This is a genomic window from Acinetobacter sp. YH12249 (assembly GCF_013417475.1).
GTDB lineage: Bacteria > Pseudomonadota > Gammaproteobacteria > Pseudomonadales > Moraxellaceae > Acinetobacter.
Genome location: NZ_VPDX01000020.1, coordinates 1 through 57,671, shown reverse-complemented (window position 1 = coordinate 57,671; position 57,671 = coordinate 1). Strand labels below are relative to the sequence as shown.

General features: G+C 41.9%; 61 protein-coding genes (1 of these 61 running past the window's edge). 36 read left to right on the top strand and 25 right to left on the bottom strand.

Translation table 11 applies throughout. From position 1 onward, the window contains the following. Window positions 1-1,738, top strand: partial view of a translocation/assembly module TamB domain-containing protein gene (locus FTV25_RS11500; protein WP_180003703.1) — the end only. The gene continues 2,786 nt to the left of window position 1, outside the view; only the last 1,738 of its 4,524 coding nucleotides appear in the window; its start codon lies beyond the left edge, outside the window; its stop codon occupies window positions 1,736-1,738. Between the two features lie 107 nt (window positions 1,739-1,845). Here FTV25_RS11500 and xseB read toward each other — a convergent pair whose 3' ends face one another. Further along, window positions 1,846-2,040 (bottom strand): exodeoxyribonuclease VII small subunit, encoded by a 195-nt coding sequence (gene xseB / locus FTV25_RS11495; RefSeq protein WP_005235956.1) that lies wholly within the window; start codon window positions 2,038-2,040, stop codon window positions 1,846-1,848. After that, window positions 2,030-3,301: an exodeoxyribonuclease VII large subunit gene (gene xseA, locus FTV25_RS11490; RefSeq protein WP_180003705.1), complete on the bottom strand. Its 1,272-nt coding sequence runs from the start codon at window positions 3,299-3,301 to the stop codon at window positions 2,030-2,032. Before xseA ends, xseB begins: the two co-directional genes overlap by 11 nt. 453 nt (window positions 3,302-3,754) lie before the next feature. On the opposite strand from xseA, the gene FTV25_RS11485 reads away from it, so the two are divergent. The 8 genes from FTV25_RS11485 to FTV25_RS11450 all read left to right on the top strand — a co-directional run bounded on the left by FTV25_RS11485 (window position 3,755) and on the right by FTV25_RS11450 (window position 12,433). Further along, the gene (locus tag FTV25_RS11485; protein WP_004783808.1) at window positions 3,755-4,201 is read left to right on the top strand and encodes an I78 family peptidase inhibitor; all 447 of its coding nucleotides are present in this window, start codon (window positions 3,755-3,757) and stop codon (window positions 4,199-4,201) included. 112 nt (window positions 4,202-4,313) lie between these two features. Further along, complete coding sequence (locus FTV25_RS11480) at window positions 4,314-4,673, top strand: hypothetical protein (protein WP_004783806.1); 360 nt, start codon at window positions 4,314-4,316, stop codon at window positions 4,671-4,673. 214 nt (window positions 4,674-4,887) lie between these two features. Further along, window positions 4,888-5,157 (top strand): hypothetical protein, encoded by a 270-nt coding sequence (locus FTV25_RS11475; RefSeq protein ID WP_004783805.1) that lies wholly within the window; start codon window positions 4,888-4,890, stop codon window positions 5,155-5,157. 297 nt (window positions 5,158-5,454) lie between these two features. Next, window positions 5,455-8,094, top strand: a complete 2,640-nt coding sequence (locus FTV25_RS11470) for a bifunctional aconitate hydratase 2/2-methylisocitrate dehydratase (protein ID WP_180003707.1) — start codon at window positions 5,455-5,457, stop codon at window positions 8,092-8,094. Between the two features lie 64 nt (window positions 8,095-8,158). After that, window positions 8,159-9,166: a DUF4365 domain-containing protein gene (locus FTV25_RS11465; protein ID WP_180003709.1), complete on the top strand. Its 1,008-nt coding sequence runs from the start codon at window positions 8,159-8,161 to the stop codon at window positions 9,164-9,166. A gap of 229 nt (window positions 9,167-9,395) precedes the next feature. Beyond that, the gene (locus FTV25_RS11460) at window positions 9,396-9,617 is read left to right on the top strand and encodes a hypothetical protein (RefSeq protein ID WP_180003711.1); all 222 of its coding nucleotides are present in this window, start codon (window positions 9,396-9,398) and stop codon (window positions 9,615-9,617) included. A 124-nt stretch (window positions 9,618-9,741) separates the two neighbouring features. Continuing rightward, entirely contained in the window at window positions 9,742-10,965 is a 1,224-nt protein-coding gene (gene gltS / locus FTV25_RS11455; RefSeq protein WP_180003713.1) for a sodium/glutamate symporter, read from the top strand. A gap of 373 nt (window positions 10,966-11,338) precedes the next feature. Continuing rightward, a complete protein-coding gene (locus FTV25_RS11450; RefSeq protein WP_180003715.1) occupies window positions 11,339-12,433 on the top strand; it encodes a hypothetical protein in 1,095 nt (364 codons plus the stop codon). Window positions 12,434-12,603: 170 nt separating this feature from the next. Here FTV25_RS11450 and FTV25_RS11445 read toward each other — a convergent pair whose 3' ends face one another. Then, window positions 12,604-13,473 carry an alpha/beta fold hydrolase gene (locus tag FTV25_RS11445; protein WP_180003717.1) on the bottom strand — a complete coding sequence of 290 codons (870 nt, stop codon included), beginning with the start codon at window positions 13,471-13,473 and terminating at the stop codon, window positions 12,604-12,606. 116 nt (window positions 13,474-13,589) lie between these two features. On the opposite strand from FTV25_RS11445, the gene FTV25_RS11440 reads away from it, so the two are divergent. Beyond that, window positions 13,590-14,048, top strand: a complete 459-nt coding sequence (locus FTV25_RS11440; RefSeq protein WP_180003719.1) for a hypothetical protein — start codon at window positions 13,590-13,592, stop codon at window positions 14,046-14,048. Window positions 14,049-14,158: 110 nt separating this feature from the next. On the opposite strand, the gene FTV25_RS11435 is transcribed toward FTV25_RS11440, so the two are convergent. Together FTV25_RS11435 and brnQ are read right to left on the bottom strand one after the other, a co-directional pair. Further along, window positions 14,159-14,374, bottom strand: coding sequence for a hypothetical protein (locus tag FTV25_RS11435; protein ID WP_099338976.1), 216 nt, complete (start codon window positions 14,372-14,374; stop codon window positions 14,159-14,161). Window positions 14,375-14,960: 586 nt separating this feature from the next. Next, window positions 14,961-16,247, bottom strand: a complete 1,287-nt coding sequence (brnQ, locus tag FTV25_RS11430; protein WP_180003721.1) for a branched-chain amino acid transport system II carrier protein — start codon at window positions 16,245-16,247, stop codon at window positions 14,961-14,963. Between the two features lie 352 nt (window positions 16,248-16,599). On the opposite strand from brnQ, the gene map reads away from it, so the two are divergent. Further along, on the top strand, window positions 16,600-17,394 hold the full coding sequence (map, locus tag FTV25_RS11425; protein ID WP_180003723.1) for a type I methionyl aminopeptidase: 795 nt from the start codon (window positions 16,600-16,602) through the stop codon (window positions 17,392-17,394). Window positions 17,395-17,688: 294 nt separating this feature from the next. Here the strand turns inward: map and FTV25_RS11420 are convergent, their stop codons facing one another. From FTV25_RS11420 to FTV25_RS11405, 4 genes are all read right to left on the bottom strand, one after another. Then, window positions 17,689-18,588, bottom strand: coding sequence for a LysR substrate-binding domain-containing protein (locus FTV25_RS11420; protein ID WP_166134896.1), 900 nt, complete (start codon window positions 18,586-18,588; stop codon window positions 17,689-17,691). 87 nt (window positions 18,589-18,675) lie between these two features. Continuing rightward, complete coding sequence (locus FTV25_RS11415; RefSeq protein WP_180003726.1) at window positions 18,676-19,380, bottom strand: NAD-dependent deacylase; 705 nt, start codon at window positions 19,378-19,380, stop codon at window positions 18,676-18,678. 19 nt (window positions 19,381-19,399) lie between these two features. Beyond that, window positions 19,400-20,332, bottom strand: coding sequence for an alpha/beta fold hydrolase (locus FTV25_RS11410; protein WP_180003728.1), 933 nt, complete (start codon window positions 20,330-20,332; stop codon window positions 19,400-19,402). A gap of 14 nt (window positions 20,333-20,346) precedes the next feature. Beyond that, window positions 20,347-20,895: a PadR family transcriptional regulator gene (locus FTV25_RS11405; RefSeq protein ID WP_125279125.1), complete on the bottom strand. Its 549-nt coding sequence runs from the start codon at window positions 20,893-20,895 to the stop codon at window positions 20,347-20,349. 166 nt (window positions 20,896-21,061) lie between these two features. Between FTV25_RS11405 and FTV25_RS11400 the strand changes: the two genes are divergently transcribed. The 3 genes from FTV25_RS11400 (at window position 21,062) to FTV25_RS11390 (ending at window position 24,855) form a co-directional block, all read left to right on the top strand. Beyond that, window positions 21,062-23,086 (top strand): NADPH-dependent 2,4-dienoyl-CoA reductase, encoded by a 2,025-nt coding sequence (locus FTV25_RS11400; RefSeq protein WP_180003730.1) that lies wholly within the window; start codon window positions 21,062-21,064, stop codon window positions 23,084-23,086. 182 nt (window positions 23,087-23,268) lie between these two features. Beyond that, a complete protein-coding gene (locus FTV25_RS11395; protein ID WP_180003732.1) occupies window positions 23,269-23,679 on the top strand; it encodes a nuclear transport factor 2 family protein in 411 nt (136 codons plus the stop codon). A gap of 69 nt (window positions 23,680-23,748) precedes the next feature. Then, on the top strand, window positions 23,749-24,855 hold the full coding sequence (locus FTV25_RS11390; RefSeq protein WP_125279128.1) for a YheT family hydrolase: 1,107 nt from the start codon (window positions 23,749-23,751) through the stop codon (window positions 24,853-24,855). Between the two features lie 61 nt (window positions 24,856-24,916). Here FTV25_RS11390 and FTV25_RS11385 read toward each other — a convergent pair whose 3' ends face one another. Next, window positions 24,917-25,372: a hypothetical protein gene (locus FTV25_RS11385; RefSeq protein WP_373683629.1), complete on the bottom strand. Its 456-nt coding sequence runs from the start codon at window positions 25,370-25,372 to the stop codon at window positions 24,917-24,919. Between the two features lie 228 nt (window positions 25,373-25,600). On the opposite strand from FTV25_RS11385, the gene FTV25_RS11380 reads away from it, so the two are divergent. From FTV25_RS11380 to FTV25_RS16110, 7 genes are all read left to right on the top strand, one after another. Further along, the gene (locus FTV25_RS11380) at window positions 25,601-27,241 is read left to right on the top strand and encodes a CTP synthase (protein ID WP_104426986.1); all 1,641 of its coding nucleotides are present in this window, start codon (window positions 25,601-25,603) and stop codon (window positions 27,239-27,241) included. Between the two features lie 31 nt (window positions 27,242-27,272). Next, window positions 27,273-28,130 carry a 3-deoxy-8-phosphooctulonate synthase gene (gene kdsA, locus FTV25_RS11375; protein ID WP_004783756.1) on the top strand — a complete coding sequence of 286 codons (858 nt, stop codon included), beginning with the start codon at window positions 27,273-27,275 and terminating at the stop codon, window positions 28,128-28,130. 44 nt (window positions 28,131-28,174) lie between these two features. Continuing rightward, window positions 28,175-29,464: a phosphopyruvate hydratase gene (eno, locus tag FTV25_RS11370; protein ID WP_034171067.1), complete on the top strand. Its 1,290-nt coding sequence runs from the start codon at window positions 28,175-28,177 to the stop codon at window positions 29,462-29,464. A gap of 7 nt (window positions 29,465-29,471) precedes the next feature. After that, window positions 29,472-29,861: a septum formation initiator family protein gene (locus FTV25_RS11365; RefSeq protein WP_004783752.1), complete on the top strand. Its 390-nt coding sequence runs from the start codon at window positions 29,472-29,474 to the stop codon at window positions 29,859-29,861. Continuing rightward, the gene (gene ispD, locus FTV25_RS11360) at window positions 29,830-30,543 is read left to right on the top strand and encodes a 2-C-methyl-D-erythritol 4-phosphate cytidylyltransferase (protein WP_159123155.1); all 714 of its coding nucleotides are present in this window, start codon (window positions 29,830-29,832) and stop codon (window positions 30,541-30,543) included. The genes FTV25_RS11365 and ispD overlap by 32 nt, the downstream gene beginning before the upstream one ends. A 100-nt stretch (window positions 30,544-30,643) precedes the next feature. After that, a complete protein-coding gene (gene rodA, locus FTV25_RS11355) occupies window positions 30,644-31,783 on the top strand; it encodes a rod shape-determining protein RodA (RefSeq protein ID WP_180003734.1) in 1,140 nt (379 codons plus the stop codon). A gap of 137 nt (window positions 31,784-31,920) precedes the next feature. Beyond that, entirely contained in the window at window positions 31,921-32,280 is a 360-nt protein-coding gene (locus tag FTV25_RS16110; protein WP_227607366.1) for a hypothetical protein, read from the top strand. Window positions 32,281-32,328: 48 nt separating this feature from the next. On the opposite strand, the gene FTV25_RS11345 is transcribed toward FTV25_RS16110, so the two are convergent. From FTV25_RS11345 to FTV25_RS11300, 10 genes are all read right to left on the bottom strand, one after another. Further along, the gene (locus tag FTV25_RS11345; RefSeq protein ID WP_159123153.1) at window positions 32,329-32,631 is read right to left on the bottom strand and encodes a cyd operon YbgE family protein; all 303 of its coding nucleotides are present in this window, start codon (window positions 32,629-32,631) and stop codon (window positions 32,329-32,331) included. A gap of 3 nt (window positions 32,632-32,634) precedes the next feature. Continuing rightward, window positions 32,635-32,736 carry a cytochrome bd-I oxidase subunit CydX gene (gene cydX, locus FTV25_RS11340; RefSeq protein ID WP_004783742.1) on the bottom strand — a complete coding sequence of 34 codons (102 nt, stop codon included), beginning with the start codon at window positions 32,734-32,736 and terminating at the stop codon, window positions 32,635-32,637. Between the two features lie 24 nt (window positions 32,737-32,760). Further along, entirely contained in the window at window positions 32,761-33,906 is a 1,146-nt protein-coding gene (gene cydB / locus FTV25_RS11335; RefSeq protein WP_180003736.1) for a cytochrome d ubiquinol oxidase subunit II, read from the bottom strand. Continuing rightward, window positions 33,903-35,489, bottom strand: a complete 1,587-nt coding sequence (locus FTV25_RS11330; protein WP_125279135.1) for a cytochrome ubiquinol oxidase subunit I — start codon at window positions 35,487-35,489, stop codon at window positions 33,903-33,905. The genes cydB and FTV25_RS11330 overlap by 4 nt, the downstream gene beginning before the upstream one ends. Continuing rightward, window positions 35,489-35,680 carry a cytochrome oxidase putative small subunit CydP gene (gene cydP / locus FTV25_RS11325; RefSeq protein WP_004783737.1) on the bottom strand — a complete coding sequence of 64 codons (192 nt, stop codon included), beginning with the start codon at window positions 35,678-35,680 and terminating at the stop codon, window positions 35,489-35,491. Before cydP ends, FTV25_RS11330 begins: the two co-directional genes overlap by 1 nt. A gap of 349 nt (window positions 35,681-36,029) precedes the next feature. Further along, entirely contained in the window at window positions 36,030-37,082 is a 1,053-nt protein-coding gene (locus FTV25_RS11320; protein WP_180003738.1) for a porin, read from the bottom strand. Window positions 37,083-37,420: 338 nt separating this feature from the next. Further along, complete coding sequence (locus FTV25_RS11315; RefSeq protein WP_159124443.1) at window positions 37,421-37,834, bottom strand: HIT family protein; 414 nt, start codon at window positions 37,832-37,834, stop codon at window positions 37,421-37,423. 31 nt (window positions 37,835-37,865) lie between these two features. Beyond that, window positions 37,866-38,132 carry a YARHG domain-containing protein gene (locus FTV25_RS11310; protein WP_159124442.1) on the bottom strand — a complete coding sequence of 89 codons (267 nt, stop codon included), beginning with the start codon at window positions 38,130-38,132 and terminating at the stop codon, window positions 37,866-37,868. Window positions 38,133-38,214: 82 nt separating this feature from the next. Continuing rightward, complete coding sequence (locus tag FTV25_RS11305) at window positions 38,215-39,087, bottom strand: NAD(P)-dependent oxidoreductase (protein WP_180003740.1); 873 nt, start codon at window positions 39,085-39,087, stop codon at window positions 38,215-38,217. A gap of 55 nt (window positions 39,088-39,142) precedes the next feature. Beyond that, on the bottom strand, window positions 39,143-40,240 hold the full coding sequence (locus tag FTV25_RS11300; protein WP_180003742.1) for an alpha/beta fold hydrolase: 1,098 nt from the start codon (window positions 40,238-40,240) through the stop codon (window positions 39,143-39,145). 142 nt (window positions 40,241-40,382) lie between these two features. Here FTV25_RS11300 and FTV25_RS11295 point away from each other — a divergent pair, with 142 nt between their 5' ends. The 9 genes from FTV25_RS11295 (at window position 40,383) to trpB (ending at window position 48,098) form a co-directional block, all read left to right on the top strand. Then, entirely contained in the window at window positions 40,383-41,570 is a 1,188-nt protein-coding gene (locus FTV25_RS11295; protein WP_180003744.1) for an O-succinylhomoserine sulfhydrylase, read from the top strand. A gap of 28 nt (window positions 41,571-41,598) precedes the next feature. Further along, window positions 41,599-41,928 carry a YbaB/EbfC family nucleoid-associated protein gene (locus tag FTV25_RS11290; RefSeq protein WP_125279140.1) on the top strand — a complete coding sequence of 110 codons (330 nt, stop codon included), beginning with the start codon at window positions 41,599-41,601 and terminating at the stop codon, window positions 41,926-41,928. Window positions 41,929-41,941: 13 nt separating this feature from the next. Then, the gene (gene recR, locus FTV25_RS11285; RefSeq protein ID WP_125279141.1) at window positions 41,942-42,538 is read left to right on the top strand and encodes a recombination mediator RecR; all 597 of its coding nucleotides are present in this window, start codon (window positions 41,942-41,944) and stop codon (window positions 42,536-42,538) included. 190 nt (window positions 42,539-42,728) lie between these two features. After that, window positions 42,729-43,871: an HRDC domain-containing protein gene (locus FTV25_RS11280; RefSeq protein ID WP_180003753.1), complete on the top strand. Its 1,143-nt coding sequence runs from the start codon at window positions 42,729-42,731 to the stop codon at window positions 43,869-43,871. 129 nt (window positions 43,872-44,000) lie between these two features. After that, window positions 44,001-44,306, top strand: a complete 306-nt coding sequence (locus tag FTV25_RS11275) for a YcgL domain-containing protein (protein WP_004783715.1) — start codon at window positions 44,001-44,003, stop codon at window positions 44,304-44,306. Window positions 44,307-44,327: 21 nt separating this feature from the next. Continuing rightward, window positions 44,328-44,711 (top strand): hypothetical protein, encoded by a 384-nt coding sequence (locus FTV25_RS11270; protein WP_180003755.1) that lies wholly within the window; start codon window positions 44,328-44,330, stop codon window positions 44,709-44,711. 21 nt (window positions 44,712-44,732) lie between these two features. Continuing rightward, window positions 44,733-45,584: a MoxR family ATPase gene (locus FTV25_RS11265; protein ID WP_104426039.1), complete on the top strand. Its 852-nt coding sequence runs from the start codon at window positions 44,733-44,735 to the stop codon at window positions 45,582-45,584. A gap of 13 nt (window positions 45,585-45,597) precedes the next feature. Next, window positions 45,598-46,785, top strand: a complete 1,188-nt coding sequence (locus FTV25_RS11260) for a VWA domain-containing protein (RefSeq protein ID WP_180003757.1) — start codon at window positions 45,598-45,600, stop codon at window positions 46,783-46,785. A 107-nt stretch (window positions 46,786-46,892) separates the two neighbouring features. Next, window positions 46,893-48,098 carry a tryptophan synthase subunit beta gene (gene trpB, locus FTV25_RS11255; protein WP_125279145.1) on the top strand — a complete coding sequence of 402 codons (1,206 nt, stop codon included), beginning with the start codon at window positions 46,893-46,895 and terminating at the stop codon, window positions 48,096-48,098. Window positions 48,099-48,238: 140 nt separating this feature from the next. On the opposite strand, the gene FTV25_RS11250 is transcribed toward trpB, so the two are convergent. The 3 genes from FTV25_RS11250 to FTV25_RS11240 form a co-directional block, all read right to left on the bottom strand. Next, window positions 48,239-48,670 (bottom strand): CBS domain-containing protein, encoded by a 432-nt coding sequence (locus tag FTV25_RS11250; protein WP_180003759.1) that lies wholly within the window; start codon window positions 48,668-48,670, stop codon window positions 48,239-48,241. Between the two features lie 100 nt (window positions 48,671-48,770). Beyond that, window positions 48,771-49,145, bottom strand: coding sequence for a DUF2750 domain-containing protein (locus tag FTV25_RS11245; protein WP_034171083.1), 375 nt, complete (start codon window positions 49,143-49,145; stop codon window positions 48,771-48,773). A gap of 156 nt (window positions 49,146-49,301) precedes the next feature. After that, window positions 49,302-49,535, bottom strand: coding sequence for a hypothetical protein (locus tag FTV25_RS11240; RefSeq protein WP_034171084.1), 234 nt, complete (start codon window positions 49,533-49,535; stop codon window positions 49,302-49,304). A 220-nt stretch (window positions 49,536-49,755) separates the two neighbouring features. Between FTV25_RS11240 and FTV25_RS11235 the strand changes: the two genes are divergently transcribed. Together FTV25_RS11235 and FTV25_RS11230 are read left to right on the top strand one after the other, a co-directional pair. Then, on the top strand, window positions 49,756-50,118 hold the full coding sequence (locus FTV25_RS11235) for a hypothetical protein (protein ID WP_180003761.1): 363 nt from the start codon (window positions 49,756-49,758) through the stop codon (window positions 50,116-50,118). Between the two features lie 104 nt (window positions 50,119-50,222). Then, complete coding sequence (locus FTV25_RS11230; protein ID WP_180003763.1) at window positions 50,223-50,546, top strand: hypothetical protein; 324 nt, start codon at window positions 50,223-50,225, stop codon at window positions 50,544-50,546. Here FTV25_RS11230 and FTV25_RS11225 read toward each other — a convergent pair. Together FTV25_RS11225 and FTV25_RS11220 are read right to left on the bottom strand one after the other, a co-directional pair. After that, window positions 50,470-52,047, bottom strand: a complete 1,578-nt coding sequence (locus FTV25_RS11225; RefSeq protein WP_180003765.1) for a pitrilysin family protein — start codon at window positions 52,045-52,047, stop codon at window positions 50,470-50,472. The two genes, FTV25_RS11230 and FTV25_RS11225, sit on opposite strands and share 77 nt — an antisense overlap. Window positions 52,048-52,058: 11 nt before the next feature. Then, window positions 52,059-53,399 carry a M16 family metallopeptidase gene (locus FTV25_RS11220; RefSeq protein WP_373683628.1) on the bottom strand — a complete coding sequence of 447 codons (1,341 nt, stop codon included), beginning with the start codon at window positions 53,397-53,399 and terminating at the stop codon, window positions 52,059-52,061. Window positions 53,400-53,631: 232 nt separating this feature from the next. Between FTV25_RS11220 and ftsY the strand changes: the two genes are divergently transcribed. The 4 genes from ftsY (at window position 53,632) to FTV25_RS11200 (ending at window position 57,242) form a co-directional block, all read left to right on the top strand. After that, entirely contained in the window at window positions 53,632-54,735 is a 1,104-nt protein-coding gene (ftsY, locus tag FTV25_RS11215; RefSeq protein ID WP_034171087.1) for a signal recognition particle-docking protein FtsY, read from the top strand. 180 nt (window positions 54,736-54,915) lie between these two features. Beyond that, entirely contained in the window at window positions 54,916-55,605 is a 690-nt protein-coding gene (locus tag FTV25_RS11210; RefSeq protein WP_180003769.1) for a nitroreductase family protein, read from the top strand. Window positions 55,606-55,787: 182 nt separating this feature from the next. Next, entirely contained in the window at window positions 55,788-56,381 is a 594-nt protein-coding gene (locus tag FTV25_RS11205) for a nitroreductase family protein (RefSeq protein WP_166134838.1), read from the top strand. A gap of 195 nt (window positions 56,382-56,576) precedes the next feature. After that, the gene (locus tag FTV25_RS11200; protein ID WP_166134835.1) at window positions 56,577-57,242 is read left to right on the top strand and encodes a DUF2057 domain-containing protein; all 666 of its coding nucleotides are present in this window, start codon (window positions 56,577-56,579) and stop codon (window positions 57,240-57,242) included. The last annotated feature ends 429 nt before the right edge of the window (window positions 57,243-57,671 follow it).

The following is a 57,671-nucleotide window of genomic DNA, read 5'->3' as shown; positions in this document are numbered from 1 at the left end:
TGCACAGTCGGATCTGTTTGTTGGCGCTCATTGTTGGATGAGTCAGCAAAGTCAACTTTGCTTTGACCAGCCAATTCGAGTCAATAAAACTCGAGGTAGTGCTTCATTTATTACCCGTAACCTAGATCTGGCTGACTTTAGTGCCTTCCTGCCAGAAGGCATAGCATTAACCGGTAAAGTGAATGGTTATGCCAAGGCAGCTTGGGCACAAGGTGCTAAACCGAAAATTGATGCTCGTCTGGTAACCCGCAATGGGGTGATCGGCTTATCTTCTGATGATCCGGAATATTTAGGCTCGACTTTAAAATATGATGAAGTGGGGCTGGTCGCAAAAAGCGTGGCCGCTGGATTACAGATTCGTCTGGATGTGAAAACGCCGGATATTGGTACAGGCTATGCCAATGTAATTATTGATCCATATCGTGACAATAAACCAATGCGTGGCGAGATTGCCTTTAACCAGGTTCAGCTGAAGGTCTTTAAGCCATTCATTCAGGATGTGCGTAATCTGGATGGTACCCTGTCGTATGCAGGTAAAATTAGCGGAACGTTAACCGATCCATTACTTGAGGGTGAAATTCGGGTTAAGGACGGGGCGATCAGCATGATTTCATTACCAGTCAATCTAACCAATGTGCAGCTCTATTCATCAGTCCGTCAAAATACCGCGACTATTAATGGTGCATTTAATAGTGGTCGTGGTGCTGGTAAATTAACTGGTTCTGTAGACTGGAAAGGTGATCCTCGCGTACAGCTCAAACTTCAGGGTGAAAATCTGCTGATTCGCCAGGCACCGCTGATTACTGCGGTGGTTACGCCTGATCTGACCCTGGATATGTATCCGTTCAATAAAAAATTGAGCTTGAGTGGTAAGGTCGATGTTCCTCGTGCATTGATTTCTATGCCTGAAGCGTCTGAACCTGTTGTGGGCTTGTCTTCTGACGTACGCGTAGTACGTGAGGGAGATGACCAGCTCGCCATTCTGAAAGCGGCACGTCCATGGGATATTCGCGCAGATGTTGCAGTGTCGTTAGGAAATCAGGTGATCTTCCAGGGCTTTGACAGCCGTATTCCACTCTTAGGTCGTGTCAATCTGACACAACGTGGTCTGGAATCTGCGATGCGTGCCAATGGTGCGATCGGGGTATCACAACGGGTGAAAATTGAAGCTTATGGACAAAGTCTGGATCTGAACCGTGCAATTGCACGTTTCAATGGCCCGTTGTCGAATCCAACCCTGGATATTGATGCCAATAAATCCATTCAAGGTAGCACGGTGGGTGTACGTGTCACTGGTACAGCCTCAAGTCCTGCCATTCAAATTTATAATGATGCTGGCCTGTCTGAACAGGAAGCGTTGAATGCCCTGATTACTGGTCGTATTAATGAAGGGGCTTCAGGCTTGAGTCAGGCAGAAGGTTTCAGATCTGATGTAAATAACACCATTGCAGCCGCAGGGATCAGTCTGGGCTTAGGCGGTACGCGTGCCTTGACCAACCAGATTGGCCGTAGCTTTGGCTTGAGCGGTCTGGCACTGGATGCACAGGGAACCGGGGATGATACTCAGGTGTCTGTAACCGGTTATATTACGCCAGACTTATATATCCGTTATGGGGTTGGCGTATTTACCCCAGTAAACAAGTTGACTTTACGTTATCAAATGAATCAGCGTTTATATCTGGAAGCCAGTCAATCTTTAGAGCGTGCAATTGACTTATTCTATAACTGGCGGTTCTAAGCTAATAAAAAGCCCTCTAAATGAGGGCTTTTTTATAGGCAAGAGATTTTAAAATAGCCTAAGCATTTAAATCATCAAGCTATACTGATTTAAGGTATTCAATAAAATTAATCCTTAAAGGTCTCGTTCAGTGCATTCTGAACGGCTTCCACTCGGGATTTACAGGCTTTATACGCCTGCATAGACTCTTCAACGATTTTCATCAAATTATCAATATCTGGTTCTTGCTGAGATTCAAGTAATTCAGCATTCTTTTTCAAGATGTCATAGCCTTCCTGAAAGCTCAAAGTATCATGACTCATGGGGAGTTACCTGCGTAAGTTGTGCTGAAAATAGGCCATCGTGTAATTCAACCTGAACGGGTTGTTGCACATCAATTTGATGAATTGAACGAACCACGTATTTTTGCTGGCGCACAATGGCATAGCCTTTGGACAAAACATGTTTGGGATTTTGCAGTAGTGTTGCCCGCATCAGGGCATCTAGCTGCTGATTAATTAGTTGGGTCTGTTGCTGGGCAAGGTTAGAAGTATTGGACTTGAGCTGCTCTAAACGTTGCAAGGCATTCACAATCTGGTGATTGGCCAGATTTTGGATTAGTTTTAAATATTGCTCATTCTGGTTTTGATAAGCCTGAATTTGCTGTTGAGAAAGTCGCTGGATGCTTTGCAGGTTATTTATAACTTCTTGCGTCAGCTCGACGACATGATTGCGAATTCCAGCAATCACCTTGCTCGGTGTGTCGAAAGAACGATGAGCGATTTCATCCAGAATCGTCCGATCTTTTTCATGACCAATACCAACCCAGACGGGAACTGAACGTTTGCAGAGCAGGGCAGCCAGCGCATAGTCATTCAAATAAGCCAGATCATTGACTGCGCCACCGCCACGAATGATCACGATCAGATCAGGCGCGTGATGATACGTTTGTGCCCACTGCTTTAAAGCTTGTGCCAAGCTTTGCATGATGCTTTGCGGTGCCGTATTTCCCTGAAAGGTCGCACTGTGATAGATAAATTCGCATACCTGAGCTTTTTGTAAAGCATCAGCATCTTTCTTGAAATCGCCCAGACCGGCAGCCTTTTCTGGAGCAATCACCAGAATCCGGTTTAGGTCAAAAGGTGTAGGGAGATTTTTATTGCGATTAATCAGACCTTCGGTTGTCAGTCTTTCTACAATCTGCTGATAACGTCGGGCTATATCTCCCAAGGTATATCCAGAATCAATTTCTGTAATATTTAGGGAAAACCCATATTGCGGATCAAAGCTGGCTTTGACTTTGATTAAAACCTTAAGGTCCCGGCTTAGCTCAATACCACTTTCACGTTCAAATTGCGTCACAATTTTCTGCGCAGCAAATTTCCAGATGGTGGCCCGGCAACTGGCAATGACCTGATCATTGTCAGGATCTTTCTCTGCCAGTTCCAGATAGTAATGGCCAGCTTTGATATTTAAATTTCGAATCTCAGCTTTGACCCACACCGGTGTATCGAAAGTGATTTTAACCACTTCCTGAACCGTAGAAAGGTATTCTTTTAAAGAAAGCTGGAGATCGTCTTGCATGCCGAGATAAAGTTTAAAATTCAATCAAATATTAAATCAATATGGCCGCTAGTACAAACATCAAGCTTCGTGCATAAAAAGGCTAGGACAAAGAAACTGGGAAATAATTAATTTAATGATCTAAAAACAAAATATTAGAGTAATGCTTGGTTGATGAAGGGTGATAAACACTTTGTATAATAATGTAATGACATTGTCATCTTAAAGCCATTCCAATATTTAACTAAATCTAAATTTTAGTTAGTTTAAGAAAGAGATTACTTTTAAAAGCTAATTATTGATTGATATAAATCATAGGAAATAGTGAGAACTTAAATGGGGTTAAACCTAATGATATTAAAAAATGATCCTGCCGCTTTTTACAGAATTACAAACACTCAAGCCTTTTCAGATCTGACGCTATAAATGGAATATGCTACATTAAAGGCGAATTCCTTTAGAAGAATACCGCTCATGAAAAAAATAATTTTATCTGGTTTGTCCGGATTATTTGCATCCATCCTCCTTGCTGGTTGTAGTACAACCCAGTCGCCTGATTCAAACTCTGCGTCATTAGGAACAGCCAATCCAGCGAGTGCCTATTGTATCAATCAGGGTGGAAAGCTGGAAATCCGTAATGAAACTAATGGGCAAGTGGGCTATTGTCATATAAAAAATGGGCAAGTGGTCGAAGAATGGGAATATTTCCGAGCAAACCAGCCTAAATGTATCGCTGATCAGGCAGCTGCGCTGGTTGGCCAATCCAATTTAACTGAAGCGCAAATCAAAGAGAAAACCAAAGCTCAAATGGTACGCATGGTTGCACCTGGCCAGCCTGTCACTATGGATTATCGTGAAGAGCGCGTGACGGTCACTGTAGATCCAGCCACTAAGAAAGTAGTTCAGGCCAGCTGTGGTTAAGATATGAAATGCTACTTTCGAGCAGGCAGTATCAATAAGAATAGGTAGAAATTTCATTTTAAATGACAAATCTGCGCTGATCTCTTATAGTGCCTCTCGGAAGGAGAAATTCATGAAAAAGTTATTTGCTTTATCGCTGATGGTTGCTCTGGTCGGCTGTGCAGAGAAAAAACCTTTAACCCCTGAAGAGCAGTGGCATGGCTATTGTCGTAGTGTGGGGAATGCTGCACGAACCATTATGCTGGATCGTCAGAATGCGATCGAGAAAGAAAAGGCTGTTGAGCATGCCAACAAGATCGATGATGACATCACTCGCGGTTTTATCCTGAATATTATCGATGAAGTCTATGCACTTCCGGAACAGGAAATTAAGACCGATGTAGATGCAGCCCGTGAGAAAGTCCGCGCTGAATTTACTGAAAAATGTATCGCCACACCACATGATAAAATGCCAGATTACAAACCGTTCTAAGGAACGGTTTTTTTATATCTAAATAAAGCAAACTAGGGAATCTTTATTAAAAATAAATGGCGTTTTATAGATATAAGAATATTCTTCTAATAATAAAAATAGCCTAAGCAATATCAAATATAATTTGTGACAATTGCTAAATCTAAAATATAGAAATGCTTATCTTTATATTGAATAATGAATTTAACTCCAAAGCCTTGAGGAGAACAATAATATGGACGTCGTGAAGTATTTATATCACTCAGATCTGCTGTTAGAAGATGAAAAAGGATTGGCGATTATCGGTGGCGGACGCTATGTCCTGAGTGTAGGAGACAAGGTCGTAATTAAGCAGATCTTGGAGCAAGACAAAAAACGCTGTCTGGTCGAGATTTCCTTTGCCAGCAACAACCATAGTCAGACTTATGAAGATCAATGCGAATTAAAATTTGAGGGTTGTCGGGACGCTTTTCAGCAATATTTGAACTCAACGACAGTCCACTAAGGTGTAGTATCTTTTTCTAAGTAAATCAGGCAACATCGATGTTGCCTTTTTTATGCGTCAAATTTGGTTAAAAGTTGCCATATCTGTACTTAAATTATGCAAGGCGATGATGATTTGATTATTGAATGATCTTTATAAGCATCATTTAGTTATAAAATAATGAGCATCACAAAGAAACACTGTACTTGCATTAACTTTTAACTGGAATTTTAGTAAAATTTTAGAGTCCATATTATTTGTGAAGCTTTTATAAAGCAGGAATTCACAGGTAATTTTTTAAAAAAGAGGAATAACACCGTGCTAGAAGCTTACCGCCAACACGTTGAAGAACGTGCCGCACTCGGAGTCCCACCGAAGCCACTTGATGATGCTCAAACTGCTGCATTAGTTGAATTATTAAAAAATCCCCCAGCTGGTGAAGAAGCATACTTAGTTGACTTGCTTGAAAACCGTGTTCCAGCGGGTGTTGACCAAGCTGCATACGTAAAAGCTGCGTTCTTAGCTGCATTGGCAAAAGGCGAAGCGACTTCTCCACTAGTTTCTAAAGAACGTGCGGTTTACTTACTGGGCACTATGCTTGGTGGTTATAACGTTGCTCCTTTAGTTGAACTTCTAGAAGACGCAGAGCTTGGTGGTCTTGCTGCTGAAGCTTTGAAAAAAACGCTTCTTGTATTTGATGCGTTCCATGACGTAGCTGATAAAGCACGTGCAGGTAATGCAAATGCAAAAGCTGTTCTTCAATCATGGGCTGACGCTGAATGGTTCACAAGCCGTGCAGACGTTCCAGAAGAAATCAAACTGACAGTTTTCAAAGTAACTGGCGAAACTAACACTGATGACTTGTCTCCAGCACAAGACGCTTGGAGCCGTCCAGATATTCCATTGCATGCAAATGCAATGCTGAAAAACGAACGTGATGGCATCAACCCAGAAGTTCCTGGTGAAGTTGGTCCATTAAACCAAATTAAAGACCTCATCGCGAAAGGCAACAAAGTTGCTTACGTAGGTGACGTTGTTGGTACAGGTTCTTCTCGTAAATCTGCAACTAACTCTGTACTTTGGTTCTTCGGTGACGAAATCGCTCACATTCCTAACAAGAAAGAAGGCGGTTACTGCTTAGGTTCTAAAATTGCTCCGATTTTCTTCAACACTATGGAAGACGCTGGTGCGTTACCAGTTGAAATCGACGTAGCAAACATGAACATGGGTGATGAAATCACTCTTAAAATCGACAAGGCTGCTGCTAAAGTAACTGCGTTCAAAGACGGCGCTCAAATCGCTGAAGCTGACCTTAAAACTCCAGTACTTTTAGACGAAGTTCGTGCGGGTGGTCGTATTAACCTGATCATTGGTCGTGGTTTGACAACTAAAGCACGTGAAGAGCTTGGTCTTGAGCCTTCGACTCTGTTCCGTACTCCAGTACAACCTGCTGACACTGGCAAAGGCTTCACCCTTGCTCAGAAGATGGTTGGTCGCGCTTGTGGTCTTCCTGAAGGTCAAGGTATCCGTCCAGGTACTTACTGTGAACCACGCATGACTACAGTTGGTTCTCAAGATACAACTGGTCCTATGACTCGTGACGAACTGAAAGACTTGGCTTGCCTAGGCTTCTCTGCTGACCTGGTAATGCAATCTTTCTGTCACACAGCTGCGTATCCAAAACCAGTTGACGTTCAAATGCAACACACGCTTCCTGATTTCATCATGAACCGTGGTGGTGTTTCTCTACGTCCAGGTGACGGTATTATCCACTCTTGGTTAAACCGTATGCTTCTTCCAGATACTGTTGGTACTGGTGGTGACTCACATACTCGTTTCCCAATCGGTATTTCATTCCCAGCGGGTTCTGGTCTTGTAGCATTCGCTGCAGCAACTGGTGTTATGCCACTTGATATGCCAGAGTCTGTTCTTGTGAAGTTCAAAGGTAAAATGCAGCCTGGTATCACTCTACGTGACCTAGTACATGCAATTCCTTATGTAGCGATCCAAGAAGGTGACCTGACTGTAGAGAAGAAAGGTAAGAAAAACATCTTCTCTGGCCGTATCCTTGAGATTGACCTGACAGAAATGGAAACTGACCTGACTGTTGAGCAAGCATTCGAACTTTCTGATGCTTCTGCTGAACGTTCTGCTGCTGGTTGTGCGATCACTCTTTCTGAAGAGAAAGTTGCTGAATACCTACGTTCTAACATCACTATGCTGAAGTGGATGATTTCACAAGGCTATGGCGATGCTCGTACTATGGCGCGCCGTGTTGAGAACATGGAAAAATGGTTGGCTAACCCATCACTTCTTAAAGCTGATGCTGACGCTGAATACACTAAAGTGTATGAAATCGACCTTTCTACAATCACAGAACCAGTTCTTTGCTGCCCGAACGACCCAGATGATGCAAAACTTCTTTCTGACGTTCAAGGCGTAAAAATTGATGAAGTATTCATCGGTTCTTGTATGACTAACATCGGTCACTTCCGTGCAGCTGGTAAACTTCTAGACAAAGTACCTGGTGGTTCTTTATCTACTCGTCTATGGTTGGCTCCTCCAACTCGTATGGACGAACACCAATTGATGGAAGAAGGTTTCTACAATACTTATGGTAAAGCTGGCGCTCGTACAGAAATGCCAGGCTGTTCACTGTGTATGGGTAACCAAGCACGTGTAGCTCCAAACACTACTTGTGTGTCTACATCTACTCGTAACTTCCCGAACCGTCTAGGTCAAGGTGCTAACGTTTACCTAGCATCTGCTGAGCTTGCTTCTGTTGCTGCTGTATTGGGTAAATTACCTTCTCCAGAAGAATACCAACAGTACGCTGCTCAAATCGACAGTATGTCTGCTGACATCTACCAATACTTGAACTTCGACAAGATGAGCGAGTATACAGATGCTGCTAAAGACATCGATACCAAAAAAATTGCTGCTGCTCAATTAGCTTAATCTTAATTGATTGATAGTTAAGTTAAAGTAGTTTATAAAAGCTCCACTTAGGTGGGGCTTTTTTATGTCTATTGATAAAAGAATTTTAGATAACTTAGGTGTAACTACAGTTACTTCATTAGTCGAAACACAATTTATGTGTGGATGGCAAGGTTATGATGCTAAAAATGACAATGCATTTGATGGCATGATTATCATGAGGAAAGGGAGTGGTTCTGCAAAAGAGACAGGTGGAATTATTTTTGTACAAATAAAATGTGGAACAACTGGTGGTTATAAAGTAGTTAGACGAAAAGACCCTGAGCATATAGGGATACAAGTTGGCGAGGAGTATATCCAAAATCATAGGGAACGTTGGAATATAGTGCCAAGCCCATCCATCCTTATTTTTGTAGATGCTGATAATTATGATGTTCGTCAACCACATAGATATGAACCAATTATGTATTGGGTAGACTTAAAAAAGGAGGAGAGTTATTGCACAACTAATAAACAACTCATTTTAGTACCTAAAAAGAATAAGATTAGTTTAAAGACTAAAGGTGATTTTCATGTGCTATGTAGGGGGTATCTAGGAGATGTTACATTAGAAGATATTTTTATTAATAGTAGTGAAGGGTTGCCTATACACTTAGGTTCAAAAATTAGTTTAAAGTCATCTGCATGGGATTATTATAAAAAATGGAGAAATCAAGGTGTTTATAATCATAAAAAACTAGGGAAAATCTACATTAATGGTATGGGATGGAAGCATATTACAAGAGCAGGCAGAGGTAATCAGAGGATTATAGCTTCTTGGTTATTATTACCTGTTGCGAAAAAAATTATAGAAAATACTCATAGCTTTAAAGTTTTGGATAGAATTGATATAAAACAAAAAAGCGATTTAAATAAAGTACTTGTAAGAGATTATATAGCACTTCGAGCTAATGTTAGCTTTAATTATAGAGATTCAAGTGTTGTACAAGTTATTTTAAAAAGAGAAAGGCTTTATGATGTAAATAATGGATTACTAAATCAAAACTTGTGGTTCTATTCTGTATTTGAATTAAGAAGAGGAAGAGTGCAGTAAATTTCAAACGGAAACACTAAAGCGAACATAGTTTTTGAAAAGACTATACGCAATTATCGTCTTTATTCGATAAATTCTTTCTAATATTGAAATAAACTGCAGTAAGATATTACTATTAGAGGTATTTATAATCAATACTATAAGTATTAAATGATAAAAAATAATTTTTTATTAAATTTCATGAAATAATTAACTTTAACTACTTAAGTCTAGATTTTAAATATTTAATATGCCCAAACAATCCCGATTCCTTTGTATTGGCGGTTTCTTAAACGGAACTCAAGTTAAAGACCAAGGCGACAGCTTTGTCTGCGTCGAAAATGGTAAACAGGTGACTTACCATAAAAAGGAAATCTTTCATGAAGATGCTTGGGATCATGATTATTATGTTTGTGAAACTACGACTGACCAGCAAGCACGCAACTGGGTTTATGATATTCCACCACATTAATTGTCTCTATTCAGGCTGTAAATTAAACAATTACTAGAAACAATAACTTGCATAACATTTCTAAAATTGATTTTTCATACTTTTTTCCTAAAACTGTATGAAAATAAAGCCAATAGGGAATGTTATGAATTATGAAATCGATGCCTTTGGCACCTTGGTGATTGCAGTATTTTTTCTTTTTATTGGGCGGTATCTTGTTAGTAAAATTGGCTTCTTTAGAAACTATAACTTACCTGAACCTGTAATCGGCGGTCTAATCGCAGCGATTACAGCTTTTATTCTCTATAAATTCTTTAATATCAGTGCCACATTTGACTCAGAAATCCAAACTATTTTGATGCTGATGTTCTTTACCTCTGTTGGTTTAAGTGCAGACTTTACCAAGCTCAAAGAAGGCGGGAAATCACTGCTGATCTTTCTGGTCTGCGTCATTCTATTTGTAGTTGTACAAAATGCGGTAGGTATGAGCTTAGCTACAGCACTTGGACTTGATCCATTGATTGGCTTGATTGTTGGTTCTGTTACCTTAACAGGTGGACATGGTACTGCCGGTGCTTGGGGTGAGGTGCTTGAAACTCAATATGGAATACAGGGGGCAATTGTCCTCGGAATGGCAAGTGCTACTTTTGGTTTGATTATTGGTGGACTGGTAGGTGGTCCGGTTGCCAAATTCTTGATTAAACGCAATCAATTGGCGGAGACAGTGGCACAAGAAACCAATGAACAACAACTCGATTCTAGCATAAACACCGCACCCTTCGAATATCCAAAAAAAACCCGACTAATTACGGCTAGTAATGCGGTGTCAACTTTAGGGATGTTTGCACTATGTATTTTTGTCGCTAACCAGATGACAGAGATCAGTCAGGGACGATGGTTTGAACTGCCGACCTTTGTCTGGGCTTTAGGTACAGGAGTGATTGTACGTAACATCTTGGAGCATATACTGAAAGTCGATATTTTCGACCGTGCCATTGATGTATTTGGTAATGCGTCATTGTCTCTGTATTTATCTATGGCTTTATTGTCATTGCAACTCTGGTTGCTGGCCGATTTGGCAGGCCCGCTCATTACCATTTTGTTTGCGCAGACAGCGGTACTGATTTTATTTACTGCAATTGTGACCTTTAGAATTATGGGAAAAAATTACGATGCAGCGGTATTAGTCGCAGGACATTGTGGTTTTGGTATGGGAGCAACTCCAACTGCAATTGCTAATATTCAAGCGGTCACCAATAGTTATGGTCCATCGCATAAAGCCTTTTTGATCGTACCGCTGTGTGGTGCATTTTTTATTGATATTGTGAATGCTGTGGTCATTCAGAGTATCATTGCATTTTTCGGTTAAATGTTAATACGACTTTAAAATCATATAGACATGAAAAAGCCCCATGGTTAGGGGCTAGTCGTATGCACATCTAAGGCACATACTGTAAGAGGCTCATCTCATACTAAGTGTATTAGAACACAGAACTGCATGGACGGATATAAATATCGTATTTTCCTCACCAGATTTTTAACAGCTGATTTATTTATATTCGGTTTGATCTTTATTTTAAAATCAGTTTAGTAGGGGAGTTACCAAACCAAAAGATTGTCTTAATTTAAGACGAATGGTATTTCTATTAATTTAATGACGCTTATCAATGTGATAGAGTTGGCAAGTTTTTTCTAAAACAACTTAAAAATTATAAAATTAAATAAAAATTAGGTTAGTTATAATGTTCATAAAACAAAAACATCCAATATTATTGGGAGTAGCACTCTCATGTTTATTATCCGCATGTGGTGGCAGTGGAAGTTCTGATAGTTCTAATTCTTCAACCAATGAATCCAATAATAATCTCACCCAAACAACTTATGCAGAAATTTCAGGTGTTGCATTCGCTAATAAAGCGTTGGCTTCAGCAGAAGTAAATGCAATCTGCAAAGATGGCAGTGGATTTAAATCTAAGGTAAGTACAAATCAAGATGGAGCGTGGTCTGGTGAGGTCAACGCATCACAGTTTCCATGTCGTATCGAGGTGCAAGCTGACCGAAAATATTATGGCTATGCGCAAAAAGCCGGGAATGTGAATGTAAACCCATTAACAGATTTATCTATAGCTTATGGGAGCTCACAACTACCTGAAATATGGTACAAATCAGGGGTGATATCTACCGATAAATTAAATTCAGGTCAATTTGAATTATTAACTGAATTAATTAAAAAAGGTTATGGTATTGAAAACAATGTCGATATTTTTAATGGTAAGGTTGAAATAGCTGATCCAATTCATCAAGTTATACAAAATTTATTGGAAGCAATTCGAACTGGAAATACAATTAAAGATTATGATGCTTTATTGATATTGGTTAAGGATGGGAATTTATCTTTTATACCAGATAAACCTAATAGTGCTTTAGTTGATCCATTGAATATACAAGTAAATACAGGCGCTTGTGTTCCTTATGATCCAAAGGAATTCGGTCGATATGAATATTGTAATTCTAGCGTACTTCCAGATTTCGAAGAAGATCAATTGATTTCGGTATTTGGTCAAAAATGTGTATTAACGAAAGTCGGTGAAATATTAAGTATTACTGACGGTAAATTGACAATTTCCGCTCGTATTAATCAAGACAAAGATGACGCAATTTTGGTGCAATATAGTGAGGGTGCTTTATTTGCTGCAGTGAATCCAAATCCTCTAGATGCAGATGATGTGACGCATAACGTCGCCATTTCATTGCTTCCATCAGGTCAAATAAATGGTGTAACTGCAGGTAATGATCAAGGGGATGCTTTATACTGCGCATCAACACGCCCACATTAATAAATTGATTTTATAAATGTTCAGACATTAAAAAGCCTATGGTTAGCGACTAGTCATCTTGTGTATTAGAGCGCATATATGATGGAATTTATAAAGAATCTTATTAACTCAAAAAACCATCAGGTCGGGTTACAGGCCTGATGGTATCAAAATACAAAAATGAAAAAGAGTTAAATCGCTGTGATTTCCTGTTCAATCACCGGCCATAAATTCTGGTGGCTACGTTTAAACATTAGCATATGTCCAATGGCTTTATGTCCAAAAGCGGAGGGCTTGAGTTCTTTATGACTGGCATTTGCATTTGGATATAAACGGATCAAATCTTTGACATTGGCTTCAGTGGCAATTTCATCATCCGTACTCCATAGCACTGTAATCGGGCAGGTGATTTGCTCATGATGATCTTCGGTTTTTGGCACAGTCTTACCAATGGCATTAATGACATAACCCGGCTTACTACAGAACTGTGCCCATTGTTTTGCCACATCTTTCGGCAGATTTTCACCCATACCAATTTTGCTGGTTGGGCCATAACCCAGAGTAAAGCGTGATAGAGGAAAGATCACATCAAACATGACAGGAGCGAGTAGTTTGGTTCGACCTTTTAAGCCTTTGACATGACCAGTTGAACCAGAAACAGCGACGACTTTCGCTACTTTGTCATAGTTTGGCACGATACCGAGTAACTGACCGCCAGCACTATGGCCGACCAGAATCACTTTTTCTGCTTTGGTTTTATCCAGTAAAGCATCAATCGCTGCTGGAATATCTAACTGACCCCATTGCACGATGCTGGCTTTGGATTTTTTTAAAGATCCATTCAATGATTGTCCAATACCACGGAAGTCGAAACATAAGACATCATAGCCTTGCGCTTGCAGCCAGACATTAAAGCTGTGATAGAACTGAGCGGTGATTCCGGTCGCTGGACAGATCAATACCGGTAAAGATTTTCGGGCTGCTTCATTCGCTGTATAAAAACGTGCTGTCAATGGATAGCCATCCTTGCACCTAATGGTCAATGTTTCGAATTCGGACATGCGTTACACTATATTTTTGGAATCATTATCAAGAATTAATCTACACCAGTTCCGAATAGGAACGGCTTTAAAATATGACTAAAAAGTCAAAATAATGAATGTAATGGAATTTATTTATGCAGCCAATGGAACTAAGTCTGGCAGTTAAGCTGGCAATATTATTTAGTGGAATTTTCTTGTGGGTGGGGATGCTGACTGGGGTATGGAAGTATTTACAGATTCGCAGTTCAGCACAGTCACGGGCACATTATTATGTCGATATCGCACATCGTAGTAGCTTGCTGTATGCACCGGCAGCGCTGATCCTTGCAGTGCTGGCTTATTATTCTCAATTTTCAGAAACTATAAATCTACTCTGTGTGGTACTGAATCTGGCTTTTTTCAGCTTTTCTATTGGCGCTTATATCCTGCATGGTATGCTGAAAGATACCACCAACCAATTTAGAAAACCGCATCAATTAGGTAAGTTTCAATTACCCGGCATATTGATGACTTTGGCGATGATCGGATTAATTTTGGCGGAGCTGGGTGGAACAGGAGTTTTGCTTTGGGGCGCAGCGCAAGGGATTTTTTAGGTTATTTTTATTCTAAGTGGGAAGAGAGAATACTTGAATTGGACTTTTCTTTTTCTTCTACCATATGGATGAGTGGCCAGGTCATCCATATGGTTCAACACCGGTGTTGATTAGCGATATTTCTGGTCAATGACCACCCACAGGTAAAATGCAGCCGAGACGATCAGCGCATACGCTAAGTACTCTGGCTTTAAATTTCCTTGAATTACGCAATGCACGATTAAAGTCAACATAAGCGCAAAGGTGGTGCTTAAGAACACCACAAGGTTTGAATTGGCTTTAAGAGCGTCAATGAAGACTTGCTTATTGAAATGTATTGATAACATCTCCATCCCTCCTATTTTTAGTGTTATTGATGTCCAAAACTGAGTGAATTAATCAGGATTGAACATACAGTTGTACTGCGAATACTAGAACTTTTCAATAGCTCCGGATGACTGTGCTGGAGAAATACAGAAACTTTAGTCGTAGAGCTAAAAATATCAAAGTACAGCAATTTATCTCGACCATTTAAGCGCTTAAATTGGGGTTTAAGAGTGGATTAGTGAATAAAACTTAAATGGTACAAGCGGAAAAATGCAAATTGTACGCCACAATCTGTGATTTACTGGGAAGAGAGTGTAAGCACGTGTATATGGAATGCGTAAGAATAATAAATAGTGTTGGAATGTTGATATAAGTCAATGAAATTGAATAATTTTGAAAATGATTGTAGTGTTTTGGTCAAATGAATATCTGGATTATTTCATAGATGGATTTTTATCCACTTTATTTAATTAAACGCTTTCGGATGAATCAATATGCAGTGAATTGAACCAATAAATGTCCGTTTGGGTAAAACCTGACAATTATTGATCATGCTTAAATCGTGTTTTGGGTAAAAAGACGATTTATTGACACTGTCCAGAAAGATTAGTTTCTGATACGGTCAATCACAGCTGAAATCACGAGAACAATTAGGGCTGGGATAAGCCATGCCATGTTTTGTTCAGAAAGCGGTAAATTCTGTAGTACTTCAGGTAAATCAAAGCCGGCAACTTTAAGGCCATCAAATACACCGAAAATAAAGGCAACCAGTGTGGTCGGTGCAACAACTTGAGCAGGTTTTCTAAAGAAATGACCGCAGAAGCTTAGCAGGATCACTGCAATCGCAGGCGGATAAATCGCGCTCAATACAGGCACAGAAACGGCAATCAGTTTGGTCAAACCAAGATTTGAAATCACTAGCGAGAAGCCGACCAGTACAAAGACAAAGGCTTTATAAGGCAGTTTGGTAATAGACGAGAAATATTCAGCACATGCGCAGGTTAAGCCAATCGCAGTCACCATGCAGGCAACAAAGATCATGGTGGCAAGGAAATAAGCACCCATATCACCAAAAGCATGTTGTACATAGGCATGCAGAATAATCGCACCATTGGCAGCATTAGGGGCAACATCGTGACTACCTAGGCCTAGTTTAAACAGGCTGAGATAAACCAGAGTTAGACCAATCCCTGAAATAATCGCTGCATTGACTGCATATTTGGTAATCAGCTTGCGATCCGTTACACCACGAGAGGTAATTGCACGCACAATCACAATACCAAAGACCAATGCGCCTAAGGTATCCATGGTCAGATAACCATTAACGATGCCTTCAGTGACCGGGCTTGTAACATAGTTACCCACTGCAGCAGGTGGTTTGCCGGCAGGAATCAATACTGCAGCACCGCCTAAAATAATCAATGCGATAATTTTTACTGGAGACAGGAAGTATCCAACCGTATCCAGAATCTTATTTGGATAAAGGGAAACCAGAGTCACTACAGCAAAATAGATTACACTATAGATCAGCAGGTTGCTAGGTGCATTGCCAAAGTATGAAGAGAAGCCGATTTCATAAGAAACGGTTGCGGTACGTGGTGTCGCGAATAAAGGCCCAACCGTCAGATAACACACGACAGTCAGTAAAAGACTGGCAGCTTTACCTAAAGGAGAACTTAAGATCTGAATTGAACCTTCAACACGTGACAATGCCACGATGGTGATGACAGGTAGGCCAACTGCCGTAATCAAGAAACCTAGGGCAGCTAACCATACATGCTCACCGGCTTGTTGAGCCACAATCGGTGGAAAGATAATGTTGCCTGCACCAATAAACAGTGCAAAGGTCATAAAACCTAAGGCCACAATATCTCTTGTACGGAGACTTGTCATAGAGGGAGAACAAATAAATAAAAGAAAGCGATTTTAGTGTATATATGATGATTTTTGGAGTTTAATTTAATGCCGAAAGCCTTGATTTTACTGATCTTGATGATCGGATAATATGAACTTTAAAAGCTTGGTAGAAATATATCTTTGATATTCAGTTGAAAAAATTATAATTTATTTTTAAATAAATAAATCATTTAGGCTCCATTTCATCATTTTAAGCTTATTGTTTGTATAAATAAGCAGCATTGAGATTCTCTAGAGCAAGTTTTAAGAATTGTCATGCAGAGCGAACAAATGCGCATCTTGGCTGAAAAAGGACTATAATTTCCCGATTCACCTTGAGGATAGATCCATGCGAGCTCCAGCGATTACTCTGAAAACCGAACAAGATATCGAAAAATTACGTATATCTGGGCGTTTGGCTGCACAGGTTTTGGAAATGATCGGGGAGCATGTCAAGCCGGGTGTCACAACTGAATATCTGGATGACATCTGTCATGATTTTATCGTCAATACACTAAAAGTGACGCCAGCTAATATTGGCTATTATGGTTATACCAAAACCACCTGTATTTCACCGAATGAAGTGGTTTGTCATGGTATTCCATCTCCGAATACGGTCTTGCAAGATGGCGATATTATTAATATTGACGTTGCGATCATTAAAGACGGTTATTTTGGCGATACCAGTCGAATGTATTATGTCGGTACACCAACTCCTGAAGCCAAACGTCTGGTCGAAACCACTTATGAAGCTATGGTTGCCGGGATTCATGCCGTTAAACCGGGCGCAACCCTAGGCGATATTGGTTATGCAATCCAGTCTGTTGCACAGCGTGAAGGCTACACCATTGTGCGTGAATATTGTGGTCATGGGATTGGTAAAATTTATCACGAACAGCCAAACATTCTGCATTACGGACAACCAGGTCAGGGCATCAAACTGGTACCCGGTATGGTCTTTACCATTGAACCTATGGTCAACATGGGTAAAGCGCGTGTTAAAGAGTTGAAGGACGGCTGGACAGTCGTGACTGCAGATAAATCCTGGTCGGCTCAATGGGAACACATGGTAGTCGTGACTGAAACAGGTTTTGAACTGTTATCGCCGTGGCCAGAAGGCACTGGCGAATATCCGGAAATTTAAATTATTTTTCATGTTATGCATTGAAATACAGTAGCTTACATAAATTACAGCATACGTGTTATTAATGACAAAAGCCTACAAAATACTACATGAAGAAGTGGTTTAACCAGCCAAATTCTCTTAATCTATTTATAGTTAGTTGATATTTGCTTTGTTAGATGTCTGATTGCTGTGTATTAGATTTGGCTTGGCGGTAGTAGTTTCCTTTCGTTCACTTCATGCTGTAGTGAATCGTTTTTATTAGCTCATTTTTCCCCAAGAATGAGCTATTTTTTTTGCCGGAAATATGTCTATTTATACAAGATGCAGATGCTCAACCAGATAATCAATAAATACTCTTACAGCTGGTAACAGACCACGACGGGAAGGATAAACCAGATGGAAAATTCCATGTGCCGTTTTCCAGTCTGAAAGTACCCGAACCAGTTCGCCCCGTTCTATATATTGCTGCACGACATTATCGGGCAATAAGGTAATACCACAGCCTGAAGCTGCCAGTTGTGCCAGCATATTCAGGTCTGATCCCATTACGGTCGGGTTGATCCGGATTTTCTTCTGTTGCTGCTGCTCATTCTGCAATATCAGGAACTGTTCAGTATGTTCCTCAGCCATGCTTAAAATTTTATGTTCAGAGAGCTGTTCAGGTGTTTTAAGATCGCCAAATTCATTTAAATAGCCCTGACTGGCAAACAGATGCTGTTCAATTTTTTCAAACTGACGAATTACCAGATTCGGATCATCATCCAGGCTGGTCCGTACCCGTAAGGCCAGATCAAAACCTTCATTAATAATGTCCACACGTCGATTGGTGATCATCATCTGGACTTTAATTTCAGGATATTTTTTCAGGAAATCCGGCAGGATTTTTGCCATTTCATTCTGGGCAATGGAGACGGGCAGGCTGATTTTAATGGTACCACGCGGTTCAGTACTGAGATGATCCACCAGATCATGGGCGGCCTGTGCTGCACTGAGCATCACTTGTGCATGTCGATAGATATTCATGCCAATATCAGTGACTGCAAAATGGCGAGAACTACGCTGAATCAGGCGGACACCAAGGCGTTCTTCCAGATTATAAACACGGCGGCTGAGCTTGGATTTGGGAATATCGGTGGCACGTTCGGCTGCACTAAAGCCGCCATGTTCAACGACCTGTGCAAAACAGTAAAAATCATCCAGATCAGTCAGCATCGTTTAATTCCATTCCTGCAACAATAGGCTGATTAAAAAATGATTGTTGCATACTGTCAACTATAGAATACGAATTTTGAATGATGACTAGATCTCGAACTCAAGTAATTTAAGCAAGGTCTTCATGCCTTCTGTGGCCGTCTGGGAAATCTTGTGGAACTGGGCGGGTAAATGCTGTTGATCTGCTTTGGGATCAATATAATAAGCTGTGCAGTGAGCTGTAATCTCATGGATTAAGCCAGCAACAGGATATACTTGCAGACTAGTTCCAATAACCACGAAAATGTCAGCATCCTGTACACAATCTTGTGCTTCTTCATAAGCAGGTACGGCTTCGCCAAACCAGACCACATGTGGACGTAATGGATAGCCCTCCTTACAGAAGTGTTTAGTTAAATCTAATTCAGACCCTTCAATCGGATAAAACTCGGTGGTGTACTGGCAATTCGGGCCTGAGGTTTTGGCTAGGCGGATATTGCCATGCAGATGAATGACCTTGGAGCTTCCAGCACGTTCATGCAGATCATCAATATTTTGAGTAATCACATGGACATCAAAATCATCTTCAAGTTCGGCAATGAGTTGATGAGCTGCATTTGGCTGCGCTTCCAGAATGTTTTTACGTCGGGCATTATAAAAGCGTTGCACCAGTTCCGGATTTTTAGCCCAAGCTTCGGGTGTCGCCACTTCTTCTATACGATACTGTTCCCAAAGCCCATCACTATCACGGAAGGTGTTGATCCCACTTTCCGCACTCATGCCAGCACCTGAAAACACCACCAGTTTTTTCATGATTTCTTCTCCTGAATCTTTAGGCCGCTGAAGAACTGTATTGAGAATTTTCTTTTAGAAAGGTATCGAGCTCCCTGGCAAATTTGAGTGGTTCGGTCAGTAAGGGGGTATGGCCAGATTTCGTGAAAAATACCTGTTTAGCCTGAGGCAGGCTTTGAGCAATCAGGCGCTGACCTTCAACAGGATAGAGTTTGGACTGCACACCGCTAAAGAAAGTCACCGGACAAGTAAGCTTCGCCAGAGCTTCACGATAATCTTCCTGATGATATAAATAATTATTGATGTACCACGTCATATAATCCACCCGGCTAGAAGGCAGGAGCAGGCTTTGCAGACGAGGTTGATTCATGATGAACTTAAATACTTTCAAACTGGCTGGACGATCATTTTGTAGCTGGATAAAGCGCAGCCATAATGCTGCAATCTGCTGACGTACTGAATTATCCAGATCCCGAATGAGTTCAATATGCTGATGTTCTGCAAGTAATGTTGAAAGCTGCTGCAAAATTTCAATAAATTCCTGATGGCGTGGACCAAAAAGTCCAAATGCCCAGGCATCATCGACCGGAATCTTCGGTGTTTGATCAATATGCAAATAAGCTGCTATGTGTTTGGAAAAATCTCCATAGCACAAGCCATGCATGGTAGTGGTTGCACCCATAGAGTAAGCAATTACAATGAATTGATCTAAATTGAGCTGCTGGATCACCGACTGAACATCAAGCCAGTGACTGGAAATCGCATCCAGGTCTTGCGGGATTTTGCAGTGACTAGACGCCCCAAAACCGCGCCATTCAGGAATAATAAAGCGGAAGTTTTTCTGATGTGGATAGAGAAAAGCTGCCCATTGCCAGCTCAACATGCCCAGACCGGATAGGACCAGTACCGGTTGACCCTGACCGTATTCACGTACAAATAACTGTTCGCCATCTGCCATGGTATAGAAGGGCATGCATATCTCCGTATTTATAATTTTTCTACATCGAATTGTTTAAGTCTGGGAATAACCTGTTCCAGCCAGGCAATCCAGCCCAGTTCCTGATCAATACCCAGTTGCAGAATCATTTTATGAATATACAGGGTTCGGTCATTTTCGTCAGCTTGAGCAAAGTCTTTGGCGAAAATATGCTGATAGGTTTTAAGCTTTTCTTTATGTATTTCTAGATGGCGTTCCAGTTCAGGTAAGGTGTTGTTGCCGCCAAGCTGGGCTTCTGCACGCAGACGAACCATCAATTCTTCACGAAGCTGTGCAGGAGAACTATGCTCCAGCATCCAGTTAGCCAGTTCTTCCCGGCCGAGTCGTTCTACCTGATAGGTTTTTTTACGGCTATGAGAATCTTCCTCTTCTATGGTCGAAATCCAGCCTTTTTGCAGCATGGCATTCAATTCACGATAGATCTGCTGATGGGTGGCATTCCAGAAGAAACCCATGGAGCGGTCAAAACGGCGTGCTAGCTCAATGCCGGTACTCGGTTTCTCAATCAGGCTGGTGAGTAAAACATGTGATAAAGACATAAACGTCTCAAAAAAGTGACTCGGGATTATTATGCAACATGTTGCATAAAAATCAATTCTGCACTATAAATTAGTGCAACAAGTTGCATAAGGCTGATGCTTGATGGAAATAAATCAGTCAGCCTGAATAAAAATAGCCAGCACATCTGCACGCTAGGGAGTTGAAATGTCTAAATATCCGAATTTACTTGCCCCACTGGATCTGGGTTTTACCACGCTTAAAAACCGTGTCTTGATGGGCTCTATGCATGTGGGCTTAGAAGAAGCACCAGGTGGTTATAATCGGATGGCTGCCTTTTATGCAGAACGCGCCAAGGGTGGCGTAGCATTAATTGTGACAGGTGGTATCTCACCGAATGATCATGGCGTCACTTTTCAGGGCGGTTCCAAGCTCGACACGATTGAAGAAGCTGAAAAGCATAAAATCATTACTCAAGCCGTGCATGAGGCTGGCGGGAAAATTGCCATGCAGATCCTGCATACCGGCCGTTACTCTTATCAGGCGGAAAATGTCGCGCCGTCTCCAATTCAGGCACCGATTAATCCAGTCAAACCGCATGCTTTAAGCTCTGCTGAAGTGCAGCAAACCATTGATGACTTTGCCAACTGTGCCAGACTGGCTCAATACGCCGGTTATGACGGTGTCGAAATCATGGGTTCAGAAGGTTACCTGATCAATGAGTTCATCGCAGCGCGTACCAATCATCGTGATGATGAATGGGGTGGTAGTTATGAAAACCGTATCCGTTTCCCGATTGAAATTGTACGCCGTACCCGTGAAATGGTCGGTGAGAATTTTATTATTATCTATCGTCTTTCCATGCTGGATCTGGTTGAAGGCGGTTCAACTCTAGAAGAAGTAATCCAACTGGCCAAAGCCATTGAGAAAGCGGGCGCGACGATTATTAATACCGGTATTGGCTGGCATGAAGCGCGTATTCCGACCATTGCTACCAAAGTGCCACGTGCGGCCTTTACTTGGGTTACGCGCAAGCTAAAAGGTCAGGTGAGTATTCCTCTTATTACCTCTAACCGTATTAATACGCCGGAAATGGCAGAATATGTCCTGGCTACAGGCGATGCCGATATGGTGTCAATGGCACGTCCAATGCTGGCAGACTCTGAGTTTGTCTTAAAAGCAGAACAGGGCCGTAGTGATGAAATTAATACCTGTATCGGTTGTAATCAGGCCTGTCTGGATCATATTTTCTCGATGAAAATTGCTACCTGTCTGGTGAATCCACGCGCGTGTTATGAAACTGAACTGATTTTTAAAGAAACCAATGTAGCCAAAAATATTGCAGTGATTGGTGCAGGACCAGCAGGTTTAAGCTTTGCTATCTATGCAGCAGGTCGTGGTCATCATGTAACAGTATTTGAAGCTTCAGCGCAGATTGGTGGGCAATTTAATATCGCGAAGACCATTCCAGGTAAGGAAGAGTTTTATGAAACCTTGCGTTATTTCAAACGTCAGATTGAATTGCAACCCCGTATTCAATTGAAATTAAATTTCACCGCGACCTTTGATCAGCTGATTTCAGCCGAATTTGATGACATTGTGGTTGCCACTGGGGTGACACCGCGTCAGCTCGATATTCCTGGAATTGATCATCCTAAAGTGTTGTCTTATCTGCAGGTGCTAAGAGAGCGTAAACCAGTCGGCCAGCGTGTGGCGATTATTGGTGCAGGGGGTATTGGCTTTGATACAGCCGAGCTGCTTAGTCATGGGACCGAAAGTGGTAGTGTCAATCCGGAAAAATTCTATGATGAATGGGGAATCGATACTAACTATGAAAATGTCGGTGGACTTAAGACAGCCAATGTAGAACAACCTGAACGTGAAATTTATTTATTGCAGCGTAAAGCAGCTTCTGTCGGTTCAAGTCTGGGTAAAACCACAGGCTGGATTCACCGTGCTGGCTTAAAGCATCGTAATGTCAAAATGATTGCTGGTGCAAGCTATGAAAAAATTGATGATCAAGGTCTGCATGTGATGGTAAATGATCAACCTGCAGTGTTAGACGTAGATAATGTCATTATCTGTGCTGGTCAGGAATCTTATACTGCCATGTTTGATGAACTGAAAGCTGCCGGTAAAAACGTGCATCTCATTGGTGGTGCGAAAGAAGCAGGTGAGCTGGATGCTAAACGTGCAATCCGTCAGGGTGCTGAATTGGCTGCGGTGATTTAATTGATAAAACTTAAAAGATGACAGTTTTTGCTTTCATGCGAAATTGTCATGAAAGAAAGTTGATTGTTCCCTCTCCTTTGTTAAAGGAGAGGGTTAGGGAGAGGATTCTATTCTAAAACACCAGAATCCCCCTAAATCCCCCTATTTGCAAAGGGGGACTTTACAACAAAAAGGAAATAATAATGACACTACAAATAACCCAAACTGCAATCACGCGTTGGCATGAAATGTTAGAAACACGTGATATGTCCATATTGAATGAACTCCTCGCAGATAATGTCGTATTCCGCTCGCCCGTGGCTTTTCATCCTTATCCCGGGAAACAGGTTGTATTTTTTATCTTGACCAATGTGATTCAGGTCTTTGAAAACTTTACTTATCACCGCGAATTTCTTAGTGAAGATGGTAACAATGTTGTACTTGAGTTCTCAGCCAATGTCGGCGATAAAAAACTTAAGGGAATCGACATGATTCAGTTCAATGATGAAGGTCAGATCATTGATTTTGAAGTAATGATCCGACCAAAATCTGGACTTGAAGCCTTAGCTATAGAAATGGGCCAGCGGATTCAGGCTTATCAGGCTAATACTTAATTTCCTGAAATTGATTCAAGTCGGCATGAAGTTTGTACATCACTGATAGAAAACTAGAGGGGAATACAGATGAAAATGTGGCTTAAAAAAATGAGTCAACTTTCAAGTGAATATCTGGACCGCTTTAGCGGAGCAGATCTTCCAACACTTTATTATAATCCGAATGGTTTATTTTCTGGTGTGATTGAACGTTTACCACTTTTAAAACAGAAATATCGTCCAACACCGTGGTTATCGAATGCGCATGCGCACATTTTATATCTGGACTTGATAAAAAAACGCACGATTAAGCTGCAATATGATGTGCTTGAGCAGCTGAATATGTCCGATGGCGGCATTACTGGCATTGCCTGGTATGGTTTAGATTTACCGCCAAGTACACCTACTATTGTGCTATTACATACCATTACCGGTTCTCCAGAATCCATGCGGGAGCTGGTACGTGATCTGCATAAATATACAGGCTGGCGTGTTGCCCTGTGTTTGCGCCGTGGTCATGCTGACCTGCCAATGCCTGTGCCAAAAATGAACCTGTTTGGCTCCACTCAGGACTTGCGTGAACAGCTGCTCTATATTCAGGACAAGTTTCCTCAATCCGATCTCTATGGTGTGGGTTCCTCTGCGGGTACAGGATTATTAGTACGTTACTTAGGTGAAGAGGGCGAACAGACCCCGCTCAAAGCAGCATTTGCCTTATGCCCAGGCTATAATACCGAAACCGGTTTTGCCTATGTGCATCCGTTTTATAGCAAAGTGATGGCTAAAAAACTGATTAAACGTTTTATCCATCCTTATCAGGAAACCTGGCAGATTTATCCTTCATGGAAGCAATTGCTTGAGGTGAAAGACTTGTCTGAATTTGAACAGCGCTACTATGAGCTGGCAGGCTTTTCAGATTATGAAAGCTATACCAAGGCCACCAACCCGATTTATGTCTTTGAAAATGTCAAAATTCCATTGATGATTTTGAACTCGGAAGATGACCCGGTTTGTCATATCCAGAATCTCGAACCGTATAAGGATGCCATTCGAGCTATGCCGAATATTGTGGTCGTCACCACTAAAAAAGGTAGCCACTGTGGCTTTTATCAGGGCTTAATGCAGACAGAATCATGGGCCACTCGTCTGATGGCGGATTATTTACTGCAACTTTCCGATACTCCAACGGCAGCTTGAAAGAGATTTTTAAACCATAAAAAACCCAGCATAAGCTGGGTTTTTTTGATGAAGGATTATATTAGTTTTCAAGTGCTGGCATAGCAGCAGCAATTGCATCTGCAACTGCATCATCTTCAGACTTATTTGCAGAAGATGAGTTGTTTTTAGGAGCGGCTGGTGTTGCTGCAGGTTTTGCAGGCTGCTCAGTGCTTGAATTTGTTTCAGCTGCAGGCGCAGGCTCTGATTGAGCAGGTTCCGGTTTTTTAACTTCACGGCGAATTTCAGTCGTAGTATTCGCAGTTTGTTCGCGCTGGATTTCAACAGCCGGTGCTGCTGGTGCTTCTTCAACCGGTTCAACTGGTGTTGATTCTAATGGTTCAACAGGCTCAAGTTGTACAGGTTCCGGAGCAACCACTTCAGATGCTGGAGTAACTTCGGTTTGTTCTTCTTCTTTTGGAGCTTCTTTTTTTACACAACCAGTCAGTGTAAGGCCAGTCAGGATCAGGGTACAGATTAAAAGTTTCTTCATCATCATTGCATCAAACAGAATAGTGTAGGGTGTGAATGTTCCTATTATAGCAGCAAAATGCAATATATAAATCATATGAACTTACTGTAATTTTTTTCAGGAATTGCTGTTAGAATAGTCAATTGTTTATTGTTCTTTGATTTGATGCGGATTGACTTTGCTTTATTGGTACAAGGTAAAGTAAAATTGCGCAACATTGCAGGCCGATTTAGGCTCGATTGTACGAGAAACCCAATGACCCATTTTATTTTCGTGACTGGTGGTGTTGTTTCATCACTAGGTAAAGGTATTTCAGCTGCTTCTGTTGCTGCACTTTTAGAAGCCCGTGGTTTAAAAGTGACCATGGTAAAAATGGATCCATACATTAATGTCGATCCAGGGACTATGAGCCCATTCCAGCACGGTGAAGTTTTTGTTACAGAAGACGGTGCTGAAACAGACTTAGACTTGGGTTACTACGAACGTTTCTTGCGTCGTGCGAAAATGACCAAACTGAATAACTTTACATCAGGCCGTGTTTACCAGGATGTTCTGAATAAAGAACGCCGTGGTGACTACCTGGGTGGTACTGTACAAGTTATTCCACACATTACTGACAACATCAAAGAACGTGTACTTCGCGCTGGCGAAGGTTATGACGTTGCGATCGTTGAGATCGGCGGTACTGTAGGTGACATTGAATCTCTCCCATTCATGGAATCTGTACGTCAGTTAATGGTTGAACTTGGTCATAAACGTACGATGCTGATGCACTTAACGTTACTCCCATACATTAAGTCTGCAGCAGAATTAAAAACTAAACCAACTCAACACTCAGTAAAAGAACTTCTGTCTATTGGTATTCAACCAGACATTTTGATCTGCCGTACTGAACATGATGTTGATGCAGATACGACGCGTAAAATTGCCTTGTTCACTAACGTAGAAGCGCGTGCAGTAGTCGTGTGTAAAGATGCACGTACGATCTACCAGATTCCACGTACTTTCTATGAACAGAACGTTGATGATCTCATCTGTGAACGTTTCGGCTATGACAATCTTCCAGAAGCAGACCTGTCTGACTGGGATAATGTGGTAGAAGCTTTACTGAACCCTGAATACACTGTACGTGTTGCGATGGTGGGTAAATATGTCGAACTTCCAGATGCCTACAAGTCTGTGAATGAAGCACTTTTACATGCCGGTATTCAAAACCGCGTGAAAGTTCAGATCGACTATGTCAATGCTGAAGAGCTTGAAAGCCAAGATGTCAATGAAGTATTGAAAGATGCGGATGCGATTCTGGTACCAGGCGGTTTTGGTGAACGTGGTACTGAAGGCAAAATGAAAGCAATTCGTTTTGCACGTGAAAACGGTGTGCCATTCCTGGGCATCTGTTTAGGTATGCAGCTTGCAGTGATCGAATATGCACGTAATGTGGCGGGTATCACTGATGCGACTTCAACAGAATTCAACCGTTCAACCAAATCTCCATTGATTGGTTTGATCACTGAATGGTTAGATGAGCGCGGTGAAGTTCAACAGCGTTCAGTAGATTCTGATCTTGGCGGTACCATGCGTCTAGGTGCACAGAAGTCTGAACTGGTACCGGGTACCAAGACTGCTGAAGTGTATGGTTCGGATGAAATTATCGAACGTCACCGTCACCGTTACGAGATGAACAACCGTTATATCCCAGTGCTGGAAGAAAAAGGCATGAAGATTTCTGGTTATTCTCCGGTACAACACCTGGTAGAAACTGTTGAAATTCCTGCACATCCTTGGTTTATTGCAGTACAATTCCACCCGGAATTTACCAGCTCGCCACGTGATGGACATCCATTATTTGCCGGTTTCATTGATGCTGCGAAAAAACAGTACCAAAAAACTAAATAATGCGAGTTTAAGACACAACTAGGAAGTTTAAATGTCACAATTAAAACCACAAGAAATTGTACGTTTAGGCGATATACAAATGGCAAACCACTTGCCATTTGTACTATTCGGCGGCATGAACGTACTTGAGTCGAAAGACTTAGCTTTTGAAATTGCAGAGACTTATGTTGATATCTGCAAACGTTTAGATATTCCATATGTCTTTAAAGCAAGTTTTGATAAAGCCAACCGTTCAAGCCTGAACTCATTCCGTGGGCCTGGCCTGGAAAAAGGAATCGAGTGGTTAGCCGACATTAAAAAACATTTTAATGTGCCAATTATCACTGATGTACATGAGCCGTATCAGGCTGCTCCTGTGGCAGAAGTTGCTGACATTATCCAGCTACCTGCATTCTTAAGTCGTCAGACTGACCTGGTTGAAGCGATGGCAAAAACTGATGCCATTATCAACATCAAGAAAGCCCAGTTCCTTGCTCCGCACGAAATGCGCCACATTTTGCATAAGTGTCTGGAAGCAGGGAATGACAAGCTGATTCTTTGTGAGCGTGGTTCTGCTTTTGGTTACAACAATCTGGTTGTAGACATGCTGGGCTTCGACATCATGAAAGAAATGAACGTGCCAGTATTCTTTGATGTAACACATGCATTACAAACTCCAGGCGGTCGTGCTGACTCTGCTGGTGGTCGTCGTGCGCAGATTACTACACTGGCGCGTGCCGGTATGGCAACAGGTCTTGCAGGTTTGTTCCTGGAAGCTCATCCAAATCCGGATGTGGCAAAATGTGATGGTCCTTGTGCCTTGCGTTTATCTCAACTAGAACCATTCCTGGCTCAATTAAAAGAGCTGGATACTCTAGTGAAAGGATTTGAAAAATTAGATACCCATTGATGCAGTTTTAAGCATCCTGTTATTAATCAACTGAGGAATTGTTCATGAGCCAAATCGTTGACATTCGTGCACGTGAAATTTTGGACTCTCGTGGTAACCCAACCATCGAAGCAGACGTTATCCTGGCATCTGGCGTAGTTGGCCGTGCATGTGCACCATCTGGTGCTTCAACTGGTTCTCGTGAAGCTTTAGAACTTCGTGATGGCGATAAAGCACGTTACCTAGGTAAAGGTGTTAAAACTGCGGTTAACAACGTAAACACTCTGATTCGTGATGCGTTAGTGGGTAAATCAGTATTCGAACAAAAAGACATCGACAATACGATGATCGCTTTAGACGGTACTGAAAACAAAGAAAAATTAGGTGCAAACGCAACTTTGGCGGTATCTCTTGCTGCTGCGCGTGCTGCTGCTGAAGAAAAGAAAACGCCGCTTTACCAATACATCGCAGATCTCCGTGGTCAAAAGATTTTGACTATGCCTGTTCCAATGATGAACATTCTGAACGGTGGTGCTCACGCAGACAACACTGTTGATATTCAGGAATTCATGATTGAGCCTGTAGGTTTCACTTCATTCTCTGAAGCGTTACGTGCCGGTGCTGAAATCTTCCATTCTTTAAAATCAGTTTTGAAGAAACAAGGTTTGAACACTGCTGTTGGTGATGAAGGTGGTTTTGCGCCAAACCTTCGTTCTAACGAAGAAGCTATTACTGTGATCCTGTCTGCAATCGAGCAAACTGGTTACAAAGCTGGTTCTGACATCATGCTTGCACTTGACTGCGCATCTTCAGAATTCTACAAAGACGGTCAATACATCCTGGCTGGCGAAGGCAACAAATCGTTCACAAGCAACCAGTTTGCTGACTACCTTGCAGGTCTGGTAAATCAATACCCTATCATCTCGATTGAAGATGGTCTGGACGAATCTGACTGGGAAGGCTGGTCTTACCTGACTTCTATCCTTGGCGATAAAATCCAGTTGGTGGGTGATGACCTGTTCGTTACGAATCCTAAGATTCTTCAACGCGGTATCAACGAGAAAGTAGGTAACTCAATCCTGATCAAGTACAACCAGATCGGTACATTGACTGAAACTTTAGATGCAATCTACCTTGCGAAAGCAAATGGCTACTCTACTGTAATCTCTCACCGTTCAGGCGAAACTGAAGATTCTACTATTGCAGATCTTGCAGTAGGTACAGCAGCAGGTCAAATCAAGACTGGTTCACTTTGCCGTTCTGACCGTGTAGCGAAATATAACCAATTACTTCGTATCGAAGAATTGACTCAAGCTGCATATCGCGGTAAAGCTGAGTTCAAAGGTTTGAACTAAGCGACTTATGTCAATGTTAAATGTATTCGACTCCTTGATGAGTAAAGTACTGTTGGGCCTTGCGATCGTTTTGATCGCAGGGTTTCAATATTTATACTGGTTCGGTGAGGGTGGTTATAATGACCATCAGGCATTGACCCAGAAAATTCAGCAACAAGTAGAATTGAATGAAGAACTGAAAGAACGTAATCGCGTTCTGGCCGCAGAAGTTTATGATTTGAAGAATGGTATTGAAGCCATCGAAGAGCATGCCCGTCTCGATCTAGGTTTGATCAAGCCGCATGAAACCTTTGTGCAAATGAGCACTATTAGTACTCAATATAAACCGATTTATCTTAATCCGAATAAAGTAGACCTGAGAACCAATGAATCAGCTGATGTTCCAACAACACCATAAATTGTGGGTCATTTTACCAGCTGCAGGTTCCGGTAGCCGATTTTCCAAAACCGAACTTAAACAATACCAGATGATTCAGGAACGGACCGTTCTTGAACACACGGTTTCCCGTCTGAATCAATTGCCATTAGCAGGTTATGTCCTTGCGATTGGTGCACAGGATGATGTTGCCAAGACTCTGCCACTTTCTCATCTGGATAAAGCACATTTTTGCTTGGGCGGTGCAGAGCGCGTCAACTCTGTACTAAATGCCTTGGAATATTTATCTGAGATTGCTTCAGAAGAGGATTGGGTTTTGGTGCATGATGCAGCCCGTCCTTGTGTGAGTCAAAGCTCCCTGATTGATCTGGTCAATACAGCAATTCAAACTGATCAGGCTGCGATTCTGGCCATTCCGGTACGGGATACCTTAAAACGTGTCGTAAAGGATCATGGTATTGAAATGACAGTAGATCGTTCGACATTATGGCAGGCGCAAACACCACAAATGGCGAAACTTGGAACTTTGAAGCGTGCGATTCAGCAGGCACTCGCAGATGGTGCTACCATTACCGATGAAGCCAGTGCACTGGAACATATAGATGAACCCGTCCAAGTAGTACAGGGGCGTTCCGATAATATTAAAATTACCTATCCAGATGATCTGGAACTGGCGAAGTTGATTCTGGCTGTCCAGCGCTAAATATATTGCAATAAAAATGGAATAAATCGGTCAATGGCGATTTATTCCGGAGCACTTTAACTTATAATTTTGCCATCATGAATTTTCTACCCGTGGGCCAATGATCCCTTCACAGCAGTATCGTTTTTTGCGGCAGTCCGCACGCGATGGACGTAGTATTAATCCCCAGAATGCCTCCCGATGGACCAAGTTGCACCTTGATCCATGGCTGCTTTGTTTCCTGATTTTAAATGCGATCTTGGGTCTGATGGTGGTTTACAGTGCCACCTCTGAAGATTCGGGGATGGTGATTCGCCAGGCGATCAGTTTTGGTGTGGGCTTTGTGGTGATGTTTATCTGTGCACAGGTGCCACCGAAGGTTTATCAAGCTGCCAGTCCATATTTTTATATGTTCGGTATCTTTATGCTGCTGCTGGTCTTTGTGATTGGTGAAAAGCGTCTTGGGGCAACCCGCTGGATTACGTTGCCGGGTGTGGGGAGTATGCAGCCGAGTGAGGTAATGAAGTTTGCCATGCCACTGATGATGGCTTGGTACTTTGCTCGTAAACCTTTCCCGCCGAAGTTTCTGGATATTGTCGGTGCTTTGGTGATTTTAGGCGTGCCATTTGTATTGGTAGCACTGCAACCTGATTTAAATATTGGTCTGGTGATTCCCGGGATTTTTGTACTATTCCTCAGTGGCATGTCATGGCGTTTAATTGCTGGAGCCTTTGTTGCTTTAGCTATTGCAGTGCCGCTGCTGTGGATGTTCTTGTTGCAGGAATATCAAAAGAAACGGATTCTAACTTTATTCGATCCAGAATCAGATGCCTTGGGCGCAGGCTGGAACATTATCCAGTCCAAAATTGCCATCGGTTCAGGCGGAATTATGGGAAAAGGTTACTCACAAGGTACGCAGTCTCATCTAGGTTATCTGCCTGAACATCATACCGACTTTATTATGTCGACTTATGCAGAAGAATTTGGCTTTATCGGGGTGTTTCTGCTATTCAGCCTGTTTACGGCCATTATTATTCGCTGTTTGATTATTGGCATGAATAGCTTTCATAACTTTGGCCGTTTGTATGCCGGTGCGATCGGACTAACTTTTTTCTTCTTTGTATTTTTAAACTCAGGCATGGTCAGTGGGATTTTACCTGTGACGGGTGACCCTTTGCCATTGATGAGTTATGGTGGTACAGCCGTAATTTCCATGTTGGCAGGGATGGGTATTGTGATGTCAATTCATACTCATCGGTAGAAAATTCAATGAAGTAAGTTTTCAAAGCCGGACCAGTTCTGGCTTTTTTATTGCTCGTATTTATTAAAAGTAGCTTTATGCTATAAATATTCAATAACTTAGATAAATCGTATGTAATTTTTATTGTTGAGGGGAAAATGCATAAATTAATTATAGCCATTGGAATTTTGGGCTTATCTGTTTCAGCTTGGGCCAAACCACTGAGTCAGGCTGAATTTAAGGCGCAAACCAAACAAAAATATGATGAGTTAGAGCTAAAACTTGCCGTGTTGAACTCATCGGTAGACCGACGTGAGCATCCTGCACTTATGATTGCTAAAGCCTGTGAATATGCAACCGGTTTAAAGCAGTTAAAGTATCTATCAGAACAGAATCTGCATCTTGCGACAGCGCAGGATGAATTCCGGTTTGTGAGTACACTGGATAATCAGTTTACTCAATCCCTTCAGGATTTGGGAACTACCTATGAAACAGGCTGTGTTTCACAAAAGAAATAAAGAACAAAAAGCCCTCAAATGAGGGCTTTGTTTTTGGCTGTTTAATACCTAATTAAGAAACCAGGTGTAATAACCCCATAGCATTAACGGCCAAGCCAGAAACGGACTAAATAGCCATTTCCAGAACCAGTGCTGAGGGATAAAGCCAACCCCGTGAATAAAACCGCCTGAAATGCCGATCATGATAAACATCATGGCGCGGTGGCTATATTCCCCGTTGGCATCCAGCATTGCAGCAGGATGAACCAGCAACACCGCTGCGAGTGGAAAAGCCAATAGGCAAGAAATCACCATTGCAAAAGGGTTAGATTTTTTTTCTATCTTTACTTGTTCAACTGCAGCGTCTGTCATCTCTTATTTCTCATCCAGGTCTTGATGATTTTCAATATACAGTGCACTGAGTACACCAGCGAAACAGGCCATCAAAATGCCGAGAATCCATGCGAAATACCACATAATTTTATCTCCTAAGACACAGCCTTAGTACAGGCTGTGTGAATTCTCTTGAATATGTTTTTTGGTAATCACGCCCCACATCTTGTAGTAACACCAAGTGGTGTAGCACAGAATCAGTGGAACGAAGATGCATGCAGCCACAGTCATCACAGTTAAGGTATTTTGGCTGGAGACCGCATCCCACATGGTTAAGCTTGCAACCGGATTAATGCTTGAAGGCATCAGGAATGGGAACAGGGCAAAACCGGCAGTCAAAATTGCACCGATCACTGCTAAAGATGAACCCAAGAAGCTCAAACCTGCTTTGGCTTTAGATGCAGCCAATACCACAATAATGCCACCTAAAATACCTGCAACTGGTGCCAGTATCGTGATTGGATAAGTGCTGTAGTTGTTCATCCAGCCTGGGTTGGCATTGGTCAGTACTTCTTTTGCTAGTGGATTAGCGATACCGTTAGTTTCGTAAGGAGTCACTAGGGTATAACCCTGGATACCACCGAAATATAACCATGCACCGACTGCCAGGAAAGCTACCAGATAAACAATCCCCATGATTTTGGTTGCTTTGGCAGAACGTTCACGTAAATCGCCATCTGTACGTAGCATCAACCATGCACCACCGTGTGCACACAGCATAGATAAGCTGACAACACCACATACCAGTGCAAATGGATTGAGCAGGGCAAAGAAGCTGCCAGAATAAGTCGAACGAACTGTTTCGTCTAATGTAAATGGAACACCCAGGAACATATTGCCGAATGCGACACCGAAAACCAGTGCAGGCACAGCACCACCAACTGCTAGGCCCCAATCCCAGGCATTACGCCATTTGGTATTTTCCAGTTTGGAGCGATAGTCGAATCCTACTGGACGCAGGAATAAGGCAAACAGAACAAGCAGAAGTGCCCAGTACATACCAGAAAAGGCAGTTGCATAAACCATTGGCCAGGCAGCAAACAGGGCACCACCCGCAGTAATAAACCAGACCTGATTACCGTCCCAGTGCGGGGCAATCGTATTGATTGCCGCACGACGTTCTTCATCATTCTGACCCACGAATGGCATGATCGCCATGGAGCCCATATCAAAGCCATCAGTCAGGGCGAAACCAATCAGCAAGACGCCAACCAGTACCCACCAAATTATTTTGAGTAATTCATATTCGATCATGCTTGAGCCTCCTCATTTGCCTTTTTTGCAGCTTCAAGTTTCTCGAAGTGGTATTTACCAGTATGTAGAGAACTTGGGCCAAGGCGTGAGAATTTAATCATTAAGTACATTTCAATGATCAGCAGTACAGTGTAGAACGCTGCTAATGCAATGATTGAACCCCATACATCGCCTGTGCTTAAGCTTGAAGTCGATAAATGTGTAGGCAGAACCTCACCAATAGTCCAAGGTTGACGACCTACTTCAGCAACAAACCAGCCAGTTTGTGCCGCAATCCATGGAAGTGGTAGTGCAAATAATGCAAATTTTAATAACCAAGGTTTGTTTTCTGCATTGCGTTTAGCCACCGCAAAAGTTGCAAGAACAAACAGAACCAGCATCAGGAAGCCAGAAGCGACCATGGCACGAAATGCCCAGAACAGGCTTGGTACATGTGGAATAGTATCTTTTGCTGCTGCCTTAATTTGCTCGTCAGAAGCATCTACAACATTTGCAGTATATTTTTTCAGAAGCAGACCGTAGCCCAAATCTTTTTGAGTTTCTGCAAATGCAGCTTTCAGCTCAGGAGACTGATCGCCAGCACGTAGTTTTTCCAGTTGTTCATAAGCCACCATACCGTTTCGGATACGACCTTCATGTTCAACCAGCAGGTCTTTAATACCGGTAACAGGCGTATCTACAGAACGTGTAGCGATAATCCCCATAACATAAGGAATTTTCACAGCATAATCGGTAGACATGGTTTCTTTATTTGGGAAGCCAAATAAAGTAAATGCTGCAGGTGCTGGTTCAGTTTCCCATTCTGCTTCAATCGCAGCCAGTTTGGTTTTCTGTACATCACCAATTTCATAACCAGACTCATCGCCCAGCAGGATCACAGAAAGAGTTGACGCTAAGCCGAAAATGGCAGCAATCGCAAATGAACGGCGTGCAAATGGCAAGTCACGTTTTTTCAGCATATAGTAACTTGAAATCGCCAGTACGAAGATGGCACCAGTCACATAACCTGCAGAAACAGTATGTACGAATTTAACCTGTGCAACCGGGTTAAAGATCAGTGCTGCAAAGTCCACCATTTCCATACGCATGGTTTCATAGTTAAATGCTGAACCAACCGGGTTTTGCATCCAGCCATTGGCAACCAGAATCCACAGTGCAGACATGTTAGATCCCAGTGCAACTAACCAGGTTACGCCCAGATGCTGTACTTTGGATAAACGGTCCCAACCGAAGAAGAATAAACCAATGAAAGTAGATTCAAGGAAGAAGGCCATTAAACCTTCAATAGCCAATGGTGCACCGAAAATATCACCCACATAATGCGAATAATATGCCCAGTTGGTTCCGAACTGGAACTCCATGGTCAAGCCTGTGGTTACCCCTAAGGCAAAGTTAATCCCGAACAGTTTTCCCCAAAACTTAGTCATGTCTTTGTAAATTTCTTTGCCGGAAATCACATAGGTGGTTTCCATAATGGCAAGCAGAAATGCCAGGCCTAAGGTCAGTGGAACAAAAATAAAGTGATACATCGCGGTCATAGCGAACTGGAACCGCGAAAGATCGACCACGCTTTCAGAAATCATCAACGTGTCTCCTTGATTTGGGAAGGATTGCCGGCGATACGCTCGGCGACTTGAGTGTCAAAATCTTTTGGAATAGTAGGCGCATCAAACCAAATATTTTTAATTACCAGAAGTAGAATGATCTTGATAATTAAAATCGCAGTAATCTCTCTTACTGTTTTTTGGTTTAAATTTTTAGAAACTAAGCTCATGTGAACAAGCCTATTATGTGGTTTGTTATATATTATTAATCGATTGTAACTAAAAAATAAATAGACCAAATAGTTTAAATAAATATATATTTACAAGTTATTGAAAATATTAATAATATATTATTAAAAGTTTGATAATTATTCTAAATATTTGTGATTATTTTGTGTAAACAAAGGATTATTTAAATCTGACTAAAATGGTTGGAATTTATTTTTTAATCTTATTAATTCTGATTATTTTGCTGGGTTTTTTATTCGGTTTTTATTCTAATTAAAATAGTCAGGATTAATTAAAAAAAAGAACCCGCATCAGGCAGGCTCTTTTCTAATATGAAATTTTGGGAAGGTTTTAGAAGTCGTAACGCATACCGACCGATAGTCCGAAGCTGTCTTCACCACGTGCGCCAGCCACTGCATTACTACGGCCTTGTGCCCAAGGTGTCAGATTTGAGTTTTCATCATTCAATACACTGGCCAGATTGCTGTAGATGCGGACTGCTGGGTCAAGACGATGTTCAATTCCAATCGCCAGTAAAGTAGCATTGGCATCATCGGCATCTACATCACGGTGAAAGACCTGTCCACGCAATGAGGTCTTGGCTGCTAATTTATATTCACCCGCGATGCCAAAGACCTGAGCATCAGGATTGACTTCGGTATTGTTATGCTGAAGGAACTGATACAGACCACCGAGTTTCAAGTCTGGCGTGATTTTGTAGGCACCTGCAATCCGGAAACCATCACGTTCACCACGACTGGCTTCTTCTTCATAATGTTCATATGCCGCTGCAAAATCAACTTTATCTTTTTGGTAGGTAAGGGCAAGGTCATAAGCCTTATCTTTATCTTTTTCACCATCCTTAGATGCATCCGGGCTGTTGGCTTCATGTAGGGAAAGTGCACCCAGAACATTAAATCCATTGCCGAATTTTGGTGATTTATATTCAATGCTATTGGCATTACGTTCATCAAAACGCAGATTCCCTACACGGGTCACGTTACGTACATCGCCGACCATATCTCCAAAGAAGTTAACTGGACTGCGTGCCACTTTAAATGGACTATCGAAACGGCCGATCCTTGCCTGACCGAAATCACCTTTTAAACCAACGAAGGTATCGCGAGTAGAAAACTCGACATCATCATTTGCAGAGCCACTGGCAAAGTTAATTTCCTGCTCAATCTGGCCAAATACGGTCATGCCATTTTCAAGTGTCTGTTCAGCTTTAAATCCAAGGCGTGATGCATTGGAGGAAATTCCAACTTCATTATAATCTTGGCCATCATCTAGATAATCTAAAGACACATGTGCACGTCCATAGACTTTGACATCAGCAGCGACTGCCATGAGCGGTGTGAAAACGCTCGCCCCAATTGCGAAAATGCAAAGTGATTTTTTCATATAAAGCTCCAATCAGACTTTTTTAGGTCTTTTGAGGTGTATGCAGTAGCTCGGTCTTGGCTACCATCCTGTATTGGTGCTCAGTATTGAGGATGAATAAGTCAGTATGGTTAAGGAAATATTGCAGATCTATGAAATCTAAAAAGGGAGCAATTTTAATTTTTAAGATTCTGTGCAGGATTTTTTTTGCTTTAGTTAAAGCTGATCAAGTGAATGAGAAATACTGTTCTTAACAAAATTATTTGAGATGAATTCTGTATTTATTGATAATGATAAAAAATGAAAAATAAGGCATAAAAAATGGAGCCGAAGCTCCATTTTTAAGGACGAAGAATGAATTAAAGAGCAGCTTTAATTTTCTCTGCCAGTTGTTTGATTTTTTCCTGATCACCCATTTGTGCAGCATGTTTGCCGAGATTGTGCAAAGAGGTAGGTACCAGATGGAAATGAACATGCGGAACAGTCTGACCCGCCGCAGCGCCAGAGAGCTGCATGAGTACAATGCCATCTACACCTAAACCTTTTTCAATCGCTTTGGCAATTTTTTGCACCACCTGAATGGTATAGGCTGCAACTTCAGGATCCAGGTCAAGCAGGGTAATTGCGGGTGTTTTAGGAATGACCAGAGTATGACCATCGGCCTGTGGCATGATGTCCATAAATGCAAGAACTCGGTCATCTTCATACACTTTAATTGCTGGAAGTTCACCACGCAGAATTCGTGCAAAAATATTTTGGTCATCGTAAGTCATAAGTGCATTCCTTGAGCAGAATTGAATTGTATTATTTACAGTTCAATTCTTTCTGACGTTCTTTGATCGCGTCAAGACGTTGCTGCTCTTTTTCTGAAAATTTTGGCTTGGTTGTGTAGCAATTGTCATTAAACTTTGCTTTTGCTTCAGGATCCTTGAAACAGAAACCTTTTGATGCATAAATGACATCATGGTCATTTTTCAATTTTTTGCATTCCTGTTCAGATGCAAGAACCGATGTTGAAGCCCCAAACAAAGTTGCAGAACCGACGAGTGCTGCAACAAATAACTTATTCATAAGAGTTTCCTCAGTATCACTGCATGTGGCTAGTCTATAGTCACAATATTAGGTTTGTTTATTATTATTCAATGGCGAGATATTACTCAATGGTAATATTACTCCATGATTCATACATTTTTACAGCACTGGAAAAGTCACTATTTTTATCCGACAGATTGTTAGCAGCTTGCACCAGACTTTGACCTAAAGCGAGAAGTGGTACTGCCAGTTTGGCATCGCGCGCAAGATCAAGTGCAATGCCTGTATCTTTGGCTAAAAGAGGCAGGGCAAAGGTAACAGGGAAGCTACGGTTCAAAACACGCTGTGGTAAAACGGTTTCAGTCACATTGCTTTTACCGCTTGATGCATTGATACAATCCAGCGCTTCATTCAGGTCAACGCCGTGCGCTTTCAGCGTGGTAAAGCCTTCTGCTGCTGCACACAGGTTTACAGCCAGTAACATATTATTTACCGCTTTTACCGCAAAGCCGGCACCTGATGTCCCCACATGCTTGATCAATTTGCCAAACGCCTGCATCGCTGGCAGGGCTTTTTCAAAGCCTTCCGCATTACCGCCGACCATCACAGTCAATGTGCCATTTTCCGCACCAATGGTCTGGCCACTCACAGGCGCATCCAGGAAAATCACACCCTGTTCAGCCAGTGCTTCTTCTAAGCGTCGGGCAGCGTCAGGAACACCGCTGGTACAGTCTACCCAGATACTGCCAGCTTTAAGGCTGAGGCCTTGGACTAATGCTTCAACATCTGCACTGGTCGGCAGGCAGGAAAAAATAATATCTGCCTGAACTGCCTGTTCTAAAGCGACAGCTTGGGTGCCATATTCAGCAGCATGTTCTTCAGCCTTGGCAAAAGTACGGTTCCAGACATAAACTGTCTCAAAATGCTTGGGTAAATGCGCTGCCATGCGATAACCCATTGCGCCTAAACCAATAAATGCCACTGACTGAATCATGTCATACCCTCTGAATAAAATAATAAATACCTGAAAATTGCCGGCTCTTCCGGAATTAAGTATCTATCCGGGTTGAGCGTTGTGCCAGCCAGGTGGTCAGTTTCGGCCAGAATGTATTGGCTGTTTTCTGATTGGACATCAGTCCAAGATGACCACCCGGGATAAGAGTAAACGTCTTATCGGTACTACTTGTCAATTCCATCAAAGGTTTAGCTGACTGTTCCGTAACAATCTGATCGGTTTTCCCAGCCCCGACCAGTAAGGAACAGTTAATATTTTTCAGGTCAATCGTTCGGCCGTTTAAAGTCATTGAGCCATTTTTTAAAGGATTTTGCAGCCATAAGTGCAGCACCATGTCCTGATTGATTCCACCCGGATAATCAATCATCTTGTTCAAAAAATTGCCCATGGTGGCATGTTCATAGACATCTTCAACATTTTCCAGGTTCATCAAAAACTGCTTCTGGCTTTTAAACCAGCCAATCGGATCAAGCAGCTTAAATCCTAATGCATTGATGATGCCGGGCGAATGAATATATTCCTTAGGAATCAATCCTTGGTGAATCGCCTGTTGCAGGGTTTTATTTTTGGAAATGAGCTTGTTGGTGGTGCTAAAAAGCTTGCCAACGCGACCGGATGCATAACTGTCAATCGGGCTACCCAGTACAATCAGGTTTTTAACATGTTCAGGGGAATGTAGCGCAGTATAAAGCGTGACAAAAATTCCAGCCATACTCCAGCCATGCAAGGAAATAAACTGACTGCCTGAATGCGAGCAGATTCGTTCAATCGCCTGAGGAATCGCGCCGTCGATAAAAGACAGGAAATTCAAGTGACGGTGTTTATAACGGAAACGTTTCCATTCCACTAAATAGACATCAAAACCGCTATGCTGAAAATGCTTGACTAGTGAACGGTAAGGATACAGATCATAAATATCCATATTAATCGCAAGAGGGGCAACAAAGACTAAGGGCTCACGGTACTTTTTTTCAGGCGCTGCATAATAGCGAATTTTGCAGAACTCAGTCGCAGCAATATATTCAAAGGGCGTTTTTTGCGAAAGAATCAGGGAAGACGAGTTAAATAACCGTGCATTCAGGTGTTTTAATTTTTTCTTCTGGCGTTGAATATTTTGTTTTAACTGAATCATGTAAATAATTTATCCGTATACAAAGGAGAATTGGTCGAAGTCTAAGCAATAATTGCTTATTATGCCTTGACCTGAAATAGCTTAGACGCTCAAAATGTTGGCAATTTTTTACAAAAGGCAGCCTTTGGGCTGAAGTAAAGTGATGAGCCAGCAAGACGATTTTAACTATCAATTAGAAACTTTAGCCATCCGTACAGGTCATACCCGTAGCTTTGAGGGTGAGCATGCTGAACCGATTTTTCTAACATCGTCATTTGTTTATGAAAATGCGGCTGAAGCCGCAGCGAAATTTTCAGGTCAGGAACCGGGCAATATCTATTCTCGCTTTACCAACCCAACCGTTGCCATGTTTGAAAAACGTCTGGCGGCACTCGAAGGTGCAGAGCGCGCCGTTGCGACCAGCTCTGGTATGGCTGCCATTATGGCAGTGACCATGGCTTTTTTGAAAGCAGGTGATCACGTCATCTGCTCACGTGCAGTCTTTGGTTCAACCGTATCGTTATTTGAAAAATATGTCGCAAAATTTGGGGTTAGTGTCGATTTTGTAGATTTGATCGATCTTGATGCATGGAAAAATGCCATCCAGCCTGAAACCAAATTACTCTTTGTTGAATCTCCGTCAAACCCATTGGCTGAAGTGGCAGATATTCAGGCTTTGGCAGATATTGCGCATGCCAATGATGCATTGCTCGCAATTGACAATAGCTTCTGTACACCAGTGTTACAACAACCACTCAAATTTGGTGCAGACTTAGTCGTATATTCTGCGACTAAATATCTGGATGGCCAAGGCCGTGCACTCGGTGGCGCTGTGGTAGGTAACTACAAACTGCTTGAAGAAATCTTCGGTTATGTACGTACCACTGGTCCTTCTATGAGCCCGTTTAATGCCTGGGTATTCCTGAAAGGTCTGGAAACTTTACGTTTACGTATGCGTGAGCATTCTGCCAATGCACAAAAACTGGCAGAGTTCTTAAATGCGCATCCGAAAGTAGAAAAAGTTTACTATGCGGGTTTGCCTGAACATATTGGTCATGAACTGGCTGCAAAACAACAAACCGGTTTCGGTGGTATCGTATCTTTTGAAGTGAAAGGCGGTCGTGAAGGTGCCTGGAAAGTAATTGACAATACCCAGTTCATTTCAATCACTGGTAACTTAGGTGATGTGAAATCAACGATTACTCATCCAGCAACAACCACACATGGCAAATTGTCTCCAGAAGCCAAAGCAGCAGCGGGTATTCGTGAAGGTTTAATTCGCGTTTCTGTTGGTTTGGAAGAAATTGATGATATTATTCGCGACATTACACGCGGTTTAGATCTAATCTAATTTTATAAATATATGTTCGGAGATCTTTATGAACATTAATATGTTGATGCAGCAAGCACAGCGCATGCAAAAAGAAGTCGAAAACAACATGAAAAAAGCCAAAGAAGAGCTTGCGCAAACTGAAGTGCATGCTGAGGCTGGTGGCGGTCTGGTGAAAGTTACCATGACTTGCCGCAATGTGGTGAAACGTATCGAAATCAATCCTGAACTGTTACAGGACGATCCAGATATGATCGAAGATCTGATTGCAGCAGCGATGAATGATGCAGCGCGTCAAGCAGAAGCGATCTCTGAAGAGAAAATGAAATCTGCAAACTCAGGTATGGGCTTACCACCTGGTCTGGCTGGTTTATTCTAAGGAAGTATGCGCAATGTTTAGTGATCGTTTTGATCAACTGGTTCAAGCATTACGCATTTTGCCAAGCGTTGGGCCGAAATCGGCCCAGCGTATGGCTTTGCATTTAATCATGAAAAATCGTGAAGGGGCGATCGGTCTGGCACATGCTTTGACTGAAGCAACCGATCACATTCATGAATGCTCGATCTGCCATTCATTGACGGAAGATGAAGTCTGCAATATCTGTACCTCACTTGAGCGTGATGATGAACTGCTTTGTGTGGTGGAATCACCGGCAGATGTTATGGCCATTGAGCAAAGCGGGAGTTTCCGCGGTAAATATCATGTTCTGGGTGGTCATCTGTCACCTCTAGATGGAATCGGGCCTGAAGAAATCGGTATTCCCTATTTGCTGCAACGCTTAAGTCAAGGACAGATCAAGGAAGTGATTCTGGCCACCAATGCGACTGTCGAAGGACAGGCAACCGCACATTATCTGGTTGAAGCCAGTAAACATTTACCGGTGCAAATGACGCGTATCGCTCAAGGGGTGCCTCAAGGTGGAGAACTGGAGTATGTCGATAGCCATACGTTGAGCCAGGCAGTGCATAACCGGATGCGAATTAAGTGAAATATTAATTATATTCTCTTAATATATAATATAAAAAATATATTAGTAAAAATATAAAATGTTTACTAGATAAGCTATATTCGAAAAATATGGAACAAAAAGTGTGATTTGGTTGTCATATTTTTATATAAAAATTCTATATATCGGGTAATATAGCTTCATCGAGCATCTAATTTTAGACTCAGTCTTTATGTTTCAATTTATTCAACATCAGCACGACTTAAATCATGTCCTGAACCTTATGGATCAAAATCCGGTCTATGGCCTGGATACAGAATTCATTAAGGTAGACACCTTATGGCCAAAACTTGGTGTTTTTCAAATCAATGTCAATAACAATGTCTACCTGCTGGATGGAACAACACTGGATCTGAGTGAATTTCTGAACAAGATTTTTAATGCTCAACAGAATATTTTCCATGCCTGCAGTGAAGATATTGACCTGATTTACCACTACACCCAGAAAAAAGCCCTGAGCAATGTCTTTGATACACAGGTCGGCATGTCATTCCTCGGACATGGTTTGCAGGTCAGCTATCAGAATGCCTTAAAACAGATGCTGGATGTCGATATTGAAAAAGATCAGACCCGTTCTAACTGGCTGGCACGGCCTCTAAGCTCTGAACAGTTACTGTATGCAGCCAATGATGTGCATTATCTGGTGCAACTGTCGGATAAAGTCAAACAGGATCTGGAAAGCAAATATCTGCTCGATTTCGCTCTTGAAGATTGCCGTTTTTTGACCCATGAAATTGGTGAAGAAACACCGACTGCCTTGCTTTATCAGGATGTCGGTAATTATCGTCATTCACGCCGTCAATTAATGCAGTTGCAACAACTGGCTGTATGGCGTGAGCAGATTGCCAAGGCGCTGAATCAGCCGCGTAGTTTTATTCTGAAAAACTCGACCATGATTGATCTGGTGGAGAAATTCCCGCGCAATAATTTCCAGCTCAGTCAGATGAAAGACATCCGGGTCAATATTGTCCGTGAACATGGCAAGACCATTTTGGATCTGTTGAAATTCCTGCCTGACCAAGCCGACTGGCCATTACGTCTGGCACGCCCAATCCGCCATTCATCCAGAGAGATTGGCGAGAAGGTTGAAACAATGATCCAGAATATATCCAATGAAATCTCTGTACCGAAAGAAGTGCTGATGCGTAAGAAATGGCTGAATGCCTTATATCAGCATGTGGTATGTCATAAGGATGAACAGGATCTGCCAAATTACTTGCTCGGCTGGCGCTATGAGTTATTAACTCTGCCGCTAATTAAGGTACTGCATCAGGATGAGTCTTATCTGTCGACCCAGATGAAAGTGGTTGAGTGATTTTTGCTAGATTGATTAAAGATAAAGCAATTATACAAAATCACGACTGATGCATTTGAAGCGGCTAATGTTTCTGTCGTTTTTTTGATGTATCCTTGCGATTGTTTTTTCAGAAAAGTCGTTTGAAACATGCAAGTGTCTATCTACAAATCTAGCAAAAAAGATGAAATGTATCTTTATGTGGCGCGTCCTGCAGATGAGAACGAAGCCGAAACATTTGAACCACTAGAGGTATTGGCTGAACCGGTACGTGTTGCGTTTGGTCGTGCGACTTTTGTCATGCATCTTGAATTGAGTGAATCGCGTAAACTGGCACGTGCCAATGTTTTACATGTGATGGATTCAATTTCTACCCGTGGTTTCTTCCTGCAAATGCCTCCAGAAGGTTTAATTAACCCGAATGCGCCAGCACCAGAAGGTCTTCGTGGAGCTTAAGCTCAGTTCAGGAGTTGTGAAATGAATGGTTTTGTAGCTGTATTGGACTCAATTCCTGACCAGAGTATTGCGTTTGCAGTGTATCTGCTGGGCAGTCTGATTGCGTTAGCCTGCTGGTATGGCGTGACCAAGCGCATGCCAAAGGCAATGGGCGGTTTTTTATGGCTATTGGCCTTTGCCGTGCTGTTGACTCCAACCGTTTCTGAAGGCAGCAATGCTTCAGTTGCACCCGCTATTTTCGGGCTGCTGTTTGGGATTCTGACCAAGGAATATGAACTCGTTTGGATTAATGCGTCACTTATTTTATTTGTCATTGGTATCGGGTCTGTGATTGGCTATTGCTGGTCGACCTATGCATCCAGTAAAACGGGTCTTGGGTCAAACAAGAAAAGTTCACCGCTGTAAATAAAAAAATAAGGTTCAATCATGTCTGCTGATATTCAACAATTCTCAGGTACGGATCAGTACATTGCGACTGACAGTTTAAAACTGGCTGTGAAAGCTGCGCGTAGTTTGCAAAAACCCTTGCTGGTTAAAGGCGAGCCAGGTACAGGTAAAACTTTGTTGGCTGAACAGGTGGCACAAAGCCTCGGACTGAAGCTGATTACCTGGCATATCAAATCAACGACCAAGGCACAGCAGGGCCTGTATGAATATGATGCGGTATCACGCTTACGTGATAGTCAGTTAGGTGATGATCGCGTTTATGACATCAAGAACTACATCAAGCCGGGTAAACTCTGGGAAGCATTTACCAGTGAAGAACGCTGTGTATTGCTGATTGATGAGATCGATAAAGCAGACATCGAGTTCCCAAATGACTTGCTGCATGAACTCGACAAGATGTCTTTCTTCGTTTATGAAACGGGTGAAACCATTACTGCGACCCAGCGTCCGATTGTCATCATCACTTCAAATAACGAAAAAGAACTTCCAGATGCCTTCCTGCGCCGTTGTTTCTTCCACTATATCGAGTTTCCGGATGAAGCGACCATGCGTGAAATTATCGATGTGCATTTTGAGAATATTTCAGCAACGCTGGTGAATGAAGCTCTACAAGTCTTCTTCAAGTTACGTCAGATTCCAGGCCTGAAAAAACCACCTTCAACTTCAGAACTGATCGACTGGTTAAGCCTGTTGATGGCAGATGATATGCCGGAAGACATTTTAAGAAATACCGACAAGTCCAAAGCGATCCCGCCTTTGTACGGCGCGCTGATCAAAAATGAGCAGGATGTGCAGCTGCTTGAACGTCTAGCCTTTATGTCGCGTCGCTAAGGGAGAAACACGCATGTTTGTGCGATTGTTTTATACCCTCAGAAAATATGGCGTACCAGTCTCCACCCGTGAGCTGATTGATCTGAATCAGGCGGTAGCGGCAGGCGTGGTTTTTGCCGATCAGGACGAGTTTTATCAGCTTGCTAAAACTGTGATGGTCAAAGACGAGCGCTACTTCGACAAGTTCGATCGCGCCATGAAAGATTACTTTGATGGTATCGCGACTTTTGATCTGGATGAACTGCTGAATCAGGTGCATAAACTGCCCAAAGACTGGTTTGATCTGGAACTTCTGGAAAAGCATTTAACTCCTGAACAGCGTGAAGAACTGAAAAAAGCCGGATCGCTTGAAGAACTAATGAAAATGCTGGAAGAACGCTTGCGCGAACAGCATAAAAAACATCAGGGCGGGAATAAGATGATTGGTACTGGTGGCACATCGCCATTTGGTGCCTATGGTGATCATCCTGAAGGTGTGCGCATTGGCGGGCCGGGGCGTAAACGTTCCGCCGTCAAAGTCTGGGAACAGCGTCAATACCGTAATCTGGATGATGATCAGATTCTTGGTAGTCGTCAGATGCAGATGGCACTGCGCCGTTTGCGTAAGTTCGCTCGTCAGGGTGCGGCTGAAGAACTGGACATTGATAGTACTATTCGTGAAACCGCCAAACAGGGGATTCTGGATGTGCAATTGGTGCCGGAGCGTCGTAACCGTATTAAAGTACTAATGCTGTTTGATATCGGTGGATCAATGGATGCGCATATCGCTCAGTGTGAAAAACTGTTTAGCGCCGCTAAGACCGAATTTAAGACTCTGGAATATTTCTATTTCCATAATTGTCTATACGACTATGTCTGGAAAGATAATGTCCGTCGTTCCAGCTCGCGCATGAATACCTGGGATCTGTTCAATACCTATGGACGGGATTACCGGGTGATTGTAGTGGGTGATGCCAGCATGGCACCCTATGAGTTGAACTCCGTCGGTGGTTCGGTCGAATATATGAATGATGAGGCAGGACAGGTCTGGTTACAGCGTCTGCGTCAGCATTTTGATAAAACCGCTTGGCTCAATCCTGAAGAAGAAAAATACTGGCATTACACGCATACTATTGGCCTGATTAAGCAAATCTTTGAAGATCATATGTTTCCAATGACCTTAAAAGGTATTGAGGATATGACCAAATATCTGGCGCGTTGATTCCATTTATCTATAAGTGACTTTATCTATAGTTATTAGTGCTTTAAAACGAATTATTCTAGTATAAAGTCACTTATTATACCTTATTCCAATATTCAGGAATTATTATGGCTCATCAAATTAATGGTATTGCGTTGCCCAATGAAGAGGGTTTCTTTGGTCAATATGGCGGTCAGTTCATTCCACCGGATCTAAAACAGGCCATGGATGACATCAATGTTGCCTATCAGGAAATCCGTCAAACTGAAGAATTTCAAAATGAATTAAAAGACCTGTTTGCTAACTATGTCGGCCGTCCTAGCCCTTTGTTTCATGCTAAACGCCTTTCTGACCAGTTAGGTGGAGCACAGATCTATTTAAAACGTGAAGACCTGAATCATACCGGTGCACATAAAATCAATCACTGCCTGGGTGAAGCACTGCTGGCGAAATATATGGGTAAAACCAAAGTCATTGCAGAAACCGGTGCAGGTCAGCATGGTGTAGCATTGGCTACTGCATGTGCTTTGGTGGGTATTCCATGTGAAATTCATATGGGCCAGGTGGATATCGAAAAAGAACATCCAAACGTCGTAAAGATGAAAATCTTGGGTGCTAAGCTGATTTCTGTGACGCGTGGTACTGCGACCCTTAAAGATGCAGTCGACAGTGCTTTTGAAGAATACTTGAAAGATCCGAAAAACTATATCTATGCGATTGGTTCGGTGGTAGGACCGCATCCATTCCCAATGATGGTGCGTGATTTCCAGTCCATTATTGGCGATGAAATTAAGGTTCAAACCAATGAACGCTTCGGTGCAAACCCAGATTATGTGGTGGCATGTGTGGGTGGTGGTTCAAATGCTATGGGTGCATTCACGGCATTTCTAAATGATCCAGAAGTGAAACTGGTGGGGGTAGAGCCTGCAGGTCATGGCTTAAATACTGATAAGCATTCCGCAACGCTGACTTTGGGTAAACCAAGCCAGTTGCATGGTATGGCCTGTTATGTACTCGAAGATGAGCAGGGTGAGCCTTTACCTGTGCATTCGATTGCTTCTGGGCTGGATTATCCAGGCGTAGGGCCACAGCACAGCCTGCTGAAAGATCTAGGTCGTGTGGAATACACTACAGCAACAGATCAGGAGTGTCTGGATGCCTTTATGACCCTGTCACGCGTTGAGGGAATTGTGCCAGCATTAGAAAGTTCACATGCAGTGGCTTGGGCAATTCGTGAAGCGGGTAAACTGCCTAAAGAGACTAAGATTGTAGTGAATCTTTCAGGTCGTGGTGATAAAGACTCTGACTATGTCGCAGAGAAACTCGGTCTTTAATTTGATCTAATAATCAAAAAATCCCAGTCTTAAGGCTGGGATTTTTTATATCTAATCTGGTTTTGATATGACATTGTCATTTGTTTGTAATGACATTTTGAGTTTGAGTCTTAATTTACGTATTCAACTAAGAAAGAATTTTAGCCTGAAATATATTGTTGTAACTGATCAATCAGCTTACGTTGATCTTCCATTGCAGCTTTGACCAAGTCACCAATCGAAATCAGGCCAATCAGTTTGTCATTTTCAACTACAGGTAAGTGGCGTAAATGGCGGTCAGTCATTAATGCTAAGCAGTCTTCAACAGAAGTTGCAGAAGTCACGGTTATGACTTTAGGTGTCATAATTTCATTGACCGTGGTATCAAAAGAGGTTCTTTGCATCAATGCGATTTTACGGGTGTAATCACGCTCTGACAAAATGCCGACCACATTATCTTCGTGGGTAACGACCAGCGCCCCGATTCCTTTTTCTGCCATCAGGCTAATTGCTTCTAAAACTGTAGAGTCTGGACGGATGGTATAAACTGCCTGATGTACTTTATCACCGAGCACTTGTGCTACGTTGGTCATTCTATTGAGTCCTTTTTATCTAATTATTATTAGTCCTAGAGTATGTATCCAGCTGAACATCTCTAGGTGTCTATTTTATGTCTTTATAAATAACATGTTTTTAGGCAAAGTGCAGTCTTTGTTGTGAAAAAAACAGGTGACGCATCTGTGGAATGGATAACTTTAGTTTAGTGCCATTGCCGCTACATAAAGTAGGTGTCACGGCTAGTCGGGACAGTGTAGGTAACAAGTTGTTTTCGAAATCTTCCGGGTTGATTCTACGGGGTACATAACCTGGCCAATGTTCCTTGGCATAATTTTTGGCATCCAGAGAATTAAGCCAGAATGGAAAAATATAATCTTCCTGATCACGCATCATCGCCCAACCCTGATGATAGACGCCCCACAAAACGCCGCAATACATCATAGATTTGAGGATGGTCAGCCTCAAAAGAAAGTTTTTACAAATCGGGTCGTATTGAATAATTTTTCGCATTGTCGTTAAAATAAAGTGCTATTAGAGTTCAGCTCTATTCTAGAAAGTTCCAGTGAAATTACTGTTTCAGCTTTGCAAGCAATCGTAATAAATTATATCTTAATTGCAGTATTTCGAAAAAATGGCATAAAAAAACGTCACCGAGGTGACGTTTCTTCAGGCTTGCATGGTGGCCATGTTCTGCCAGTATTGTGCTTTGAGTGAATCTCGTTCCACACGAAAACCCTGATAATACAGTTCAGCTAAAAAGAGAGCTGCTTTACCGTGACCGGCGCGCGCTGCATCTTCTAATTGTTTTACTGCATCGACAAAGTTCATTTGCGATTGAATGGTATTCACTGCATCTGCATACAGATGTTCCAAATCATGTTGAGAGATATTCTGCATAATATAAAAACTCCTTAATTTTAATTATGATTTCGGATAGACTTTTAAGTCTAAATACAAATATAACTTAGTATTATTAAACTAATATTACAGAATAATGGAAAAGTCAACTATATCAGCTTTCCTGTTTACTTAATTTATAGTTTGTACGATCAAACTATACACACTTGGAAGTTTGGTTGGTATAGATTTTAACAATAGAACAAAAGAAAAGGAGAACAACATGATGCAAAGAACTCTTGAAGGGCTCAGTTTTGATATGCCCCCAACAGCCAGTCAGATTACAGAATTGGCGCATGTACACCGTAAAAAACTGGATGAGGCAATTTATGACAAATATACCCATCTAGGTAATTACAGTCTGGCTCAACGTAAAGAAGTTTATGATTTTACCCGCGCTCTGGACGAAACCCAGCGTGCAGAGTTTTATAGTCACTATAATGATGAATTGGTCCGAATTGCAGATGAAGATCGACTGCATCCACCTGAAGCAGAAGCCGGCTTAAGCAAGTTTGCAATTTTACTGGTTTTAGGTCTGGTGGCTATGGTCATTGCCTGGAGTGTGTACGAATTGTTGAAATCCTAACCGATTTATAGTCATATCGAGATGTGTATTTATACTGGTCATTCAATCTTTGACTTGAACTTCATGGGGCCCAGCCATACACTAGCTGCAACTTGAGGTAGTGTATGGCTATAGATAGCAAAAAATTAAGCGATTTTCTGAATAAAATTAAGCTTGAACAAATTTATAATGCGGTTGTTATTTTCATTGTGGCATTAATCTTATACCTGGCCACATTTGCCATTTATCGTCCACTGACGACTTCCCAATTTAATTTGCTTCTGCAACTTGCAGAACAGCAGAGCTTGCCCCAAACCCAGGATATGGCTCAGACTTTGCTGCAACAGCAACGCATCCATCGCGGTCAATATCTTAAATTGATGCAGGCGTATCAACAGGAATCTCTACGGGCTCGTCAGCTTCCGCCGGTTTCTGTGGATATGCCTTAGGTATTGGAATCGTATTCGGTAGTGGTGTAGAAGGATCTAACAGGTTCTGTTCCAATCGTAGTTTTAATGCTTCTTTATCTAGTTCTTGGCTTACCACGACCAGTGTCAAGCGTTCTGGATGCAGATGTTTGCGCACGGCATTTTGCACATCTGCAGCGGTAATTTTGGCTAGACGTTCTGGATAGCGTGACAGATAGTCGGCTTGCTCTGCATAAAAGCCCATTGTGCCTAACTGGGCATTGATTGTGGCATTGCTGCTGTAATTATTCGGAAATGCTCTTAACATCCCGGCCTTGGTTTCTTCCAGTCGCTTAGTATCAATCGGCTGATTTACAAAGTTGATAAAAGCCTGATGTGCGACCTGAATGCTATCCAGTAATTGATCTTGTCTAGTCGAATAACGGAAGCTAAATATACCGGGTGCCTGACTAAAGCTGAATGTGCTATAAGCACCATAGGTATAGCCGCGTTTTACCCTTAATTCCTGCATTAATACTGCATTAAATCCGCTACCACCAAACATGCGATTAGCCACTTCTAGAGCAAGCCGATCTTCAGTAAAACGGTTTGGTCCTAAGTGGCCGAAGGTCACATGCGCTTGGGATGAGTTATAAGGCAAATGCACGATATCAAAACCCGATTTTTCTTCAGGTTCAGCTAATGCAACAGCTTTCTGTCCTTGAGGCAAATTGCCTGCAATTCGTTCAGAAAGTTCCAATGCCTGTTTAGGACTGAGTTTGCCGGTAATGGCAATATTCATGTTTTGTGCCACCAGAAACTGGTCTCGGAATTTTTTCAGTAAATCCGCTGTGATTTTTTTGGTACTGCCAATCGTGCCGGTAATGGGTTCGGCATAAGGATGCTGTCCATACAATGCCCGATAAAACCGGATATCCATCAGTTTACTTGGATTTTCCTGAAGCTGTTTTTGTCCTACTTGAGTATTGCTGAGTGCCAGCTGAATGCTGGAAGGCTTGAATGTGGCATTTTTGAGAACTTCCATCATCATGGACAAGGCAGGTTCCATTTTCTTGGGGTCTGATAAAGTTCGAAGGCGAACCACAAACATATCGCGATAAGCCTGTACGCTAAATTGTGCGCCTGTGGCATCAAAGACTGAAGCAACTTGTGCAGCTGTATATTTATCTGTTCCTTCGCGCATCAGTTTGGCTGCTGTGCTGGATAAACCAAATAGACCTTTAGCAATTTCCTGATCTCGTGCTGATCCGGCATTAAAGGTCAGTTGAATATCGACCATAGGTAAATCACGGGTTTCAACAAATAAGGTACGAACTTTGTAACGATTGTTCAGGTCATGAATAAAAGGTGCTTGGAATGCCTGCTTTTGATTTATGTTTTTTAAACTTTGCAGGAGAGGAATAGCTTGTAACTGACTGGGATTATCATTCAGATCAGGTTGGGTATCTAAATAATTTTCTGCCCAAAGGATTGAACTGAGGCTTAAGCTGGTTAAAAGGATAAGAGAGCGAACTTTAGACATTGTAATAACCATTATTGAGCTTTCTGTTCAGGCAAAAGGTAGAGCGTACTTAAATTTTCACGGACAAAATAGGCATTAGCAACCCGCTGAATGTCCTCTGCACGGACACTGTCATAATGCTGAGGCAGTTCATCCATCAGGCGGTAACTCAATCCGTTTACTTCAAGGTTTCCAATCATTTTGGCCTGTCCGCTCAGACTGTCCTGACTATAAATCAGATTTGAAATAAAGCGTGTGCTGATCCGTGCCAGTTCATGCTCAGAAATAGTTTCAGTTTTTAATAAATCAATTTCTTTCTGGATGGCCGTTTGTGCTTCTGTCAGATTTACACCTGGAGCCGGAAGTGCGGAAATACCAAACAGGCTATCTCCACGGTTATAAGGATCATAAGACACACTCACAGAAGTAAGCACTTTGCGGTCGCGAACCAGACGATCCTGCAGGCGGGAAGAAATTCCACTATCCAGCAGGCTGCGAATAATGGTTAGAGCATAGGCATCTTGAGGATTCTTGGCGGTAGCTAGAGATTTCACATTCCAGGTCATATACAGATTAGGCACCTGAACATTGCTCTCAATTTCCATATGACGATAGCCTAAGCGCTCAAACTCAAGTACATCATTACGTGAGGGTGCGGGACGCGCCGGAATATCACCAAAATATTTCTGTACCTGAACGAGAGCTTCTTGCACATCTAAATCACCGACAATCACCAGAATGGCATTATTCGGGCTATACCAGTCTCGATACCATTTTTTAACATCACTCAGCTGAATATTATTAAGCGTTTTCATGTGACCAATCACGGGCTGACGATAGTGACTGGTGGGATAACTGACCCATCTAAAGCGTTCAAATGCCTGGGCACGCGGATTATCATCAGTACGCTGACGCCGTTCTTCCATCACAACTTTAATTTCCGGATCAAAATCTAGCTGGCGTAACAACAGGTTGTTCATACGGTCAGATTCAAGTTCTAGCGCCATCGGAAAATAGGCTTTGGGATAGAGCTGATAATAGTTCGTGTAATTGGTAAAGGTTGCGGCATTAATACTGCCCCCATAAATCCGGCTCAGGCGGGTAAATTCATCATTGGGAACCTTGCTTGTGCCTTTAAACATCATATGTTCCAAAGCATGAGAGACACCGAGAATATTGCCGGACTCATCACTACTGCCGACTTTATACCAGATCTGTGTCATCACCATCGGGGAGCGATGATCTTCCCGGATAATGACTTTTAAGCCATTACCTAAATATGTTTCGATGGTGGTGCGGGATAATTCACTCTGGGTTGCGGCATGTACGGGGTTAAAACCGAAACTCAGGAGGAGTACAGCGGCTGGAGAAATCCGTTGTTTAATGATTCTGGATAAGGAGGAGATAGCAAAAAAAGATAGGGACACAAAGTCTTCCAATGAATAGATATTTGTATTTAGGATTATTTTTCAGAAATCTTGTATTGAAAGCAACCAAACACTGTTATTTTTTGGTTGTTTATTCATGGATTGGATTGCCCGCTCAAAACACTGCAAGTTATGCTAGAATTCAATTTTTTAACGCAATGCTTTTCAAGGATTCGGCATGCAACAGCAATCTAATGGGCAAAACAAATTTTTGATTGATGCTGATATCGGAGATGATGATGTCACGTTACCGAGTTTACCTGCGGTTAATGTGCCAATTGTAGAAACACCAAGCGCAACTGCTGAGGTTTCTGCACCTGTAGCGACAGAAGCTCAGGAAGAAGAACCTGCTACAAAAGGCGGTTTCTTTAGCCGTATGAAAGAGGGTTTAACCAAAACCCGTAAAAATCTTGCCGATGGGATGGTCAATATCCTGATTGGTGGCAAAGAAATTGACGATGAATTATTAGAAGAAGTTGAAGAACAGCTTTTGGTTGCAGATATCGGTGTTGATGCGACTAAAACGATTATTGCCAATTTGACTGAACGTACTGCACGCGGTGACCTGATTTATTCTCACTCGCTGTATAAAGCGCTTCAGGAAGAACTGGTCGCTCTGCTGGCTCCGCGTGTAAAACCGCTGCATATCGATCCAAACAAAAATCCATATGTAATTCTGGTCGTGGGTGTAAATGGTGTAGGTAAAACCACGACCATTGGCAAGCTCGCAAAACGTCTGCAAGGCGAAGGTAAAAAAGTCATGCTGGCTGCGGGTGATACTTTCCGTGCTGCTGCAACTGAGCAGTTACAGATCTGGGGTGAACGCAACAATATCGCCGTCGTAGCCCAAGGTCATGGTGCTGACTCTGCTTCTGTCATTTTTGATGCTTTCGAAAGTGCACGTGCCAAAGGTGTGGATGTTTTAATTGCAGATACTGCAGGCCGTTTGCATAACAAAGGTCACCTGATGCAGGAATTGACCAAGGTTAAACGTGTCATGCAGAAGATTGATGCGACTGCGCCACATGAAGTGATGCTGGTGGTGGATGCCGGTACAGGACAGAATGCCATTAATCAAGTTGAAATGTTTGATGAAGCAGTAGGTTTAACGGGTTTAACCATTACCAAGCTGGATGGTACTGCAAAAGGTGGTGTGCTGTTTAATATTGCCAGCCGTACCCATGTACCGATTCGCTTTATCGGTGTAGGTGAGAAAATTGATGACTTACGTCCATTCTCGGCAAAATCATTCGTTGCTGCATTGTTTGAAACTGAAAAATAATTAATGCGACTTGCGTCACATAAACTCCGCTAAATGCGGAGTTTTTTGTTTTTAAGGAGTTTGAATGCTCTAAAAAGCAGCATAAAAAAATAGCAAATCCTGCCTGCCTGAATAAACCCATTATAATTGTATGGGATTTTCCTGGTGATTGAAGTTCAGGCTATATGTAGAGGGTAGAAAATGGCATTACTCAATAAAATTGGGCAGGTATTAACAACTGACCTGACTAAGGATTTTAAATTTCCTAAAAAAAGTAAAGCAGTTGAAAATTTAGAATTCACTTTTGTTGAGAAATTAAAAAAGTGCCGTGGGACCTATCAGCTAGGTAAGCGTGTGCATTACAGTCAGGCTTATCTGACCGAGCTGATTCAGGAAGCTGTGCATAGTTGTCCTTCAGCCTATAATTCACAAAGTGCACGCATTATCGTGCTATTTGCCGATTCACATCATCAATTCTGGAATATTGTGAAAGACATTCAACGCCAGCATGTGCCGGCATCGGTCTATGAAGGGATTAGAATCAAGCTGGATCAATGTGCAAATGCCTATGGCACGATTTTATTCTATGAAGATCAGCGCGCCATTCAGCAATTACAGAAAAAGATTCCATTTAGTGCCGATGATTTTCCACTGTGGTCAGAGCAGACTTCTGGCATGGTACAGTTTGCTGCGTGGACTGCGCTGGCAGATGCTGGTCTAGGTACTTCTTTGCAACATTATAATGCGCAGATCAATCACCCTGTAGCTGAGCATTTTAAGATTGATGAAAACTGGTTGCTACGTGCTCAGCTCTGTTTCGGTTCAATTAAAGAAGCAATAGAAGATAAAATTGAGTCTGTAAACCCAGACAGCTTCCAGGTATTTAGCTAAGACCTGTGATTCTTGAAATTAGTATGTGCTAAGGTGACTGATACAAAGGATCAACCTTAACATCTCTGAGAATGTTCTATAAATAAAACACATTGTTATCGAAATAAGACTGTTTTAGGCAGTGAAAATGCTTAGGATGATCTTATCGGTTTTAAATAATCAGAATAGAACGAGGTGAGATCATGGCATTTCTAGATCATATTAAAAAACGCCGTAGTATTTATGCCATTGGGAAAAATGTCAGCCTGGATCAGGCAGAAATTGAGAACATCATTAAAGAGGCGGTGAAACATAGTCCATCATCTTTTAACTCGCAATCTTCACGCGTGGTGATTTTGTTTGGTCAATCACATGATACTTTCTGGCATATTGTGCGTGAAACTTTACGCGACCTGGTGTCAGCAGATGCTTTTGAGGCTACCAATAGCAAAATAGATGGTTTTGCGGCAGGTTATGGAACTGCACTGTTTTATGAAGACCAGAATGTCATTAAAGGAATGCAAGAAAAATTTGCGCTATATGCAGATAATTTCCCGATCTGGTCAGAGCATGCCAGCGGTATCGCTCAGTTTGCAACCTGGACAGCTTTGGCTGAACATAATATTGGTGCATCACTACAGCATTACAATCCGATCATTGATGAAGAAGTGGCGCAAACTTTCAGTATTCCATCGAACTGGAAGCTTCGTGCTCAATTGGTATTTGGTTCAATCGAAGCCCCTCCAGGTGAAAAAACCTTTATGGATGATGCAGAACGATTTAAGACCTTTGCATAATCGATTTAGAGATGAGAAAGAAGTACTGTTAAGTACTTCTTTTTTTATGTGTGATATAGCAGAAATCAGAAGATAGATAGTCTGATAAATGCTGAGTAAAGTACTGTAGAGACAAAGCATTTGTCATAGAATTGTCATTCATACACGGCATAGTGCAATGAAAATTTTATATATTAACCAGAATGAGTGAGTGACATGGATTTACGTATCACAGCAGCTGTAGTTGCATTATTGAGCAGCACATCCGCTTTTTCAGCCGTGACATTAACCGTACCTGAAGAAATCAAGATAATCGCAGTGAATGATCAGGAAGTACGTTCAGGTCTATTACGCTCAGATCAAACTTATAAACTGGATGCTGGTACGAATGCGATTAGTGTTCGCTATACTGAATTTTTCCAGCACAATGACAATTCTCATGACATTTTAAAATCTGGCGTAGTAACTGTAAAAACTCCAGAACTTAAAGATGGTGAAGCTTATAAATTGGCTTTAATTAACGCGCCTAAAAATTTTGATGAAGCGAAAAAATATAAAGATCAGCCAATTATTGGTTTATATGATGCAAAAAATCAGCTTCTGGTTCAGCAGGCGGGAGCAAAAGATGCAGCGAAACCATTACTAGGGCAAAGCGTTTTAGGAAAATCTGTGGATTTGACAACGAATAAAGTAATAACTCCAACAAATCAGCCGGCAGCGGTCTACACTCAAACTGCAAGTACACCGAATATTGCTACTGCAAACGTTCAGGAAAATGCATCAGTTGGTCAGCTTGATCAGCAATTAATTCAGTTATGGAAGCAGGCATCTAAAGCTGAACGACAAAAATTTATGAATTGGCTTGGCGAGCAGGAAAATTAAAATTTATTGTTCAATATTAAAAGGGATCGTATGCAACGATCCCTTTTAATAAAAACTAAACCGGTAGAAATTCACATTTGCTTAAACTTTCGGGCCAAAAATGACTGGAAAAAAGCATTAAAACTGCTAAAAATAGCAATTCAGATTAAAAAATAAACGTACAATGCGCTTTTTTGAATATTTTTAAGAAAAGCTCTTGCACTGGTTCGGAAACTGTATAGAATACGCAGCACACCAACGCAATGCATGAAACGAAACGTTAAGTGGTTGGGTTGGAGCTTAAAACTGACGAGGTTTTAAGTAAGATCATTAAGAGATTATGAAGAACAACTTGTGTGGATTTTTACTGGTTGATTGATCGAAATTATTTTCATTGATTGATTGGTTTAAATTACTCGAAGTTTATTTGAGCGAAATTTAAGTCAGAAA

Coding starts and splice junctions, on each gene's coding strand:
- FTV25_RS11310 (WP_159124442.1), bottom strand. CDS start 38,132: ATGAATAAGTTATTTGTTGCAGCACTCGTCGGTTCTGCAACTTTGTTT.
- FTV25_RS11245 (WP_034171083.1), bottom strand. CDS start 49,145: ATGCGAAAAATTATTCAATACGACCCGATTTGTAAAAACTTTCTTTTG.
- FTV25_RS11390 (WP_125279128.1), top strand. CDS start 23,749: ATGAAAATGTGGCTTAAAAAAATGAGTCAACTTTCAAGTGAATATCTG.
- eno (WP_034171067.1), top strand. CDS start 28,175: ATGAGCCAAATCGTTGACATTCGTGCACGTGAAATTTTGGACTCTCGT.
- kdsA (WP_004783756.1), top strand. CDS start 27,273: ATGTCACAATTAAAACCACAAGAAATTGTACGTTTAGGCGATATACAA.
- FTV25_RS11415 (WP_180003726.1), bottom strand. CDS start 19,380: ATGAAAAAACTGGTGGTGTTTTCAGGTGCTGGCATGAGTGCGGAAAGT.
- ispD (WP_159123155.1), top strand. CDS start 29,830: ATGAATCAGCTGATGTTCCAACAACACCATAAATTGTGGGTCATTTTA.
- cydX (WP_004783742.1), bottom strand. CDS start 32,736: ATGTGGTATTTCGCATGGATTCTCGGCATTTTGATGGCCTGTTTCGCT.
- FTV25_RS11440 (WP_180003719.1), top strand. CDS start 13,590: ATGCAGCCAATGGAACTAAGTCTGGCAGTTAAGCTGGCAATATTATTT.
- FTV25_RS11400 (WP_180003730.1), top strand. CDS start 21,062: ATGTCTAAATATCCGAATTTACTTGCCCCACTGGATCTGGGTTTTACC.
- FTV25_RS11330 (WP_125279135.1), bottom strand. CDS start 35,489: ATGATTTCTGAAAGCGTGGTCGATCTTTCGCGGTTCCAGTTCGCTATG.
- FTV25_RS11250 (WP_180003759.1), bottom strand. CDS start 48,670: ATGACCAACGTAGCACAAGTGCTCGGTGATAAAGTACATCAGGCAGTT.
- ftsY (WP_034171087.1), top strand. CDS start 53,632: ATGCAACAGCAATCTAATGGGCAAAACAAATTTTTGATTGATGCTGAT.
- FTV25_RS11385 (WP_373683629.1), bottom strand. CDS start 25,372: ATGATGATGAAGAAACTTTTAATCTGTACCCTGATCCTGACTGGCCTT.
- xseA (WP_180003705.1), bottom strand. CDS start 3,301: ATGCAAGACGATCTCCAGCTTTCTTTAAAAGAATACCTTTCTACGGTT.
- FTV25_RS11445 (WP_180003717.1), bottom strand. CDS start 13,473: ATGTCCGAATTCGAAACATTGACCATTAGGTGCAAGGATGGCTATCCA.
- FTV25_RS11465 (WP_180003709.1), top strand. CDS start 8,159: ATGTCTATTGATAAAAGAATTTTAGATAACTTAGGTGTAACTACAGTT.
- FTV25_RS11450 (WP_180003715.1), top strand. CDS start 11,339: ATGTTCATAAAACAAAAACATCCAATATTATTGGGAGTAGCACTCTCA.
- FTV25_RS11300 (WP_180003742.1), bottom strand. CDS start 40,240: ATGATTCAGTTAAAACAAAATATTCAACGCCAGAAGAAAAAATTAAAA.
- map (WP_180003723.1), top strand. CDS start 16,600: ATGCGAGCTCCAGCGATTACTCTGAAAACCGAACAAGATATCGAAAAA.
- brnQ (WP_180003721.1), bottom strand. CDS start 16,247: ATGACAAGTCTCCGTACAAGAGATATTGTGGCCTTAGGTTTTATGACC.
- FTV25_RS11420 (WP_166134896.1), bottom strand. CDS start 18,588: ATGCTGACTGATCTGGATGATTTTTACTGTTTTGCACAGGTCGTTGAA.
- FTV25_RS11200 (WP_166134835.1), top strand. CDS start 56,577: ATGGATTTACGTATCACAGCAGCTGTAGTTGCATTATTGAGCAGCACA.
- FTV25_RS11395 (WP_180003732.1), top strand. CDS start 23,269: ATGACACTACAAATAACCCAAACTGCAATCACGCGTTGGCATGAAATG.
- FTV25_RS11380 (WP_104426986.1), top strand. CDS start 25,601: ATGACCCATTTTATTTTCGTGACTGGTGGTGTTGTTTCATCACTAGGT.
- FTV25_RS11230 (WP_180003763.1), top strand. CDS start 50,223: ATGGCTATAGATAGCAAAAAATTAAGCGATTTTCTGAATAAAATTAAG.
- FTV25_RS11225 (WP_180003765.1), bottom strand. CDS start 52,047: ATGTCTAAAGTTCGCTCTCTTATCCTTTTAACCAGCTTAAGCCTCAGT.
- FTV25_RS11205 (WP_166134838.1), top strand. CDS start 55,788: ATGGCATTTCTAGATCATATTAAAAAACGCCGTAGTATTTATGCCATT.
- FTV25_RS11365 (WP_004783752.1), top strand. CDS start 29,472: ATGTCAATGTTAAATGTATTCGACTCCTTGATGAGTAAAGTACTGTTG.
- FTV25_RS11460 (WP_180003711.1), top strand. CDS start 9,396: ATGCCCAAACAATCCCGATTCCTTTGTATTGGCGGTTTCTTAAACGGA.
- FTV25_RS11475 (WP_004783805.1), top strand. CDS start 4,888: ATGGACGTCGTGAAGTATTTATATCACTCAGATCTGCTGTTAGAAGAT.
- FTV25_RS11485 (WP_004783808.1), top strand. CDS start 3,755: ATGAAAAAAATAATTTTATCTGGTTTGTCCGGATTATTTGCATCCATC.
- recR (WP_125279141.1), top strand. CDS start 41,942: ATGTTTAGTGATCGTTTTGATCAACTGGTTCAAGCATTACGCATTTTG.
- FTV25_RS11275 (WP_004783715.1), top strand. CDS start 44,001: ATGCAAGTGTCTATCTACAAATCTAGCAAAAAAGATGAAATGTATCTT.
- FTV25_RS11320 (WP_180003738.1), bottom strand. CDS start 37,082: ATGAAAAAATCACTTTGCATTTTCGCAATTGGGGCGAGCGTTTTCACA.
- rodA (WP_180003734.1), top strand. CDS start 30,644: ATGATCCCTTCACAGCAGTATCGTTTTTTGCGGCAGTCCGCACGCGAT.
- FTV25_RS11345 (WP_159123153.1), bottom strand. CDS start 32,631: ATGACAGACGCTGCAGTTGAACAAGTAAAGATAGAAAAAAAATCTAAC.
- cydP (WP_004783737.1), bottom strand. CDS start 35,680: ATGAGCTTAGTTTCTAAAAATTTAAACCAAAAAACAGTAAGAGAGATT.
- trpB (WP_125279145.1), top strand. CDS start 46,893: ATGGCTCATCAAATTAATGGTATTGCGTTGCCCAATGAAGAGGGTTTC.
- FTV25_RS11405 (WP_125279125.1), bottom strand. CDS start 20,895: ATGTCTTTATCACATGTTTTACTCACCAGCCTGATTGAGAAACCGAGT.
- FTV25_RS11305 (WP_180003740.1), bottom strand. CDS start 39,087: ATGATTCAGTCAGTGGCATTTATTGGTTTAGGCGCAATGGGTTATCGC.
- xseB (WP_005235956.1), bottom strand. CDS start 2,040: ATGAGTCATGATACTTTGAGCTTTCAGGAAGGCTATGACATCTTGAAA.
- FTV25_RS11280 (WP_180003753.1), top strand. CDS start 42,729: ATGTTTCAATTTATTCAACATCAGCACGACTTAAATCATGTCCTGAAC.
- FTV25_RS11210 (WP_180003769.1), top strand. CDS start 54,916: ATGGCATTACTCAATAAAATTGGGCAGGTATTAACAACTGACCTGACT.
- FTV25_RS11315 (WP_159124443.1), bottom strand. CDS start 37,834: ATGACTTACGATGACCAAAATATTTTTGCACGAATTCTGCGTGGTGAA.
- gltS (WP_180003713.1), top strand. CDS start 9,742: ATGAATTATGAAATCGATGCCTTTGGCACCTTGGTGATTGCAGTATTT.
- FTV25_RS11435 (WP_099338976.1), bottom strand. CDS start 14,374: ATGTTATCAATACATTTCAATAAGCAAGTCTTCATTGACGCTCTTAAA.
- FTV25_RS16110 (WP_227607366.1), top strand. CDS start 31,921: ATGCATAAATTAATTATAGCCATTGGAATTTTGGGCTTATCTGTTTCA.
- cydB (WP_180003736.1), bottom strand. CDS start 33,906: ATGATCGAATATGAATTACTCAAAATAATTTGGTGGGTACTGGTTGGC.
- FTV25_RS11410 (WP_180003728.1), bottom strand. CDS start 20,332: ATGCCCTTCTATACCATGGCAGATGGCGAACAGTTATTTGTACGTGAA.
- FTV25_RS11295 (WP_180003744.1), top strand. CDS start 40,383: ATGAGCCAGCAAGACGATTTTAACTATCAATTAGAAACTTTAGCCATC.
- FTV25_RS11480 (WP_004783806.1), top strand. CDS start 4,314: ATGAAAAAGTTATTTGCTTTATCGCTGATGGTTGCTCTGGTCGGCTGT.
- FTV25_RS11290 (WP_125279140.1), top strand. CDS start 41,599: ATGAACATTAATATGTTGATGCAGCAAGCACAGCGCATGCAAAAAGAA.
- FTV25_RS11260 (WP_180003757.1), top strand. CDS start 45,598: ATGTTTGTGCGATTGTTTTATACCCTCAGAAAATATGGCGTACCAGTC.
- FTV25_RS11235 (WP_180003761.1), top strand. CDS start 49,756: ATGATGCAAAGAACTCTTGAAGGGCTCAGTTTTGATATGCCCCCAACA.
- FTV25_RS11265 (WP_104426039.1), top strand. CDS start 44,733: ATGTCTGCTGATATTCAACAATTCTCAGGTACGGATCAGTACATTGCG.
- FTV25_RS11270 (WP_180003755.1), top strand. CDS start 44,328: ATGAATGGTTTTGTAGCTGTATTGGACTCAATTCCTGACCAGAGTATT.